This window comes from Rouxiella aceris (genome assembly GCF_012933545.1).
GTDB lineage: Bacteria > Pseudomonadota > Gammaproteobacteria > Enterobacterales > Enterobacteriaceae > Rouxiella > Rouxiella aceris.
On record NZ_JAADJU010000005.1, the window covers coordinates 230686 to 288356 of the forward strand.

The 57671-nt window shown below is 48.0% G+C and carries 53 protein-coding genes and 5 pseudogenes (1 of these 58 running past the window's edge); 41 read left to right on the plus strand and 17 right to left on the minus strand.

Features of this window, described 5'->3' with window-relative positions; translation table 11 throughout:
• Positions 1-171: 171 nt before the first annotated feature.
• On the minus strand, positions 172-480 hold the full coding sequence (locus tag GW590_RS11270) for a cupin domain-containing protein (protein WP_169403148.1): 309 nt from the start codon (positions 478-480) through the stop codon (positions 172-174).
• A 254-nt stretch (positions 481-734) separates the two neighbouring features.
• Between GW590_RS11270 and GW590_RS11275 the strand changes: the two genes are divergently transcribed.
• On the plus strand, positions 735-1760 hold the full coding sequence (locus GW590_RS11275) for an LLM class flavin-dependent oxidoreductase (RefSeq protein ID WP_169403149.1): 1026 nt from the start codon (positions 735-737) through the stop codon (positions 1758-1760).
• A 264-nt stretch (positions 1761-2024) separates the two neighbouring features.
• On the plus strand, positions 2025-4235 hold the full coding sequence (gene katG, locus GW590_RS11280) for a catalase/peroxidase HPI (protein WP_169403150.1): 2211 nt from the start codon (positions 2025-2027) through the stop codon (positions 4233-4235).
• A gap of 208 nt (positions 4236-4443) precedes the next feature.
• On the opposite strand, the gene GW590_RS11285 is transcribed toward katG, so the two are convergent.
• From GW590_RS11285 to GW590_RS11295, 3 genes are read right to left on the minus strand one after another with little or no spacing between them, the layout of a single operon-like run.
• Positions 4444-5331 carry an efflux RND transporter periplasmic adaptor subunit gene (locus tag GW590_RS11285; RefSeq protein WP_169403151.1) on the minus strand — a complete coding sequence of 296 codons (888 nt, stop codon included), beginning with the start codon at positions 5329-5331 and terminating at the stop codon, positions 4444-4446.
• A 2-nt stretch (positions 5332-5333) separates the two neighbouring features.
• On the minus strand, positions 5334-5543 hold the full coding sequence (locus GW590_RS11290; protein ID WP_169403152.1) for a DUF1656 domain-containing protein: 210 nt from the start codon (positions 5541-5543) through the stop codon (positions 5334-5336).
• On the minus strand, positions 5533-7599 hold the full coding sequence (locus GW590_RS11295) for an FUSC family protein (protein ID WP_235955921.1): 2067 nt from the start codon (positions 7597-7599) through the stop codon (positions 5533-5535). Before GW590_RS11295 ends, GW590_RS11290 begins: the two co-directional genes overlap by 11 nt.
• A gap of 116 nt (positions 7600-7715) precedes the next feature.
• Here GW590_RS11295 and GW590_RS11300 point away from each other — a divergent pair, with 116 nt between their 5' ends.
• Positions 7716-8513, plus strand: a complete 798-nt coding sequence (locus GW590_RS11300; protein ID WP_169403154.1) for an AraC family transcriptional regulator — start codon at positions 7716-7718, stop codon at positions 8511-8513.
• A gap of 191 nt (positions 8514-8704) precedes the next feature.
• Here the strand turns inward: GW590_RS11300 and GW590_RS11305 are convergent, their stop codons facing one another.
• From GW590_RS11305 to GW590_RS11315, 3 genes are all read right to left on the minus strand, one after another.
• Entirely contained in the window at positions 8705-9970 is a 1266-nt protein-coding gene (locus tag GW590_RS11305) for an MFS transporter (RefSeq protein ID WP_169403155.1), read from the minus strand.
• A gap of 41 nt (positions 9971-10011) precedes the next feature.
• A complete protein-coding gene (locus GW590_RS11310; protein ID WP_169403156.1) occupies positions 10012-12135 on the minus strand; it encodes an alpha-galactosidase in 2124 nt (707 codons plus the stop codon).
• A 114-nt stretch (positions 12136-12249) separates the two neighbouring features.
• Positions 12250-13245, minus strand: coding sequence for a substrate-binding domain-containing protein (locus GW590_RS11315; protein WP_169403157.1), 996 nt, complete (start codon positions 13243-13245; stop codon positions 12250-12252).
• Positions 13246-13482: 237 nt separating this feature from the next.
• Between GW590_RS11315 and GW590_RS11320 the strand changes: the two genes are divergently transcribed.
• The 4 genes from GW590_RS11320 to GW590_RS11335 are packed head-to-tail and all read left to right on the plus strand — an operon-like array spanning position 13483 to position 15360.
• Positions 13483-14259, plus strand: a complete 777-nt coding sequence (locus GW590_RS11320; RefSeq protein ID WP_169403158.1) for an alpha/beta fold hydrolase — start codon at positions 13483-13485, stop codon at positions 14257-14259.
• Positions 14260-14302: 43 nt separating this feature from the next.
• Positions 14303-14509 (plus strand): hypothetical protein, encoded by a 207-nt coding sequence (locus GW590_RS11325; RefSeq protein WP_169403159.1) that lies wholly within the window; start codon positions 14303-14305, stop codon positions 14507-14509.
• 3 nt (positions 14510-14512) lie between these two features.
• Positions 14513-14917: a DUF4260 domain-containing protein gene (locus GW590_RS11330; RefSeq protein WP_211186729.1), complete on the plus strand. Its 405-nt coding sequence runs from the start codon at positions 14513-14515 to the stop codon at positions 14915-14917.
• 38 nt (positions 14918-14955) lie between these two features.
• Positions 14956-15360 (plus strand): Rpn family recombination-promoting nuclease/putative transposase, encoded by a 405-nt coding sequence (locus tag GW590_RS11335; protein WP_169403160.1) that lies wholly within the window; start codon positions 14956-14958, stop codon positions 15358-15360.
• Positions 15361-15480: 120 nt separating this feature from the next.
• On the opposite strand, the gene GW590_RS11340 is transcribed toward GW590_RS11335, so the two are convergent.
• Positions 15481-16662 carry a hypothetical protein gene (locus tag GW590_RS11340; protein ID WP_169403161.1) on the minus strand — a complete coding sequence of 394 codons (1182 nt, stop codon included), beginning with the start codon at positions 16660-16662 and terminating at the stop codon, positions 15481-15483.
• A gap of 475 nt (positions 16663-17137) precedes the next feature.
• Here GW590_RS11340 and GW590_RS11345 point away from each other — a divergent pair, with 475 nt between their 5' ends.
• From GW590_RS11345 to GW590_RS11365, 5 genes are all read left to right on the plus strand, one after another.
• The gene (locus tag GW590_RS11345) at positions 17138-18169 is read left to right on the plus strand and encodes an Rpn family recombination-promoting nuclease/putative transposase (protein ID WP_169403162.1); all 1032 of its coding nucleotides are present in this window, start codon (positions 17138-17140) and stop codon (positions 18167-18169) included.
• A gap of 156 nt (positions 18170-18325) precedes the next feature.
• Positions 18326-18943: a LysE family translocator gene (locus GW590_RS11350; protein ID WP_169403163.1), complete on the plus strand. Its 618-nt coding sequence runs from the start codon at positions 18326-18328 to the stop codon at positions 18941-18943.
• A gap of 657 nt (positions 18944-19600) precedes the next feature.
• Positions 19601-20791: a cytochrome P450 gene (locus GW590_RS11355; protein ID WP_169403164.1), complete on the plus strand. Its 1191-nt coding sequence runs from the start codon at positions 19601-19603 to the stop codon at positions 20789-20791.
• Positions 20792-20824: 33 nt separating this feature from the next.
• Positions 20825-21277, plus strand: coding sequence for a MipA/OmpV family protein (locus tag GW590_RS11360; protein ID WP_235955922.1), 453 nt, complete (start codon positions 20825-20827; stop codon positions 21275-21277).
• A 433-nt stretch (positions 21278-21710) separates the two neighbouring features.
• Entirely contained in the window at positions 21711-22295 is a 585-nt protein-coding gene (locus tag GW590_RS11365; protein ID WP_169403165.1) for an NAD(P)H-binding protein, read from the plus strand.
• 158 nt (positions 22296-22453) lie between these two features.
• Here the strand turns inward: GW590_RS11365 and GW590_RS11370 are convergent, their stop codons facing one another.
• A complete protein-coding gene (locus GW590_RS11370; RefSeq protein WP_169403166.1) occupies positions 22454-23359 on the minus strand; it encodes a LysR family transcriptional regulator in 906 nt (301 codons plus the stop codon).
• Between the two features lie 204 nt (positions 23360-23563).
• Between GW590_RS11370 and GW590_RS24470 the strand changes: the two genes are divergently transcribed.
• The 5 genes and pseudogenes from GW590_RS24470 (at position 23564) to GW590_RS11390 (ending at position 26368) form a co-directional block, all read left to right on the plus strand.
• A complete protein-coding gene (locus GW590_RS24470; RefSeq protein ID WP_268952814.1) occupies positions 23564-23686 on the plus strand; it encodes a hypothetical protein in 123 nt (40 codons plus the stop codon).
• Positions 23679-23783: pseudogene (locus GW590_RS24345) on the plus strand (sugar O-acetyltransferase); the annotation flags it as partial. The gene GW590_RS24470 and the pseudogene GW590_RS24345, both read left to right, overlap by 8 nt.
• A 36-nt stretch (positions 23784-23819) precedes the next feature.
• Positions 23820-24266, plus strand: coding sequence for a nuclear transport factor 2 family protein (locus GW590_RS11380; RefSeq protein WP_169403167.1), 447 nt, complete (start codon positions 23820-23822; stop codon positions 24264-24266).
• A 51-nt stretch (positions 24267-24317) separates the two neighbouring features.
• The gene (locus tag GW590_RS11385) at positions 24318-25463 is read left to right on the plus strand and encodes an iron-containing alcohol dehydrogenase (protein WP_169403168.1); all 1146 of its coding nucleotides are present in this window, start codon (positions 24318-24320) and stop codon (positions 25461-25463) included.
• 77 nt (positions 25464-25540) lie between these two features.
• Entirely contained in the window at positions 25541-26368 is an 828-nt protein-coding gene (locus GW590_RS11390) for an SDR family oxidoreductase (protein WP_169403169.1), read from the plus strand.
• A 246-nt stretch (positions 26369-26614) separates the two neighbouring features.
• Here the strand turns inward: GW590_RS11390 and GW590_RS11395 are convergent, their stop codons facing one another.
• Entirely contained in the window at positions 26615-27499 is an 885-nt protein-coding gene (locus GW590_RS11395) for an alpha/beta hydrolase (RefSeq protein ID WP_169403170.1), read from the minus strand.
• Between the two features lie 102 nt (positions 27500-27601).
• Between GW590_RS11395 and GW590_RS11400 the strand changes: the two genes are divergently transcribed.
• A complete protein-coding gene (locus tag GW590_RS11400; RefSeq protein WP_169403171.1) occupies positions 27602-28504 on the plus strand; it encodes a LysR family transcriptional regulator in 903 nt (300 codons plus the stop codon).
• Positions 28505-28768: 264 nt separating this feature from the next.
• On the opposite strand, the gene GW590_RS11405 is transcribed toward GW590_RS11400, so the two are convergent.
• From GW590_RS11405 to GW590_RS11415, 3 genes are all read right to left on the minus strand, one after another.
• Complete coding sequence (locus tag GW590_RS11405; protein ID WP_169403172.1) at positions 28769-28990, minus strand: pentapeptide MXKDX repeat protein; 222 nt, start codon at positions 28988-28990, stop codon at positions 28769-28771.
• A gap of 78 nt (positions 28991-29068) precedes the next feature.
• Positions 29069-29872, minus strand: a complete 804-nt coding sequence (locus GW590_RS11410) for a molybdopterin-dependent oxidoreductase (protein WP_169403173.1) — start codon at positions 29870-29872, stop codon at positions 29069-29071.
• A 9-nt stretch (positions 29873-29881) separates the two neighbouring features.
• Positions 29882-30502, minus strand: coding sequence for a cytochrome b/b6 domain-containing protein (locus GW590_RS11415; RefSeq protein WP_235955923.1), 621 nt, complete (start codon positions 30500-30502; stop codon positions 29882-29884).
• A 153-nt stretch (positions 30503-30655) separates the two neighbouring features.
• Here GW590_RS11415 and GW590_RS11420 point away from each other — a divergent pair, with 153 nt between their 5' ends.
• Positions 30656-31378 carry a response regulator transcription factor gene (locus GW590_RS11420; RefSeq protein ID WP_169403174.1) on the plus strand — a complete coding sequence of 241 codons (723 nt, stop codon included), beginning with the start codon at positions 30656-30658 and terminating at the stop codon, positions 31376-31378.
• Between the two features lie 3 nt (positions 31379-31381).
• Positions 31382-32848 (plus strand): sensor histidine kinase, encoded by a 1467-nt coding sequence (locus GW590_RS11425; RefSeq protein ID WP_169403175.1) that lies wholly within the window; start codon positions 31382-31384, stop codon positions 32846-32848.
• A 60-nt stretch (positions 32849-32908) separates the two neighbouring features.
• Here GW590_RS11425 and GW590_RS11430 read toward each other — a convergent pair whose 3' ends face one another.
• Positions 32909-33163: a CcdB family protein gene (locus GW590_RS11430; protein WP_328803069.1), complete on the minus strand. Its 255-nt coding sequence runs from the start codon at positions 33161-33163 to the stop codon at positions 32909-32911.
• 92 nt (positions 33164-33255) lie between these two features.
• Here GW590_RS11430 and cecR point away from each other — a divergent pair, with 92 nt between their 5' ends.
• Genes cecR through GW590_RS11455 form a run of 5 tightly spaced genes read left to right on the plus strand, consistent with a single transcriptional unit; the run spans position 33256 to position 38922 of the window.
• Positions 33256-33927: a transcriptional regulator CecR gene (cecR, locus tag GW590_RS11435; protein WP_169403177.1), complete on the plus strand. Its 672-nt coding sequence runs from the start codon at positions 33256-33258 to the stop codon at positions 33925-33927.
• 13 nt (positions 33928-33940) lie between these two features.
• Entirely contained in the window at positions 33941-34945 is a 1005-nt protein-coding gene (hlyD, locus tag GW590_RS11440) for a secretion protein HlyD (protein WP_169403178.1), read from the plus strand.
• On the plus strand, positions 34932-36677 hold the full coding sequence (locus GW590_RS11445) for an ATP-binding cassette domain-containing protein (RefSeq protein ID WP_408014934.1): 1746 nt from the start codon (positions 34932-34934) through the stop codon (positions 36675-36677). Before hlyD ends, GW590_RS11445 begins: the two co-directional genes overlap by 14 nt.
• Positions 36670-37806, plus strand: coding sequence for an ABC transporter permease (locus GW590_RS11450; protein WP_169403179.1), 1137 nt, complete (start codon positions 36670-36672; stop codon positions 37804-37806). Before GW590_RS11445 ends, GW590_RS11450 begins: the two co-directional genes overlap by 8 nt.
• A 9-nt stretch (positions 37807-37815) precedes the next feature.
• The gene (locus GW590_RS11455; protein ID WP_169403180.1) at positions 37816-38922 is read left to right on the plus strand and encodes an ABC transporter permease; all 1107 of its coding nucleotides are present in this window, start codon (positions 37816-37818) and stop codon (positions 38920-38922) included.
• 8 nt (positions 38923-38930) lie between these two features.
• On the opposite strand, the gene GW590_RS24350 is transcribed toward GW590_RS11455, so the two are convergent.
• Positions 38931-39101: a hypothetical protein gene (locus tag GW590_RS24350; RefSeq protein WP_235955924.1), complete on the minus strand. Its 171-nt coding sequence runs from the start codon at positions 39099-39101 to the stop codon at positions 38931-38933.
• Between the two features lie 123 nt (positions 39102-39224).
• Here GW590_RS24350 and GW590_RS11465 point away from each other — a divergent pair.
• The 6 genes and pseudogenes from GW590_RS11465 to GW590_RS11490 form a co-directional block, all read left to right on the plus strand.
• A pseudogene (locus tag GW590_RS11465) lies at positions 39225-39368 on the plus strand (IS256 family transposase); the annotation flags it as partial.
• A gap of 710 nt (positions 39369-40078) precedes the next feature.
• Positions 40079-40396, plus strand: a complete 318-nt coding sequence (locus GW590_RS11470) for a hypothetical protein (protein WP_169403181.1) — start codon at positions 40079-40081, stop codon at positions 40394-40396.
• 73 nt (positions 40397-40469) lie between these two features.
• Positions 40470-40892 carry a hypothetical protein gene (locus tag GW590_RS11475; RefSeq protein ID WP_169403182.1) on the plus strand — a complete coding sequence of 141 codons (423 nt, stop codon included), beginning with the start codon at positions 40470-40472 and terminating at the stop codon, positions 40890-40892.
• Positions 40893-41026: 134 nt separating this feature from the next.
• Positions 41027-41782, plus strand: a complete 756-nt coding sequence (locus GW590_RS11480; protein WP_169403183.1) for a hypothetical protein — start codon at positions 41027-41029, stop codon at positions 41780-41782.
• A gap of 69 nt (positions 41783-41851) precedes the next feature.
• The gene (locus GW590_RS11485; RefSeq protein WP_169403184.1) at positions 41852-42496 is read left to right on the plus strand and encodes a hypothetical protein; all 645 of its coding nucleotides are present in this window, start codon (positions 41852-41854) and stop codon (positions 42494-42496) included.
• Entirely contained in the window at positions 42496-43233 is a 738-nt protein-coding gene (locus GW590_RS11490; RefSeq protein ID WP_235955925.1) for a DUF6708 domain-containing protein, read from the plus strand. The genes GW590_RS11485 and GW590_RS11490 overlap by 1 nt, the downstream gene beginning before the upstream one ends.
• A gap of 35 nt (positions 43234-43268) precedes the next feature.
• Here GW590_RS11490 and GW590_RS11495 read toward each other — a convergent pair.
• A pseudogene (locus GW590_RS11495) lies at positions 43269-44030 on the minus strand (IS3 family transposase).
• Between the two features lie 716 nt (positions 44031-44746).
• Here GW590_RS11495 and GW590_RS11505 point away from each other — a divergent pair.
• The 10 genes and pseudogenes from GW590_RS11505 to GW590_RS11550 all read left to right on the plus strand — a co-directional run bounded on the left by GW590_RS11505 (position 44747) and on the right by GW590_RS11550 (position 57011).
• The gene (locus GW590_RS11505) at positions 44747-46042 is read left to right on the plus strand and encodes an FRG domain-containing protein (RefSeq protein ID WP_169403186.1); all 1296 of its coding nucleotides are present in this window, start codon (positions 44747-44749) and stop codon (positions 46040-46042) included.
• A 75-nt stretch (positions 46043-46117) separates the two neighbouring features.
• Positions 46118-47704: a hypothetical protein gene (locus GW590_RS11510; protein WP_169403187.1), complete on the plus strand. Its 1587-nt coding sequence runs from the start codon at positions 46118-46120 to the stop codon at positions 47702-47704.
• A 232-nt stretch (positions 47705-47936) separates the two neighbouring features.
• Positions 47937-48149: pseudogene (locus tag GW590_RS11515) on the plus strand (transposase); the annotation flags it as partial.
• Positions 48150-48937: 788 nt separating this feature from the next.
• Positions 48938-49363 carry a hypothetical protein gene (locus tag GW590_RS11520; protein ID WP_169403188.1) on the plus strand — a complete coding sequence of 142 codons (426 nt, stop codon included), beginning with the start codon at positions 48938-48940 and terminating at the stop codon, positions 49361-49363.
• 145 nt (positions 49364-49508) lie between these two features.
• On the plus strand, positions 49509-49898 hold the full coding sequence (locus GW590_RS11525) for a hypothetical protein (RefSeq protein WP_021536972.1): 390 nt from the start codon (positions 49509-49511) through the stop codon (positions 49896-49898).
• Positions 49899-50317: 419 nt separating this feature from the next.
• Positions 50318-52522: a sugar kinase gene (locus GW590_RS11530; RefSeq protein WP_169403189.1), complete on the plus strand. Its 2205-nt coding sequence runs from the start codon at positions 50318-50320 to the stop codon at positions 52520-52522.
• 1 nt (position 52523) lies between these two features.
• Positions 52524-54455 carry a hypothetical protein gene (locus tag GW590_RS11535; protein ID WP_169403190.1) on the plus strand — a complete coding sequence of 644 codons (1932 nt, stop codon included), beginning with the start codon at positions 52524-52526 and terminating at the stop codon, positions 54453-54455.
• Between the two features lie 3 nt (positions 54456-54458).
• Entirely contained in the window at positions 54459-55436 is a 978-nt protein-coding gene (locus GW590_RS11540; RefSeq protein WP_145526034.1) for a coiled-coil domain-containing protein, read from the plus strand.
• A 378-nt stretch (positions 55437-55814) separates the two neighbouring features.
• Positions 55815-56025: pseudogene (locus tag GW590_RS11545) on the plus strand (helix-turn-helix transcriptional regulator).
• A gap of 11 nt (positions 56026-56036) precedes the next feature.
• Positions 56037-57011: a hypothetical protein gene (locus tag GW590_RS11550; protein ID WP_169403191.1), complete on the plus strand. Its 975-nt coding sequence runs from the start codon at positions 56037-56039 to the stop codon at positions 57009-57011.
• A gap of 631 nt (positions 57012-57642) precedes the next feature.
• On the opposite strand, the gene GW590_RS11555 is transcribed toward GW590_RS11550, so the two are convergent.
• On the minus strand, positions 57643-57671 hold the final stretch of the coding sequence (locus GW590_RS11555) for a bacteriophage abortive infection AbiH family protein (protein ID WP_169403192.1). The gene runs 874 nt beyond the window's last position; 29 of the gene's 903 nt are visible here — the last part of the coding sequence; the start codon falls outside the window, past its right edge — the gene reads right to left on this strand; the stop codon is at positions 57643-57645.

Genomic DNA, 57671 nt, shown 5'->3' on the forward strand with positions numbered 1-57671 from the left:
GTCATATCTTATACCTGTGGATCTTTCGTATAAACATATCATTAACTAAGTTTATATTTTAGCTGTCGCATTTTATCAGCATATTAACATTCATTATTTTTTTATCTCTAACGAGTGAGGCGCTGGTATCAGCACTAGTGCAGCCTGGTTTTGTTGCCAGCCGCCAAAAATTCAGGGTGCAAGAATATCAATTAACAACAGGGTGCCGAAGCTTCCGGCGGGAACGTAATGCTGATGACCTTTCGGTACCAGGCAATAATCCCCCGTCAGCAAATGCAAGGATTTATCTTCGACAATCAGCGGCAGCTCGCCTTCCAGCACAATAAGCATTTCATCAAAATCCTCGTGAACTTCCGGGGGAATACCTTCGCCGCCCATTTTTAATATTTTGATATTGGCATTGCCCACCAGGCCAAGTGACTGTGACTTCCATACCTGCGCCAGATTAGCGGCGATGCTGAAAACTGAACCTTGTTCCATAAGCCTGGTTACCTGATAAATATTAATCCTCCATTAAGCACCGTTGGGTTTTCTCTGCGAAATATCTATTTTATATAAGTTAGATAAGTCCGGTATTGGCGATATACCTAACTGTTCATCAAATAAACTGAATCATTATGTTAAATAAATGATATTTATTCTCATCCTGAGTCGCGTAAAGTAATGCGATAAGTGGCCGTATCTCGTTTTGCGGGTTTGGCCCATTGGTTTACGTCATTGAGGATAAACAGGCGATGAAGAAGATTGGATTTTTATCATTTGGCCATTGGACACCATCCCCCCAGTCGGGTACCCGATCGGCGGCTGATGCTTTGCTGCAATCTATCGATCTTGCTGTCGCTGCCGAAGAACTGGGGGCGGATGGCGCTTATTTCAGGGTGCATCATTTTGCCCGCCAGCTAAGTTCACCTTTCCCTCTGCTGGCGGCGATTGGCGCAAAAACCCGCAAGATTGAGATCGGTACCGGTGTAATCGATATGCGCTATGAAAATCCGCTGTATATGGCAGAAAACGCCGCTGCCGCCGATCTGATATCCGCTGGCCGTTTGCAGCTGGGTATTAGCCGTGGATCGCCGGAACAGGTTATCGATGGCTGGCGCTATTTCGGTTATCAGCCCGCCGAAGGAGAGACCGAGGCCGATATGGCGCGGCGTCACACCGAAGTTCTGCTGGATGTACTGCGCGGCGAAGGTTTTGCACAACCGAATCCCCAGCCGATGTTTGCCAATCCGCCGGGGCTGTTGCGCCCGGAACCCTATTCTGCCGGCTTGCGTGAACGTATCTGGTGGGGCGCAGGTTCCAATGCCACTGCGGTTTGGGCGGCGAAGCTGGGGATGAACTTGCAAAGCTCGACGCTGAAAGATGATGAAACCGGCGAGCCGTTCCATATTCAACAGGCGCAACAAATCCGTGCCTACCGTGCGGCCTGGGCCGCAGCCGGTCACCAACGTGCACCGCGGGTCTCGGTCAGTCGCAGTATTTTTGCTCTGATGGATAATCGCGATCGCGCCTATTTTGGTGCCAGCGGCAACGATAGCGATAAAGTCGGTTTCCTCGATGAGAAAACCCGGGCAATTTTTGGACGCAGTTATGCCGCTGATCCGGAAACCCTGGTCAAGCAACTCAAACAGGACGAAGCCATTGCCGAAGCTGACACTTTATTGCTGACGGTGCCAAACCAACTGGGTGTTGAGTACAACGTGCACGTTATTGAGTCGATCCTGCATCATGTCGCACCGGCCATGGGCTGGCGCGACTAGTGCGCTAAAGGACATTGGTCATACCCAAAGCCCGCTTGAGGAAACTTAAGTGGGCTTTGTTATTTGGGCTTGTCAGGCAGGGAAGGATTTTATGATTAACTTACTGATAAATTGGTCAGAAGGGCATATTGTCATGGTTAAAGCCCGCACAATGGACGTTTAAACGCCAAGGAACGAACTATCAAATACATAGGGTGATTCAGATGGGCCTTGGTTGCGTCCGCGTATAGAGTAGCAATAAGAATACATAAAAGGAGTATGACCATGAGTAATTCTATTGATGAAGAAGCAAAAGACGGCAAGCCTATTGTGAAAGCAGAAAGAGAAACATCAGCCGGTAAATGTCCTTTTCATGAGGGAAATGCTAATAAAACCTCTGGCGGTGGCACAAGCAATCGCGACTGGTGGCCTAATCAGCTCAGAGTCGATCTACTGAATCAGCACTCAAACCGTTCTAATCCGTTGGGCGAATCCTTTGATTATCGCCAGGAATTTTCAAAATTAGACTATCCCGCACTAAAAGGCGATCTCAAAACGTTGCTCACCGAGTCGCAACCCTGGTGGCCCGCTGACTGGGGGAGCTACATCGGTCTTTTTATCCGTTTGGCCTGGCACAGCGCCGGGACTTATCGCGCCATCGACGGTCGAGGTGGTTCCGGCCGCGGTCAGCAGCGCTTCGCACCCCTGAACTCCTGGCCTGATAATGTCAGCCTCGACAAGGCACGTCGCTTGCTGTGGCCAGTAAAACAAAAATATGGTCAAAAAATCTCCTGGGCTGATCTCTATATTCTCGCCGGCAACGTTGCGCTGGAAAACTCCGGTTTCCGTACCTTTGGCTTTGGTGCCGGGCGCGAAGATGTCTGGGAACCTGATCTTGATGTCAACTGGGGCGATGAAACCACCTGGCTTGAACACCGTCATCCTGAATCGCTGGCGCAATCGCCATTGGGTGCTACGGAAATGGGGCTGATTTACGTTAACCCGGAAGGCCCGAATCACAGTGGTGATCCTGCTTCGGCAGCCCCGGCTATCCGCGCCACGTTCGGTAATATGGGCATGAACGACGAAGAGATTGTGGCGTTAATCGCGGGTGGCCATACGCTGGGCAAAACCCATGGTGCCGGTCCTGCCAGCCATGTCGGTGCCGATCCTGAAGCCGCACCTATTGAAGCACAAGGCCTGGGATGGGCAAGCAGTTATGGCACGGGTGTTGGGGCTGATGCCATCACCTCCGGCCTGGAAGTCACCTGGTCACAGACGCCAACGCAGTGGAGTAACTATTTCTTCGAAAACCTGTTCAAATATGAGTGGGTCCAGACACACAGTCCTGCCGGGGCAATACAGTTTGAAGCGGTGAATGCGCCAGATATTATCCCGGATGCCTTTGATTCGGCGAAAAAACATAAACCGACCATGTTGGTCACCGATCTGACGCTGCGTTTCGATCCGGAGTTTGAGAAAATATCTCGTCGTTTCCATCGCGATCCGCAGGCATTTAACGAAGCCTTTGCGCGAGCCTGGTATAAACTGACCCACCGAGATATGGGGCCAAAAGCACGTTATATCGGACCGGAAGTGCCAAAAGAAGACCTGATTTGGCAAGACCCGCTACCGCTGCCGGTGTATCAGCCAACCAGCGCTGATATTGCACTGTTAAAAGAGAAGATTGCCGCTTCCGGTCTTACCGTTAGTGAACTGACCTCGGTGGCTTGGGCATCAGCTTCTACCTTCCGTGGCGGTGACAAGCGAGGCGGTGCCAACGGTGCGCGACTCGCGCTGTTGCCGCAAAGAGAATGGGCAGTTAACGCCATTGCAGCTCGCGTTTTACCGACTCTGCAATCGATTCAACAGTCAGTGCATAAAGCGTCGCTGGCGGATGTGATCGTTCTTGCTGGCGTGGTAGGTGTAGAACAGGCGGCGAAAGCGGTTAACGTTGAGATCACCGTGCCTTTCACCGCCGGTCGGGTTGATGCCCGCCAGGATCAGACTGATATTGAATCCTTTGAGTTTCTTCAACCGAAAGCGGATGGTTTTCGTAACTATCGCGGCGTTTCCGGCAGTACCTCGACGGAAAATCTGCTGATTGACAAGGCGCAGCAGCTTACGCTGACCGTGCCGGAATTAACGGTACTGGTCGGTGGATTAAGAGTGTTGGGAACCAACTTCGATGGCAGTCAACACGGCGTATTCACCAGCAAGGTGGGCGAGCTGAACACCGACTTCTTTGTCAATCTGCTCGATATGGGTACGCAATGGCAGGCAACCGATGCTTCAGCAGAGCAATTTGCCGGACGCGATCGTCAGAGCGGAGAGGTTAAATTTACTGCCACCCGTGCCGACCTGGTGTTTGGCTCTAATGCGGTATTACGTGCTTCCGCCGAGGTTTACGCCAGCAGTGACGCCAAAGAAAAGTTTGTTAAAGACTTTGTCGCCGCCTGGACTAAGGTGATGAATTTGGATCGATTCGATATCTAAGGGATATTGAACAGTTTCAATCACTGATATCAGTAAATAAAAATCCCGCTTAGGTTGCTTTAAGCGGGATTTTTTTGATTTTACACATTTCACTCGGCTCGCTAAAGACAAGGTTGGGTGATCCATAAATAATAGACCGCTTACAGATATGTTCTATATTGGCTATGTCCTCTGGCAGAGAGACCTTCCAATTAAAATGAAATGGCGTTCACTGCTTTTTTAAAACTGAAGCCTGGGGGTTAACTTCTACACTCGCAGTCATCCCTGAAACCAACTCGATTTCATTGGGAACATGATCAATTTGAATATGTACTGGAATGCGTTGGGCAAGTCGTACCCAGCTAAATATGGGGTCGACATTGGGCAGGCCGAGGTCTCCGGGAGAATCATTTTTGTCATCAATCCCATGACCAATACTTTCAACATGACCTGATATTTGCTGCTTGAACCCCATTAGCGCGATTTGAGCCGGGTCTCCTGTATGGATATGCTGCAATTTCGTCTCCTCGAAATAGCCAATAATCCAGAAACTGGCGGCATCAAGCACTGCTACCTTTGTTACCCCTGCTGTCGCATAATCTCCGGGTTGAATCCTCAAATTGGTGACGTATCCATCTACCGGGGCATGGATAGTGGCATGATTCAGATTGAGTTTTGCAAGTCCAAGTGCGGCTAAAGCCCCTTGATAGTCGGCAATGGCTATGCCTGCCGCACCACTGGTTTGTTGTAAATCTTCTCTGGAAATAACGTCTTGTAACTGGCCTCGTCGTCGTGCTGCATCCTGGCGTACCAGCATTTCATGACGTTTGGCTTCAACCAAAGCCTGAGCGGATAGCACCGCCAGCTGTAGCCATTGCGGATTTATCGAATAAAGAACATCTCCGCGGTGGACAAACTGGTTGTCATGAACCGCCACGCTGCTTACCGGCCCGGAGACATCCGGCGCAACCTGCACCACATTGGCGCGTACACGCCCATCCCGGGTCCAGGGTGTTTGCACATTTTTCTTCCACATTGTGGCAGCAATGACGATGGCAATCGTTACTGCACTTAGCGTCAGCATATAGCGGCTCAATAAATTGACAATGTGCTTCATTCTTAAAATCCCGTAGCGTTCAGACCCTGTTTCATCAGGGCTAAAATGATAAAAAAGAGGGCGATATTGGCCAGCGACCGACAAGGTAACAGGCGATAAATAGCGCTGAAGGCGAAAAAGCGGATCACAAATAATGTGCACAAAAATGCAGCGAAAACGATTATCAGCAATCCAGGTATCAAGACACCCCCCGCATTGAGGTCAATAATCATAAATATGCTCTTTATCCCGCAGGCGCAAAACAATACGAAGGTCAATGAGAAGTTCAATAAGCTGGTCAGCGCGTATGTTCGTATCTGATAAAATTCCTGCTATCAATTCATCAATTTTCCGCTGCAGACAATCGCGCATTAATAGGCGGTTATGTTTTTTGTCACTAAAATATTGGGCTACTACTGAAAGCAATCCATTCAATTGCATTTCAGTCTGACCAGGAAAATTGACGCGTAAACTGCGTAACTGGCTGACAACATTACCGATGCTCAAATAGTGCAACATCTCATTGATCCTGTCCCCGGAAGATTTTCCCCTTCCTTGCAACCGTGGCAGCAGCAAAGCGGTTCTATCTATCATCAAGTTGGTCCAGTAGATTTCATTGGGTGCCGGTCCCAGCGCCCGCCGTCTGATGTCCCGTCGGCTATGTTGCAGCAAACGTTTTATTGCAGCTTCAGCCTGTACAGTCTGTAGCAGGCTCATACTGACTACGCTAAATCCGGTAGCGACAAAGAGTGCAATGGAGGTGTTCAACGAAGCGGCAAAGTCGCCGCTATATTCAGCCCCCAACGCTGACAAAATGGGCAGGGTAAGCGTAATACCCATGGCCATAAAGGTGGTTGATGGACGCGCCTGTAGCGAACCGGCGAATAAAAAAGCAGGGGCCAAGACGGCGACCAGCACGTTAAATTCTGTGACCTGAGGAAGGAGGATAAAGCTGTAAATCAAGCTGATTAATACGCCATACACTGAGCCAATAATGTATTTAATTATATGGGGAGCGGGGGTGTCGAAACTGCCAAACAATGTGCAGCAGACGCCGAGAATAGAAACTGCTGTAGCACCATCTGGCCAGGCTGAGTAAATCCACAGGATGCATCCAATAACGATAGTGATGAATGCACCCAGCGTACTACGTGCTGCCATGAGATAATCACGATGGAAGACGTATCCTTTTCCGTGCTTAAGTTCGCGATGTATTCCATTTTTAAATAGGGACGTAGCCTGGTTTAAAGTGCCGTAAAGGTGATCGCACTCTTGTAGCACTTTGATGATTTCGAGCAAATGACTGCACAGGTTTGCAAAATGTCTGTCGGTGCAGGTTACCGCGTGCGAATTTAAATGCAATTTCAGCGCTGCGGCACGTGCGATCAAGGCTTCCCCGGTAACTCCGCGTTGACTCATATCCTCACAGGCAAGCCAGGCTTGTATGTCTTCCAACAAAATACGCATTGCTGCAGATGGGGGGCTTGTCTCGCGGTTTAGAAATTGAAGGCGATCCCTTAACTCTGTGGTCAGGGGTAACAGTCGGGCAAGCCGGTCATGAATTAATCGTCGGCTACCATAACGAGATACCGTATTGGCAAAGTCATAGGGGAGATGAGTGCCTAATCCTTGCAAAAATTGCAGTGCAGAAGCCAGTTGGAAGGGCATTCCGTCTTTTTCGCATGGGCCACGCAAAGTCCCTTCAACCAATTGACGTGCATCGCGCAAGGCTGCCGACAACGTGCTGTTGAACTGGCCTGTGATCCGTTTCGGTAGTACATATCGATGGATTAAGGTGGCGCTCAGAATACCGATGATAACTTCCTGTACACGGACGATGGCAATTTCAAAAATTGAACCCGGGTCGAATACCGCAGGAAATCCGATAAGACTCGCGGTGTACCCTGCCAGCACGAAGGCATAGGCGCGCGGTGTGCGGTCGAGCAGCGAAAAGTAGAGGCAAAAAGCTATCCACCCTGCCAGTACCACGCTGCAGATAAGCGGATAATTCACAAAGTTTGGAACAATGAGCACGGTTGCAAGCGCTCCAACTATTGTTCCGACCAGGCGATATACGCCTCGGCTGAGGGAAGCGCCGACGGAAGTCTGCGAAACGATATAGACGGTGACAATAGACCATGATGGTCTTGCAAGACCGATGCGCAGTGCAATGTAGTAGGCCAGCATGGCGGCGATAAAGCTCTTGAGTGAAAACAGCAACGCATTCACATCGTTCAGAATAGGGGGCTTTGTAACCAGCTCCCGTAATGTGCGGGAAATGGCTGTCATCACACGCATACGCCGGTATAGAGAGGAAGATATTTTGTTCATAAGAAGGATTATTACTGAGTTACAAAAAATCCGAAACGCTGTATTCTGTCAAAAAATACCTAAATCTTGCCATTATGAATAAGCCCCAATCAGCCATTTCTGTTTTCAACCCTGACCTGACGGATTGCCCGGCAGTGGCACGCAGGATTGATTTTGTCGATCATAAAGCAGAAGTACCGGTGCATTCTCACCGCAAAGGGCAATTAATCCTCACCTTGTACGGGGCTGTTACCTGTACAGCCGACAATGAGATCTGGATTGTGCCTCCCCATTTTGGTGTCTGGATCCCCGGCGGGGTGTCACACAGTGCAAAAGCAACCTGGAATGCCCAGCTTATCTATTTGTTTGTCGAGCCGGGCGCGGCGGCATTACCTGAGCAATGCTGCACGTTATCGCTATCGCCATTTGTTCGGGAAATTATCGCCAGGTTGGCGTGCGAGAGGGCCGATTATGCGAAAGAAACGCACGCAGCGAGACTTGCTCGGGTGACACTTGATGAACTGGTCGTCATGCCGCGGCAGAAATTCAATTTACCTGTCTCTACCCATCCGAAAATACATACGATGGCGTCAGCCCTTGTCAGTCAACCTGATGACCGAAGCACGCTAGGGGAATGGGCGAAGCGGTTGGCATTGAGTGAAAGGACAATGTCTCGTTTACTGACCAGAGAAACAGGGCTAACTTTTGGTCGCTGGCGGCAACAACTACATCTTATTGTTGCGCTACGTGAGCTTGCCAGTGGAAAGTCGGTACAAAATGTAGCTGCCGAATTGGGATACGATTCGGTCAACGCTTTCATCACAATGTTTAAGAAATCGGTGGGTAGCACACCGGCGCAATATTTTGCCCAGCGAAGAACAACTCCCCCCTGAGACACTGACGCTATGTTTTGGAGGAGCCGAGCCGGGAAGCCCATTTCCGATGTCGGTTCTGGCGACCCGGGAGATTCAGCCTGAAAGCTATCTCGCTTCCAGACTGAAAATACAGCTGAACATAATCCCGCTTAAAGCAATCTAAGCGGGATTTTTTTAAAGTCACTAACCTGATTGAGCTGGCACTGATATTACATCACCAAGGCCTTGCTGCTACTTTCCGCGACATCGGCTCTCCCCGAGAGGGTAAATGCCGAGATTATTGTTGCGGTTAGTGCAATACCGCCAAGGATCAAGTAGGTGTGTTGAAAGCCTATGCGGTCGTACATATTACCGGCGAAAGCCGACAGGAAAATTGCCGCTACCTGTTTCGCAAATTGGAAACCCACAAGATAAATCGTGGCCGACAAACGGGTATCAAAAACGCCGGTGATATACTTAAACGCGCCCACCAGCAGGAAAGGGACCTCCAGCGCATGCAGCATTTTCAGGGCGATAACCTCTGCCGCCGTGGTAGCAAACGAAGAGCCAATCATTCGTGCAGCCATCACCATACCGGCAATCAACAAGGTGTTTTTTGCGCCGATACGATTAATAATCCACGGTGAGCTGAACATTATTATCGCGTTACAGATTTCCCCGGCAGTAGTTGCAAAACCAAAGGCGCGGGTTCCTGTCTCCGGGGTGGCAAAGAAGGATTTAAAGAAGGTGGCAAATTGCTGATCAAAAACGTCATAGACGCATGCCACGCCAACAACATATAAAATAAACATCCACATTTTACGCTGGCGGAACATGCGCACTGCGGTTTTTAAATCGACCGAGGAACGATTGGCACCCAGTGAATCCATAACCTGAGCCGTTTGGCTGGCCTGCGGTTTTGCTATCGCCACCAGTACCAACAGCAGCAAGGCAGCAGCAGATCCCATCCAGAACACCCATTCAGGATTTATGCTGAACAACATCCCCGCCGTGGTGGCACAGAGTGCCCAACCCAGGCAGCCAAAGGTACGCGCCTTGCCATACTCAAATCCGCTATTACGGCTGATACGTTCGATATAAGCTTCCATGGCCCCGGCACCAGCCGAAAAAACAAAGCCTATATAGGCGCCTCCGCTTAGCGCCCCCAGCCAGATATTGATTTTCAGCAATGGGGCAAAAACATAGAGGAAGAAGGGGGCGATCAGAACCAGCAAAATGGTCACTATCCACATCAGATGCTTTTTCAGTCCCAGCTTATCGGAAATGACGCCCAGTACCGGCTGAAAACAAATGGCAAACAGAGACAGGCTGGAAAATACGATGCCCGTCTCGGTTTTATTCAGGCCAATGACGTCCGACAGCCAGATGGGCAGAAACGGAAAGCAGGTGGCCATAATAAAAAAATATAAAAAGAAAAATAGCGCGAAAATCCAGAAATTAGGGTTATTTTTATGGGAACAGGCGGTCGAGTTCATTCTGTATTCCTCGGTTAGGACCGCTGAGCGGCCCAATCTAATTACACGCGTTGCAAGCCAATCAATATGGCGCTTTCGGGATCAAGGATGGGTAAGGCCAGCCCCGCCAGTTGTAACCACTCGCCACTGACCGTTTGTGGGGTGGTGATCCATTGCGGTAATTTGCGCATGGTATGTCCGCCTTTCCCGGTTAGCTGAAGAGTTGAAGGGTCCAATAGTGTGATCCTGTAGCGGGCAGCAGCCTCCAGACCGGCAATGCGCAGCGGTGACATCAGGGTGTGATCCGGCATAGCCAGCTGGCTGACGAGGAATATCGCCTGGCTTTTATCTTCGCTTACCACGCCGTGTGCCAGTGTGGTGACATCCGGCATGTCAATCCGCCATTGCACGCCGTGATGAATCAAGTCACGCCACTGTTTATGTAGCGCGGTATATTTTCGGTATCCTTCTCGTTCCTGCGCATTGGCTGTTACCGGATCCAGTTCGAGTCCCATATGGCCAAACATCGCCGTCAGGCCGCGAAAAGCAATACTGTGCTGGCGGAAAGTAGCGTGACACTGATGATTGCCAATATGAGCGCCCATCACCTCCGGCGGGAAGAAATAGCTCATCCCTCGCTGGATGGTATTGCGCTCCAGGGCATCATTATTATCCGAGGCCCAGAAGCGGTGGCTGCGTTTCAGCACTTCATAATCAATGCGCCCGCCGCCTGAAGCGCAGGATTCAAACTCAACAAGCGGGAAACGTTCGCCCAGCGTATCCAGCAGACAGTAAAATTGTCGGGTTTGCGCATCGGCTGCCGCTTTACCGTGATGACCCGGCTGCACCAATTCGCGGTTCATATCCCATTTCACGTAGTCCACGGGGTGTTCGCCCAGTAGCCAGGTCATGCGCTCCAGCAGGTAGTCAAACGCCTGCGGTATGTTCAGATCCAGCACATATTGATGGCGTCCGGTAAGCGGGGTATAGCCCGGCAGCGCCAGAAGCCAGTCGGGATGAGCCCGGTACAGATCCGAATCCGGGTTAATCATTTCAGGTTCAACCCAGATGCCAAACTCCATACCCAGTGATTTCACATGCTCGATCACCGGCATCAGCCCGTTGGGGTATTTATGCTGGTCGAGATACCAGTCTCCCAGCGCTGCCTGGTCATCGTTGCGGCCTCTGAACCAGCCATCATCAATAATAAATCGTTCAACGCCGAGTTCTGCTGCGTCGTCCGCCATACGCATGATGTATTGCGGATCGTGGTCGAAATAGATCCCTTCCCAGGTATTGAGATGAACCGGGCGCGGTTTATTGTCGGCAAAGTGGATAATCTGCTCGCGCAGGTAGCGGTGGAACTGCTGGCTCATGCCATTTAACCCCTGCGCCGAGTAGCTGGCATATAGACGCGGTGTCCACAAGGTTTCGCCTTCCGCTACCGACATTTCCCCCGGCAAGTACAGCGCTTCTGCCTGCAGGTAACGCCGACCATCAGTTTTTACTTCAGCCCGCAGGCGGTGGTTACCGCTCCAGCCCAGATGGACGCCCCATACTTCCCCTTGCATCTCGCTAAAGGCGGCGCTACCGCTGATCAGCGCCGGAAAATGTTCGTGCGATGTTCGGCCACGTCGGTTTTCCAGTACAAAGCTGTCATGCTCAAGTGTCAGGCGATGTGGCTGGAATTCACGGGTCCAGCGACCATGAAACGCCATTACCTCGCTGGCACGTTCGGCCACCGGCAAGGTGACCGCCAGCCTGTCCACCTGCCAGGGCTGCGAGCGCAGATTGGTTAAGCCATGGCGAACGTTCAGCACCCCGCTGTTATCAAGCTGGATTTCACTGCACAGACGAAGCCCGGCATGCACGTCTTCGCTGGTGATAGTGACATTCTGCCCGTCCTGGGCCACTTTCGTCGTGGCAAACAGCGGAGAGCCGTCCAGTCCCTGGCGATGTCCTTCAATCCCCGGCGAACCAAACAACCCGTGACCCAGTTCGGCCATCAGGGTCACGGGTGAATCAACATCCAGCCGGCCATTGGCAATCGGGCGAGCGAGAGTAGCCGTATCCTGCGGCGAAAAATGGCTTAAATGCGGTCCCCAGTAGAGAATTTCGGCAAAAGGGTGGGTTTTGATAACCACGTCAGTGCGGGCGCTTTGTAGGTGTAAAATCGAATCAGACATCGGACATCTCCATAACAAAGAATGCCCTACTGTTGATCCGAAACGTTTCGGTCATCAATCGAAACGTTTCGGATTTGTGATCGAGTTAAGAATTTAGCGTATCAAAGAGAGGTATCAGGCCGTTTCTGCCGGGGAGAATTCTGGCTGCCAGAGCACTTGCAAAGTGGCAAGATCTTCACCTGCGATTAAGCGTCGCACCATGCCTGCAATCTGTTGACCTACGCCCTGACGGGTAGACTGGATCACCGCAGCCACTTGGGTTTCAATAATACTGTCCTGTGGCAAACCATCGTAAACCACCAGGGAAATACGATTATCGCCGATCAGTCGTCCCTGTTGAGCCAATGCCATGGCTGCGCCATCGCCGTGAATATTACTGTCCGTAAGGATGGCGGTGGGTGGCTCTGGTAGACGTAAAAGCTCGAGTGTTGCCTGATAACCGCCGCGTCGGGTCGGTGGCACGCTGCGCAGCCAGCTATTAGCTAGCCCTGATTCGCGCAGTGCCTGCAGGTAACCATTGCGACGCTGAGTGATAAACGCCTGATTATTGTTTTCCCCAAGCAAGGCAATGCGCCGATGGCCGCGGTCAATCAGATAACGGGTGGCACTATAGGTTCCGGCCTGGTTATCGAAATCAAACCAGGCATAGGGTTGCTGCAGGTGGCTGCGGCCGAGGGCAAGAAAGGGGAAGCCGGAAGAGAGCAACTGCGCTAAACGTGGGTCGTCATCGAGAGTATGTGCCACGATGAGCGCATCGACACGACGGCTTTGGACTATGCGCATATAACTGTGTTTATCTGCTTGCTCATCATCGGCAATCAGCAGTAAATCAATCTCATAGCGTGCCAACTCATGGCTGATTTCGCCGACCATGTCGAGAAAGACATTGCTGGTCAAGGGGGAGGAACGCACGGGAAAAACCAGGCCTACGGCATCAATTTTGCCCATTTTTAGTCGGCGGGCGAGGGTATTAGGGCGATAACCACGACGCTGTGCTTCAGCCTCCACGCGGGCGCGCGTCTCCGGTGATACATCATCATAACCATTTAACGCGCGGCTGACGGTGGTAACCGAGATACCAAGTTCTTTAGCGATAATTTTCAGTGACATAAACTTTCTTGCCCAGGGTGGAGGTTGGCGTCAGTTTCCCGCAAGAGAGGGCAAAGGTCTAGCACGGAGCTGACGATATTTAAATTTTCAGCTGTTATTTTTCTATAACAATGGAAGAAGACAATATTGAAAGAGGGGAGTGTTCACTGGTCTTTTTCAAGCAACAACATTGCTTTCAGGCTTTGACTATTGTGCTAACTGCTTATAATCAATTGGTTAATAAGAGGCCGCCAGGATATGAGTGTCCTTGAAATAAACGATGTTGAGATAGGAAACAAAGGCATTGCGGTCTATCAATGGCCACATCCTTCCCCTCGTTACCTACTGCTTATCTTACATGGTCATAATGAACATATGGGGCTTTATGAGAGTGTTGCCAAAAGCCTCCATGCTCACGGTGCTTTTGTGTTCGGTCCCGATCACTTAGGGCATGGCCTATCTCATGGGGAACGATTGGTCATAGAGGATTTTGACAGAGTGGTCAATGATGTACAGATTACTGTGGCCACTATCCGCATTCGCTACCCCACCTTACCCCTGATCATTATCGGGCATTCGATGGGGGGAATGATTGCCACGCGATATGTGCAACTCAATAAGACAGGCCACTGTGGATTGGTGCTCTCCGCGCCACTTCTGGGAGACAGAACACGTATAACCAATTTAGCCATAAAACAGCCTCGAAAGGTAGCGTTCACAACGAGCGTCAATTCTATCGAATCAAAAATTGGTGACAGCATTGGCCCCTTTAAATGCATCACACTGGCCGCAATGGATCGCACCCGTAGGCTTATTCATAGTGGTCCGGGATTTGAGAATTTACCCGTGCTCTGGCTTTATGGATCTGAGGACACTATCGTTTTAGCAAAAGAGACCCAAACCACCATAGATAGACTCAAAGGCACCTATTTTGTGACTGAGCCTATTCCTGGTGCACAGCATAATGTTTTTAGTGAAAGCCATCTCGCCGTTACGCTAGCAAAAGTGATCTCTTTTATTGACTCCGTACTCTGAAATCAGATTTATAACTGCAGAAGCATTGGAGCGGTAAGCCAGCATGGAGAATATTCGTGAAAATGAACATTATTCGTCTCTTTTTCCCGGAGTGAGCCCCATTCAAACCTTTCAAGTATCAGGTTTGAGACAAAAAACACCGCAAATGAGGCATTTCTATCGCTGTCTGGCTGTAGCCCTTCTTCTCTGTGATGTATTTCTCTGCGTTGATGTTTATGATGAAAAATCAATTAATCAATTGGAGTGCTGATTAGTGTCGATTTCAGAAAATACATATTCCAAACCCCCTGTTGTCATATGGCAGCGAGCCGAAGCCTTACTGATTTTTATCACTGCAATATCTGTCTTCTGCCATTTCAACAGCACAGTACCGTGGTGGGCATCGCTTCTCCTTTTCCTCGCCCCTGACATCAGTTTCATAGGGTATATTGGCGGGCCAAAAATAGGCGCATTCTGTTATAACGTGGCCCACATCTATGGCTTGGGGATCCTGTTATTTGCAATAGGGATGATCTTGCATTATCCCTGGTGCATGCTGGTCGGCGCCTTATGGCTAGCGCATTCAGGATTTGACCGTATGCTTGGCTATGGGTTGAAATCGCCTGAAGGATTTTCATTTACCCATCTGGGTATGATTGGTAAGCAACCAAAAGAATAATTTAAGTACCGACCTCTCTTTGAAAAAGTGAGGGCGCTTTGCTGGAACTGGTACAAAAGCCTATCCGCCAGCGCGATATGGCGGACCTGGAGCAGCAACTGGTCACGCTGCTGCGTCTGGATTACACTACATCGGAGCAGTTGGAAGCGTTATTTACCTACCTGCTGCAGGTTGGGGACACCGCCAATCCAGAGCGTTTTATTTGCCAGTTGGCGCAGCGTTTACCGCAACATGAGGAGATACTGATGACCATTGCACAAAAGCTGGAAGAAAAAGCACGCCAAGAAGGAATATTGCTGGGCGAGCAAAAGGGGCGCCAGGCAGAGCGACTGGAAACCAAACTTGAAATCGCCCGTACAATGCTGAGCAAGGGGATGGATCACGGCACTGTGATGACTCTGACCAGTCTGACTGAAGACGAGATTAAACATATCCGCCATTAACTGTTAGGGTATTGGCGCACCTTTTCTAAGACAGCAGAATGCTAACGCTAAAGGTCCGTTTAAGTTATCTTAAGTAGTTTTTCTAAAAAACGATCGTGAAACCATTGATCGTTATAGATCTCATGGATTTAGGACGTTCTTTCCATCTAAGATCCCATCCCATCGAGTAATATCGGACCTGTTAATTAAAGCGCAGCTTTTTATTATTTGTTTAAGATGTTTTTTTTCAAAGTCGGTTTCATTATGGCTAAATAAATTATCAAGGTTATATTTTCTGTACTTGTTTTGTGCGTCCGTTACAAAGGTAGGACAAATTAACACATTGTCGCCAAGAGAGAATATCACAGTTCCTGTTATAAATAAATATTCATCGCTAGCGGAATTAATATGTGTCCAAACTGAAGTTGGAAACATATCATGTGTGTAGTGTTGTTTTTTTAATGAATAAATATGTGATTCACTTTCAATTACGCCAATGTTTTTTAAAGCACTTCTTACCACAAGACTTGAAAAGTTAGGAAGTGATGACATTATGATAATAAAAACTGTTAATGCACTCATGATAAAATATATGACACTGTCCTTAATGTTGGTCTTAAAACCGCCAGCCCCAAAAAATACTATGGCTGGAGAGAATGATATAAAAACTAAAATAATAGAGATGACGCAAAAAACAATAAGACCAGCATTGCTGTTTAAAGTGCTAATATTGAGGATTAACAATAAAGGTATTGTTATAGTCATTCCGGAAGAAAAAGAGAAAAAAGAAATGATAATTTTTTCTTTGATGAATTTTTTGTTCCTTATCTCTTTTCCTTTTTTGTAATAAATGTGAATTTTCTTTCTTTTTTTTGAAAAAAAATGAACAACAATGAAAGTAATAGGTAAAAGCAAAAGTGGCGTTATTATGGAAATATAATCTTTTATATAATAGGGGATCTCACTTATAAGGGAGAATATTATTATGCTCGCAATGTATAATATGGATGTGCTACAGGAAATAAAAGGAATTCTGCTTAGATTTATTACGCGTGAGAATTCGTTATTCCATGTCAAAAAACACATCTGACATAACATCATGCTTGGAAGGCAAAGTATAATAAGTAAACCTACTGACAAAGTAAAAAATGATATTATTAATGCGATAAAAGTTCCTTTGCTATCAATAACTGAAGGTAAAAGGTCTATCCTGCCAATATCATTCAGGTATGACCATAAAATAAAACATCCAAAAATCAAGGATAATGGGAGGAGGGATAGAGTTGCTTTGGATAGTTTTATATAATCAATTTGTAGGTTCACAGTAGTGTCTTCCTTTTATAATCAATCTATACCTTTCAATGTGCGCATATAATACCTAAAACTAGGCGTTATTAAAAATAAAAATTATTCTTATAAAAAGCTCAACTAGAGTGAATTGCTCTTAAATGTTTTTATTATTAATTTTGTGAGGTGTTTTCTCAAATAAAAAACTTGCCATTCTAGATAAGTCAGTTGGTTACCAATTATTTTTATCATGGTTATGGAAAATATTACTATGTATGTTGTAATGACGGTCGAGGGTTAACTTAACCGCACCGTGTCAGGCTTGCACCAGAACAACCCCTCTGTTACCAGCCTATTCCTGAATGACCGAATAAAAACGGTGTGCTTCCCCAGGCATATCCAGGATGGATTTTCCCTCACTCAATGCTCAACGAAACGGCTGGTTTAATTTTAACCACCATTTACTTATGCTAAAGTCGATTTATGTCAAACGGAAGACAGGATATCGGCAATGAATGCCAGCACACCCACACCGCACGATGCGCTTTTCAAACAATTTCTTACCCGCACAGAAACCGCCCGGGATTTTCTGCAAATTCACCTGCCGCCAGCCTTACTGGCCCGCTGCGATCTGAATACCCTGCAACTGGAATCAGGCAGTTTTATTGACCGGGAGCTGCGCGGAATACAGTCTGACATCCTCTACTCGCTACAGACTGATAGCGGGGAAGGCTATATATACTGCTTGATTGAGCACCAGAGTTCTCCCGACAGATATATGACCTTCCGCCTGATGCGTTACGCGTTAGCGGCGATGCAGCGGCATCTGGATAACCATAACCAGGCCTTGCCGCTGGTTATTCCCATTTTGTTTTACCACGGTAAAATCAGTCCCTATCCTTATTCCATGAGCTGGCTTGACGCTTTCAGTGACGTGAAATCGGCGCGGCAGCTTTACTGCGGGGATTTTCCGCTGGTGGATGTCACAATGATAAGTGACGATGAAATCGTTCAGCACCGGCGAGTGGCAGCGCTGGAACTGGTACAAAAACATATTCGCCAGCGCGATATGGCGGACCTGGAGCAGCAACTGGTCACGCTGCTGCGTCTGGATTACACTACATCGGAGCAGTTGGAAGCGTTATTTACCTACCTGCTGCAGGTTGGGGACACCGCCAATCCAGAGCGTTTTATTTGCCAGTTGGCGCAGCGTTTACCGCAACATGAGGAGATACTGATGACCATTGCACAAAAGCTGGAAGAAAAAGCCCGCCAAGAAGGAATATTGCTGGGCGAGCAAAAAGGGCGCCAAGAAGGAATATTGCTGGGCGAGCAAAAGGGGCGCCAGGAAGGAATATTGCTGGGCGAGCAAAAAGGGCGCCAGGAAGGAATCTTGCTGGGTGAGCAAAAAGGGCGCCAGGCAGAGCGACTGGAAACCAAACTTGAAATCGCCCGTACAATGCTGAGCAAGGGGATGGATCACGGCACTGTGATGACTCTGACCGGTCTGACTGAAGACGAGATTAAACAAATCCGCCATTAACCGTTAGGGTATTGGCGCACCCGTGATCTCACCTTTTCGCCGTTTGTTATAGCATCATAATTGGCTGTGTCTGGTCAGATCCCGTTGCAATGAGAAGCTAATGATTTATTGGTGAGTTTAAATTTTTTTAACATCAGCGGGTTATAAGGGAATCACATGATTGATACACACGCAGTGTTTACCGTACTGCTGATTTATCTTGCTGGCGTAGTGATACCCGGGCCAAACTTTGTCGCCGTAGTGCATAAAGCTGTGGCTTCTACACGCTCGGCTGCCCTTGCACTGGTTGCTGGCATTGTGGTGGTCAACTTATTCTGGGCAAGTTGCGCTATCGGCGGAATCGGTTTGGTATTTTCCGTATTCCCTTGGCTTGCGCTGGTTGTGAAAATATTAGGGGCAGGATATCTGCTGTGGTTTGGCTTACGCCTGCTCCTTAATGCGGGAAGCAATCCCGTTGCGAACGAAAATGCCCTATTGCCAGGCAATTTCCGCCAATCCTTTATTCAGGGCGTGATTACTAATATCGGCAATCCGAAATCCATGGCTTTTTACGCCGCCATATTCTCTACTGCCGCTCCGGCGCAAGTCTCTGCGGGCACCTTTATTGCCATGCTCGGCGTTGTCGGCATCATTGCATCCCTCTGGTATGGAGCGGTTGCCATTACACTTTCTCAACCGCGTATTTCTGCCGCCTATCAGCGGGCCAAAAAAGTCATTGACCGGCTTTGCGGCGGGTTGATTATGCTGTTAGGGGTTAGGCAGATTATTAATTGATTAGTTTATTGATTTTTTGAGTATTTCTTAATTATTGTCATTGAGTTATGCAAATATGTAGGTTATTAAAAAACCGCCCAGTTTTGCATGAGTGGCTTGTTGGTTTAATAAATAATGAACCTTGCGCTTTATACGATGAAAGCTGTCGTCGCTTAGCTCATCAAGAATAGTGCCGACGTCCAGATACGTGACTGATCCTTTTGACGAGCATTGATAAACAGGGCGTGTTCCTTTTTATCACCCCAGTGGTAGATCCTTAAGCGCTACTGTTCAGTTTGGATCTGACCTGATCCCCGATTAACTCACTCTAATGAGTGTTTTCAAGCAGCTACTGTGTGTCCAGCATTATTAAGCCACATCACATCGTTTTAAGCACTTATATGCTCTAGATGTACCTTCAAGTTGCAGGTAGTTCAATACCAGCCATATCACTCCACGCATAGTCATCTCCCTTTCATAAATACATGCTATCTATGAAACAGGTAACTGATAATGAGACCAGGTTTCATTTGTCTCGTTGAGGCCGTGGCCACAGAACATAACGTTCTGGCCGAAGCACAAAAAAGGTGCGCATGAGGAGTGGCCGGATCTCCGAGCTGCCGAATCTTATCCTTATTAAGCGTGCCCTGTAACGGTGGAATATCCGGAGGTGGTGGTATGCAACTTCACGAACTGATGAGCTCGCAGTATTCTGACAATCCTTTTCTTCTATACCGGCAGCTTTATGAGCAAGGCCCGCTTATTCAGGCCGGAGAGAAGGTCATAATAAGCGGCTGCTATGGCATCGTTGAGGCTCTGTTGAATGATCGCCGAGCCGGCAAAGATTATATGGCAAGTGTCCGACTGCGTTTTGGCGTCGACGTTGCAGAACAGGCGGTTTTCAGGGGTATTAGCCGAATGTTTCTCGTAATGAATCCGCCGGAACATTCCCGGATTAGAGGGCTGATAATGAAGTCCTTCAGTACAGCAGAAATTCAGCCACTGAGAGAAATGGCGATAACCGTAGGGAATACCCTGGTTGACGCCTTTATTGACCGCGGAACCTGCGATCTGGCTCAGGAATTTGCTTTCCCCCTGCCAATTCGTATTATTTGTAGAATGCTGGATGTCCCTGAGTCGGATGCCCACAAGCTTGGCCGTGCAGCTTCAGCGGTAGTAAAAGTCTTCGATCCGCAGATTACGCAGGACGATCTGGCGAAGGCCGGGGAAGCCTTCACCACGCTTTACGACTACTTCAACTCCCTTATTGTTTCCCGTCGGGGAAACACCGGCGATGATTTAGTTTCGCTTTTCCTGCGCACCGAAAACAACGGCGACAGGCTGCAGCACGATGAAATCATTTCGAACGTCATTCTCCTGTTTATTGCCGGGCATGAAACCACTTCAAACATGATATGCAACGCTGTCCTGGGTTTGCATGATAACCCACAGCAATTGGCGTTGCTGCAACAGGATACTGCGCTGATACCTGATGCAGTGACAGAGTGCCTTCGGTACGACAGCTCCGTACAGATGGTGTACCGCACTGCGTTAGACGATATTGATGTTCAGGGCCATTTCATTCCACGGGGAACCAATCTTTTCCTGATACTCGGTGCTGCCAATCATGATCCGGATAAATTTACCATGCCGGAGGTGCTCAGTATCAGGCGAAAGGAAGGTCGTAGCCTGTCTTTTGGGGCAGGCATCCATCACTGCATGGGTTATCGACTGGCCCTGGCAGAGATGGAGGTCGCGCTGCAAATCCTTCTTGTTCGCTTGCCGGAAATGCGGCCGGTAATATCGGGCGTGAAGCATAACCACCGGGCAAATCTGCGGGGTGTTAGTTCATTGCCTGTTATATGGTGAACCGGGGGACGCTGTAGATCCCGGCAGCTTTATTTGCCAGCTGGCACAGCGTTTACTGCAATACGAGACGAGCTTCAACATAGCCCTCAGGCTGCTATTACATTATCGATTTCAGCCTGGAGCGCTGGCGGGCATCGCTCCATATTTCAAGGAATGACCAGCGACCTTGGCTATGATTATCGTTTCGAATGGAATGATATTGAAATCACTCCAGGCGCAGGCTTTATGTGGAACAGTAAGAAACAAAATGATTACTACTACGGGATCAGTTCCCAAGAGTCTTCACGAAGTGGACTGAAAGCTTATGATCCTAATGATAGTTTTTCGCCCTATCTTCAACTAGCGCTAGATTATCCTTTTGCTAAAAGCTGGAAGGCTTCTGTAACAGCCCGGTATACAGTACTTTCAAGTGAAGTAAAAAACAGCCCAATGGTCGATAAATCAGGGATCGCCTCGTTGGGGGTAGATATACTTTACACATTTTAACTATTTCATTATTAGTGTTTATAAGGCTGAGTACTCAAAGTTCAGCCTTATAAAGTAAAAAAGTCGTATAACAAATAGTAGTTCAAACCAGTAGAGGGTCAGCAAAAATCCAGTCAAGTCAGATGTTCACTAAGAATTGGTTATTCATTCAGGATCATATTTAGCTGCGATATATAGCCCCTTAAATACCTTTGTCGGTGGTTAATGCTGAAACAGACTTATTACCTGAAAATTTTCATCAAAATATTCTATTCATAATAACAGGTGATTGTTAATTACGTCTGATGTAATACCGGTTACCCACTTCTAACCCGTAGCAAGTTTGCTTTCAGTATTCCTGTTTTATGAATACTGAAAGCATAATTAATCCACATACAACAATAAATTACCCTTTTACAATGCTCTCATACTAATTACTGTTGAGAGCATAATAATGGCTAATGTGTTGATTTTAGGGGCAGCGGGTTCCCTGGCGCGTGTTGTGACACGCTATTTGCTGGATAATAGCGATGCCCGACTGACGCTTTATTTACGCCAGGCCAACCGACTAATCAATCAGGATCCTTCCCGGATAACGATAATTGAAGGCGATGTGCTCGACACCCGATGTCTTGAAGCTGCGATGGAAGGTCAGGAAATCGTTTATGCCAATTTAGCCGGGGACCTGAAAAAACAGGCACAATCTATTGTGCAGGCGATGAAGGCGACCGGCATTAAACGTCTTATTTTTATTAGTTCAATGGGTATCTATGACGAGGTTCCTGACCAGCGTTATGGCGCCGTTCTTGCCCCCTATCGAGAATCGGCAACCATTGTTGAAAACTCAGGTCTGGAATACACCGTGATTCGCCCAGGATGGTTTACCAATGGCTGTGCCGTAGATTATTCACTCACGAAGAAAGGGGAGGTTTTCCAGGGAAGCAGCGTTTCCCGGCTAAGTATTGCTGACCTGATTAATCGCATGGTGAACACTCCGGGCCTTTATTTACATGACAGTCTGGGCATTGCCCGAGTTTGATGATCCCAACAAGCAGGTAACTCCTGTGCGGAAGTTATTTATCTCAAGGATAGATAGGTAACGTCCACCGAGGATAACCTCAGACCTGGTGATTTGACACTAAGTAGCCTGAAGCTGGACGGCAGTGAAGCTTCGCTATTCACCATAGTATCTTATTGTTATTCATGAAACAGGTCTTTGAGGATCTGCGTAAGCTGCCGGAAGACCAGGCGGGTCCTTGCCGGCACTAATGATTGATGTGGGCGAAATAGATACAACTGCCAGGGTTGGAAGTTAAATTCCGGCAAAATATTAACCAGCTCTCCACGTTGCAAATATGGGCGTACCGTAATATCCGCAAGCTGGCTATAGGTTCTTCCAGCCAGCGCGGCAGAGAGTTCACTGCCAATATCGGCGGCAATGAATGAAGGCTGGACGGGGAAAAAACTGCTGCCGTCAGCAAATTGCCATGGCCAGATACGACCAGAGTTGCTGTTTTTCAGCGCACTGAGCGGATAATTATGCCGTAAATCCTGCAAAGATCCCGGGATCCCCATACGGGCAATTAAATCCGGTGCAGCAACAATACATACGCCAACGGGGTGTATGGTCTTCACAATAAAGCGGTTATCCGGAACGGTACCAATACGTATGCCAATATCAATTTGTTCATCCGTGATATTGAGATGAGCATCAGTCACCAACCATTCAATCGCAAGCTGAGAGTGATCCGCCAGACCTTGTAGTAAGCGGTACAGGATATCGTTGTTTTCAAAGAGCGGCGGAAGGGTAATGCGTACCGTCCCGGACAGGCTCTGGTCATCATGGTTCCTGCCCTCCATAAATAGAGATTCGCTGTTTGCCAACAAGGCTTCGGCTTTGGGCCAAAAACGCTGCCCAAAAGGTGTCAGCTTCATTTGCCGGGTGTTACGGACAAATAACATTTCTCCCAGTTTCTTTTCAAGCTCTGCCACGGCTCGCGTCACCAGTTGTGGGGCAATCCCTAACCGGGTAGCGGTTTCCCTGAATCTCAGTGTTTCTGCGGCGGTACAGAATATTTTGAGTGCGTCGAGTTTATCCAGCATAGGACCCTGTTGCGTGAAAATGGCGAGATGAAGTGGCTAATTATACAGGAAATAGGAATTCTGAAAGCAAGAATAATTCATATACCAGAGATAGTAATAATCAGATAATCATTATCATCGAGGTAGTAAAGTGTCGCGTAAATAGGTGTTAATGTGATAAAAAATGAATTATATCATAGGCTTGCTATTGGCTGGCCTGTCAGTATGCGTTCACCTGAATATGCCCAGGCGATCCGCGATATGGGAGATAGTTGGCAAGTAACCTATTCCATTAATCATACGGCACATGAATTTCTCGGCGATACATTACGCCCCTGCTATTGGTGAAAACGCAGTCATTGCCGTAGGTGCCGTGGTGACAAAAAACGTTGCGCCTAATGTTGTTGGCGGCAATCCGGCCCGTGTACTGAAGCACCTAAATTAATCCACTGCGTAAGAAGAATTGACTAAGGAGTTTACGATGACTACCCATGAAATTAGCCAACGTTTGGCGCTTAGAGAATTGATCGATACTTTTTCCAACCTGGCCGATGAGAAAGATGTTGCGGCACAACTCTCCTTGTTTACCGTCGACGCGCACATTAATGTCGTCATGGACGGTAAAGAAGTTTTTGATTTGAATGGCCAACAACAAATCCTTGATGCTTTTAGTGGCTATCTGGCGCAATTCTCTGTGGTTTACCACATTAATGGCCAGCAAACGGTCAACATTTATGGTGATACGGCCAGTGGCATTGCCTATTGCCAGGTCGTGTTAATCAAAGAGGAAAATGGTCAGCGTATTAAGCAAACCAGCGGCGTTCGTTATCATGACCGCTATATTTTCCAAAATGGACAATGGCTGATTGCCGAACGTCTGTCCAACTTTATGTGGACGGATATTCACCCAATGCAGTCATTCTGTTAGTCATTTAGTTATCACTGAAAAAAATATTAAATTTATATAAGGTATAGATAAATGAAAGATTTCACTTGGTTAAATCCTACAACGCTTGATTTTGGCAAAAACAAAGAAAAAAAGATAGGTGAACACCTGGCGAAACAAGGTTCGCAACATATTTTATTATGTTATGGCAGCGACCGTATTAAACGAGATGGGTTATTCTCCAGCGTCATCTCATCTCTGGAAAAAAATGGCATTACGTTTGTAGAATGTGGCGGTATTGTCAGTAATCCGACGCTGGGCAAGGTTCGTGAAGGCATTGCTCTCGCGCGCCAGAATAACGTTGATGCAGTATTAAGCGTTGGCGGGGGGTCTGTATTGGACAGCGCAAAAGCTATTGCAGCCGGTGTTCGTTATCAGGGTGACGTTTGGGATCTGTTTATGGGGAGTGGCAGTATCGACAGCGCCTTGCCGGTATTTGATATTCTGACGCTGGCCGCGACCGGAAGTGAAATGAACAGTGGCGCGGTAGTAACCAATGAAGAAACTAACCAGAAATACGCGATTAATTCTGTTCATCTTTTTCCAGTCGTTTCTGTGGTTAACCCCGATTTGATGAAAACCATTACCCGCGATTATCTGGTCTATTCTGCTGCAGATATAATTGCACACTCTATTGAAGGTTACTTCACAGCATCACACCAGCCGCATTTTCAGTCGCGAATGGTAGAGGCTATTATTAAAACTGTGATGGAGAGTACGGAAAAATTACTGGTTGATCCTTCCGATTATAACGCCCGTGCTGAATTTGCCTGGGCATCAACGCAGGCGCTGAATGGTTTAATTTATTCTGGTACAGAAGGTTATAGTTATCCTAATCATATGATTGAACACGCGTTATCTGCTCTATTTAATGTACCGCATGGCGCCGGGTTATCTGTTGTGATGCCGGCCTGGATGAAGTGGTACCAGTCACGCAATAGCGAACAGTTTGCCCGTTTTGCTCGTGAGATTTTTGGACTGGATACAGCAGAACAAGGTATTGCAGCACTGGAGAACTGGTTCAACAAAATCGGAACACCAACGCGCCTGCCACAGTTGGGAATTAATAATATCAGTGCTGAACTTATTGATAATATTCTGGGAAATGCTGACTGGTTTGGTATCAAAGATATTTATACCCGTGACGTAGTTGCCGATATTATAAACAAGGCTAAATAGTTTTTTTGCAAGGTTTCTATCTTGTACGAGGTGCCTTGATTTATTTTACCATAACTTAACTGATGCAGGAGATAGTGATGAAAGATGTCATTGTTGTGATAGGAAGTGGCTCTATTGCGCAGGCTATTGTACGACGGGTAAGTGTCGGCAAGCATATTTTATTAGCCGATATTAAACTTGATACTGCTCAGGCGGTTGAACATACTTTATCCCGAGCGGGATTTGAGGTGAGCACCACGGTTGTTGATGTCAGCTCGCGAGAATCTGTTCAAAACTTAGTCAGAGAAGCCTGTTGCATCGGTGATGTAAAAGGCGTTATTCATACCGCAGGACTGTCGCCCTCTCAGGCGAAAGCTCAGGACATTCTTAAAGTCGATTTGTACGGTACTGCCGTACTCTTTGAAGAGTTTGGCCAGGTCATCGCTGCGGGTGGATCTGCCGTTGTTATTGGTTCTCAGTCCAGCCATCGACTGAGTGTGGATGCCTTCACACAGGCACAGGCGGATGCTTTGGCGACGCTGTCACCAGAAGCCTTGCTGGAACTCCCCATGGTACGAGAAGTTAATGATAGCTTGTACGCTTATCAACTTTCCAAACGGGGAAATGCATTACGAGTGATGGCCGAAGCGGTAAAATGGGGTAAACGCGGTGCCAGAATAAACTGTATCAGTGCCGGGATTATTTATACGCCGTTGGCCTACGATGAACTCAATAGCGCGGAGCGCGGGGCTTTTTATCAAAATATGCTCGCCAAATCTCCAGCGGGTCGCGGCGGCACTCCCGATGAAATAGGCGCATTAGCCGAGTTTCTTTTTGGACCGAACGGCACCTATGTTAGCGGCAGCGATATTTTAATTGATGGTGGTGCCACCGCTGCTTATAAATATGGTGAGTTAAAGCCATAACGTCTTGTGAGTTTGATGACAAAGTCGTCTTGATGATCGAGATACCCGGGCATAGCACACCCAGGGGCGCTCCGGCGGGCAAGCCCGCTACGACCCCAACGGTGCACTCTCCCTAATAACGGACTTTGTCAGCAGTCTGATGCAACATAACGCAGAACTGCGTTATGTTGCATACACAAGGACGAGTCTGAAAACTTGGCTGCTTTTACTACCTGGCTGTTCCGACCAGCCGAACACAGATGTCATTTAACGATGTTGGCAAATAAATTCTGCTGCCGCATCCAGCGCATGGCGCGATGCATCCAGACGAACATCACGCTGGAAGACGTGATGCATCCCTTCATAGATATCCAATTGCACCACACCACCCAATTCATCCGCTTTATCCGCAAAGCGATTTGCGTCATCAAGCAGTAACTCCTCGCTGCCTACCTGAATCGCCAGCGGCGGCAGTGTGTTGAGTCTGGCGAACAGCGGCGATGCACGCTCATCCTTAGCCGTAGCGCCTTGCAGGTACGCCCGGGCTGCATCTTGCAAAATTGACGGCTGGAAAATAGGATCACGCATCGAGGGATCATTGAAAGATGCGCCACTAAAGGTCAGATCGGTCCAGGGCGAAAACACCACTGCAGAACGGATCTTCTCCGCCAACTGCGAATTCTGCATAGCTACCAGTGAGAGCGCGCCGCCAGCTGAATCACCAACCAATGCGATTTGGCTAACACCGCTGTTAATCAATGCCGTCAGCACTTCGTTCACCTTATCCGGTGCAGCAGGGAAGGGATGTTCCGGAGCCAGCGGATAATCCAGCACCAGAGTTGAATAACCGGTACGCACTGCTAGTTGGCTGGCAAATCCACGATAAGCCTGCGCACTACCGAGCATATAGGCACCGCCATGAATAAAGACAATGACGCACTTGCTTTGGGAGGCTCGCGGATGCAGCCAATATCCGAACGCATTGTTTTGTTCACAGCGCACACCTCCTTCCAACGGCGTTTGCTCGCTCATAGCGTCATAATACTCGCGTATTGTCCCGGAAAAATTGTTTCGCAGGTTGTGTTGTTCAGCCAGCGATTGCACAACTTGCAAGCGGTCATGCTCGGTTAATGGATGATGTGTTTTGTTCATAATGTTCTCAGGTGTTCGGGGGATGGGAAAACATTAAACCATTCCAATTTTCGCAACTAGCTGGCTTAATGGAATACTATCTATTCTATTTTGGACTACTTCATGGATCGACTTGATGCCATCCGACTGTTTATGCGCGTGGTTGAATGCGGAAGTTTTTCTGCTGCCGCCAAAGAAGCTGGCGTTGGGCAATCTGCTGTCAGCAAACAGATCGCCGCGCTAGAAAGCCAGTTTAACCATCAGTTGCTGAAACGCTCATCACGCGGAATTGCATTGACCGACGCAGGTAAGGAGTTTTATGACGGCGCATTGCGTTTACTCGATGAGTTCGAGCAGTTGGAATCCAGCGTTAAATATGGCTCGGATGAAGCGGCGGGTACGCTGCGAATATCTGTCGCACCGGTTTTTGCCCGTTTCTATATCGTTCCGCGCCTGCCTGCGCTGTTTGAGCGCTACCCGGCGCTTAACATCGAATTGCGCGTCTCAGAACGACATATTGATTTGATTGAGGAGAATATCGACCTCGCAATCCGCCACGGTGAACTGCAAGATTCTGCCTTAACGCAACGCAAACTGGTGGAAAGCCCTCTGCTTACTGTGGCCAGTCCGGATTATCTCGCCAGGCACGGGATTCCCACATCACCTGCCGAACTGGGCGATCACCAGTGCATTGTGTTTAATGGCGGCCGTGGCGTCCATCCGTGGCGCTTCTGTGATGAGCAGGGTAAACCGATAACCTATATGCCGCAGGGGCGTTTTCGCAGCAATGATGGCGAACAGCAACGTGCCGCGGCGCTTTCTGGAATGGGCATCGTGCAGCTTCCTGCATGGCTGGCGGGTCCCGATTTAGCGTCTGGGGCATTAGTGCCAATGTTGCAGCAGTTTACGACAGGTTCGACGCCGGTGAGTGCGGTCTTTGCGACCAGGCAAATGGCGAACAGCAAGGTGCGGGTGTTTGTGGCGTATTTAATGGAGAGCTTGCAGATAGATTTGCCCAAGTGGTGATAACCACTTGATGTGCCTCCAATCTGACGATTAAGGAATATAGTGCACTTAATTCACCAGAGACACTGTCTGCAGATCCGCGCCGAATAGACAGGCACTATTGGCATGAAGACGGGTCCTGACAAAAACTTCCTATGCACCTGTGAGATCAAGCTGAGTTGGTGCTGGAAATATTGATGATAAGAATGATAAAAACGCCTCTGGCCAGCAACGACCGGAGGCGTTTTGTCGATCAATAAAGCCAACAGGTGAACAGTGCTAACCTTACTGGCTCATTGCATCTTTCTTCATCGTGTCTTTCTTCATGTGATCTTTAGACATTTTATCTTTGGACATGCAGTCCTTACTCATGCTGTCCTTTTTCATGCAGTCTGTGGATGTGTGGCCCATGGTGTCTTTTTTCATCGCTGTGTCAGCGGCATAGGTGGTGCTCACGGCTCCCATCATCAGCACGGCAGACATCATCAACATAGTTAGCTTTTTCATAGTATTTCCTTTTCCGGGTTATATTGAGGTAAAACGGCATAGAGCCTTGCGTACGTCACGTTTATTCGTCGGTTGAAATCAGCTTCCACCGAACCAGTTGTAGCCTTGATCTTCCCAGTACCCTCCTGGGTATTTATTCGTAATTTCAATAACTTCTATATGCTTTGGGTTCTTATAACCGAGTTTGGTCGGCATTCTCAGCTTCATTGGGAAACCGTATTTTTGCGGCAAGATCTGGCCGTCGTAGGTCAGTGCCAGCAGGGTCTGCGGATGCAGCGCCGTCGCCATATCAATACTGGTGTAGTACCCGTCAGCGCATTTGAAACTGACATATTCGGCGCTGAGGTCTGCACCAATCAGGCGTAAAAAATCACCGAAAGGGACACCGCCCCATTTACCGATAGCGCTCCAGCCCTCAACACAGATATGTCGCGTCACCTGACTGACCTGCGCCATTTTGTAAAGGGTCGGCAGCGACCACTCGCGTTTATCCAATGCCAGACCGGCGATTTTCAGGCGATAAGCCGTTCCATCCACGTCAGGCGCATCGTCTTCGGCGTAAAAGGCGTTAAACGGAAACGGGCGGGTGATCATTGACTCGGCATACACCGGTGCGAGCCGCGTCGAGCCAAATAGCCAGCCCTGGACACGATCGTTCAACCCCGAAATCTTGCCAAGCGCACTTTCTACGCTGGCGTTATCACTGATGTCACAGCCGGTTAGCATCGCCACGCCGCCAAGCGTCAGACCGCGCTGTAAGAAAAGACGGCGTGATGGCGCATCAAGCTGGCGGATAATCTGTTTCTGCGCCTCATGCACAATGACTTCGCTCTCAGCAGCACCTAACAGCGAACGGAGGCTTTTTTTTATGCTGTTTTTCATCTGTTTTCCTTAGCGGCCACGTAGCATGGCAATCAGGGTTTTTGGTACCAACGCCACCATAACCAAATGCAGCACCACAAATCCCACCAGAGAAGCCATCGCCAAAAAGTGCACATAGCGTGCGGTGTCATACCCGCCGAGCAAAACCCTCAACAACGGGAACTGCACTGATTTCCATATCACAAGGCCGGAAATGACCAACACAATGCCGTCGAGCATCACAAACACATAAGCCGCGCGCTGTACCATGTTGTAGTGGCGCAAATCGTTATGTTGCAGCTTGCCGTGTAATGCCGCCCGCAGGTCAGTAAAAATGCCGCGCAATGTCAGCGGCCAGAATTTCTTTCTCATCCGGCCGGTGAGAATATTCATTAACAGATAAAACAGACCATTGAGACCAAACAGCCACATGCCGGCGAAATGCCATTGGATGGCTCCGCCCAACCAACCGCCGAGGGTAACGGCTCGCGGAAATTGAAAATCAAACAGCGGTGAAGCGTTATAAATTTGCCAACCGCTGGTCACCATCACCAGCACCGCCAGCACATTCAGCCAATGTGTCAGCCGCAACCATAAAGGATGAACCGGTTTCTGTTGAACGCCTGAAGGTAAATGAGGTTCCAGCATCATGATTTTTCCTGCCACCCGTCTTGTGATGTGGCGAGTATTGAACAGATATGTTCCCGGAGACCTCACGCAAAGTTAAATAAAATGTGATAACTCCGAGTGGGTTGCTTGTGTAAACTCAGACGGTATGGGGAAGCCACACGTGAAGATCAACATATGGATAAATCTAAAAAGATCCTGATCGTCGAAGATGACGGCGATATTGCTGAATTACTGAGCCTGCATCTGCGTGACGAAGGCTATGAAATTACCCATGCCAGTGACGGCAATCTGGGGGGGACGTTGCTGGCAAAGGGGGGCTGGGACGCATTAATTCTCGACTTGATGCTGCCGGGCGTTGATGGGTTGGAGCTCTGTCGCCGTGCCCGTAATATGACACGCTATACGCCGATCATTATTATCAGCGCGCGCTCCAGCGAAGTGCACCGGGTACTGGGTTTGGAGCTTGGCGCCGACGATTATCTGGCGAAACCTTTCTCAATGCTGGAACTGGTGGCGCGGGTAAAGGCACTTTTTCGCCGTCAGGAAGCCATGAGCCGTAATTTGAAAATGGACGCCGGGACCTTGAGTTTTTCCGGACTGACCATTGACCCCATTGCCCGTGACGTGATGCTTGATCAGCAACCCATTGAGCTGACACCGCGGGAGTTTGACCTGTTGTACTTTTTTGCCAAAAATCCCGGCAAGGTGTTTTCGCGTCTCAGCCTGTTAAATCAGGTGTGGGGCTACGAGCACGAAGGGTATGAACATACGGTAAACACCCATATCAACCGGCTGCGCATCAAGATAGAAGCCAATCCGGCCGAGCCGGAGCGAATTCTGACCGTGTGGGGCAAGGGATATAAATTCGCGTCCTCAACTGAGGATATGCAAGGGTAAATCATGAAAAATCTCACGCTAACGCAACGATTGACCGTGGTATTTATGCTGCTGCTGCTCGCCTGCTGCTTACTTTCCGGTTATATGCAGGTGCGTGCCAGTAATCAATACAGCCAGTCGGTGATCCAGCGGTTGTCGGCCAATCTGGCAACGCAGATTGCCGCCAATAACCCCTTGCTTAGCCAGGAAGGATTGAATGCGAAAGCGGTCCATACGTTATTTGATCAACTGATGGCAGTGAATCCGAGCGTAGAGGTATATCTGCTGGATAAAGATGGCAATATCGTTGGCAATGCCGCGCCGGCAGGAAAACTGCAACAGAATAAAATCGACTTAACACCGGTGAAAGCGCTGCTGAATGGCGCGAAAATGCCGGTCTATGGCGATAACCCACGCCAGCCGCAAAACCGGCAAGTCTTTAGCGCTGCGCCATTGCAGGTGAACGGGGTAACCAAAGGTTATGTGTATATCGTATTGCTTGGTGATGATTACACCGCGCTGAGTAGCGATGCCCAATACCACTCGGCGATTTATATGGCGCTGCGCTCCATGGGACTGGTCGCGTTGTTTGGTTTACTGGCTGGTGCGCTGGCATTCCGTTGGGTGACGCGACCAGTGCGTAAACTGACGGCGCAAATAGCGGTGCTGGACAGTGGCGGGATAGCGGCTATTCAGACACTGGCAAAAAGCGATGCCCCCGTCGGTGCTCCGCGTGATGAAGTGACGCAGTTGCAGCAGGCTTTTGTGGCGCTGGCCAAACGTATTGACCAGCAATGGCAAAGCCTGATGGTACAAGATCAACAGCGGCGTGAATTTATCGCCAATATTTCCCATGACCTGCGTACGCCACTCACCTCACTTCATGGCTACCTGGAAACACTGTCGGTGAAATCTGACCATCTGAGCAATGAAGACCGGCAACGCTATCTGAATATTGCGCTGATGCAGAGTAAAAAAGTCGGACGACTCGCCCAGGAGTTGTTCGAACTGGCCAGGCTGGAATATGGCGTAGTAAAGCCGCAGAAAGAGCCATTTTCCTTATGTGAACTGGTGCAGGATGTATTCCAGAAATTTGAACTGGCAACCGAGACACGTGGGCAAAAGCTGCAGGCCGATATAACCCCTGGCATTCCGCTGGTTAATGCGGACCTGGGTATGATTGAAAGAGTACTGACCAATCTTTTGGATAACGCCATCCGTCATACGCCTGACGGCGGCACTATCGAGATAAAATTATGGAAAAACCAGGGGCAGGTGATGGTACAGCTTAAAGACAGCGGTCCAGGTATTGCCCCGGAGCTTAAAGACAGTCTTTTTGTTCGCCCGTCGATCCTCAGCGCCAATAAACACCGGGCTGGTGGGCTAGGTCTTATGATTGTCCGTCGTATTTTGCAACTGCATGGCAGCGACATTACGCTTATTGAAGAACCTGAACGCGGAGCCTGTTTCCAGTTCTCGGTGCCGGTGTAAAGGGCTAAATTTACGGATATCGTTATGTGTAAATTTCGAAATGGACACTCTGGATCCCTTTCAAATACCCCAAAACATAAGATTAATAGCATTCTTAATCTTATCCGCGTACTCGCCAGGATCAGCAATCACTTCGCCAATGGCTTCAACGGGAACGCTCGAGAGTTCAGTGGTCATCAGCCAATAATTTTCGCCGTCGATGCAGATAAGAGGGAACAGTGTCTTATTCACTTTCTCAGATAGATGATGCGATTCGATAAGCGGAATGGCCATACGACGTTTGGGCGTTCCGCAGATCGCATAAAACCGCGCCACCTCTCAGGATACAAATACATCGCTGGACAGCCTATTTTTTTCGGCCTATTTTTAGTAAATCAATCGATTGATTAACTATTTTATGAGGCAGTATGCCGACCTCTCAACCCCCGATAACTTCCCGTGGCGAACAGGCTAAAAATAGCCTTATTAAAGCTGCCATCGCTCAGTTTGGTGAATATGGCTTGCAGGCGACCACCCGTGATATCGCGGCTCTTGCCGGGCAAAATATTGCGGCTATCACCTATTATTTCGGTTCAAAAGAAGAGCTGTATATTGCTTCTGCTGAATGGATTGCGGATTTTATCAACGACAATTTTCTTGAGCACATGCAGTGCGCCGAAGAGGTTATGAGTCAGTCGCCATCAGACAAAGCGCATATCCGCCAGCTCATTCATACGGCATGTGCGCAAATGATAAGGCTGCTCACCTCCGATGAAACTCTGAACCTCAGCAAATTTATCTCTCGCGAACAGCTTTCGCCAACAGCCGCTTATCAGCTTATCCACGATCGTGTGATTGCACCGATACACAGCCACCTGACTTCCCTTGTGGGCCGTTACACCGGACGTGACCCCCTGGATACCGAAACCATTTTACATACTCACGCTTTGCTCGGACAGATTCTGGCCTTCCGACTGGGGCGGGAAACTATTTTACTACGCACCGGTTGGACAACCTTTGATAAGGCCAATCGGCAGCAAATCAGTAGCGTTGTGTTAACCCACGTCGATTTCATCCTGCTGGGATTGTCTGTTAATTAAGGAAGATCGTGCCATGAAAAATAAAAAGCCCATGGTTGTGCTCGTTGTTATTGCGTTGCTGGCCAGCTGTGTTGGCGGCTGGATGTGGTACCAAAGCGAGCAGGAGAAACCATTAACGCTCTACGGGAATGTGGATATTCGCACAGTGAACATGAGCTTTCGCGTCGGTGGTCGCCTCGCTACGTTACTGGTCGATGAAGGCGATGCAATCAAGGCCGGGGAAACGCTCGGCGAGCTGGACAAAGGCCCTTATCAAAATGCCTTGCAACAGGCGGAAGCAAACGTTGCAGCGGCACAAGCGAAATTTGATTTGATTATTGCCGGCTACCGTGACGAAGAAATTTCCCAGGTGGCCGCTCAGGTGAATCAGGCGCAGGCTGCCTATGACTATGCCCAGAATTTTTACCAGCGCCAACAGGAGCTGTGGACCAGACGCATGATTGCTGCAAATGAGCTGGAAAATTCCCGTTCATCAAGCGATCAGGCAAAAGCTACGCTGAAAGCCGCGCGCGATAAGCTCAGTCAGTACCGCAAAGGTAACCGCCCACAAGAGATTGCCCAGGCACAGGCCAGTCTGCAACAGGCTAAAGCACAGCTCTCCCAGGCGCAGCTGGATTTACAGGACACCACGCTTACCGCGCCATCCGCCGGCACATTGCTTACTCGCGCGGTTGAACCAGGGAGCATGCTCAACGCGGGTAGCACAGTATTAACGCTCTCCCTTACACGCCCGGTGTGGGTACGTGCTTATGTGAATGAAGTGAGTCTTGACAATGTACAGCCGGGTACGCAAGTGCAGATTTATACCGACGGGCGTCCCGAAAGGCCTTATCACGGCAAAATTGGCTTTGTTTCTCCTACCGCGGAGTTCACCCCTAAAACGGTTGAGACGCCCGATCTGCGCACCGATTTGGTCTATCGCTTGCGCATTATCGTGACCGATGCCGACGATTCGCTGCGTCAGGGTATGCCGGTCACCGTAAGTTTTAACAACGGTGCCCAGCATGAACAGCGATGACAGCGGCATCATCCGCTTACAGGGGCTGATGAAAAACTTCTCTGAACGGGGTAAACCCGCGGTAGCGAGCCTTGAATGTGAAATCCACCCGGGGGGAGTCACCGGGTTGGTGGGGCCTGACGGCGCAGGGAAAACCACGCTAATGCGTATGCTGGCAGGCTTGATGAAACCTAGCGGGGGAAGTGCACAGGTCATAGGCCTCGACCCAATCAAAGATGGCAGTGCCCTACACGCCGTTGTCGGATACATGCCGCAAAAATTCGGGCTGTATGAAGACCTGACGGTAATGGAAAATCTCACTCTGTACGCAGACCTGCGTGGAGTGACGGGCGAGGAACGTAAAAAAACATTTGCGCGACTGCTAGAATTTACTTCCCTCGGTCCCTTTACCTCGCGCCTTGCCGGCAAACTTTCCGGCGGTATGAAGCAGAAGCTAGGCCTCGCCTGCACACTGGTCGGCCAACCTAAGGTTCTTCTGCTCGATGAGCCCGGCGTCGGCGTCGACCCCATTTCGCGACGCGAGCTGTGGCAGATGGTGCACGAACTGGCAGGTGAAGGGATGCTGATCCTGTGGAGTACTTCGTACCTCGACGAAGCCGAGCAGTGCCGCGAGGTGCTACTGCTGAACGAAGGCGAACTGTTGTATCACGGAGCGCCAAAAGAGCTGACGCAGAAAATGGCCGGGCGTTCGCTGCTGGTGAATCACGGGGGAGAAAACAACCGCAAGCTGCTTCAACGGGCGCTGAAATTGCCGCAAGTGAGCGACGGTGTGATCCAGGGGCGTTCCGTACGTCTGATACTGGCAAAAGACGCCACTATAGAAGAGCTGGCACAAGCATTGGATCTGTCTCTGGAGCAAATAACACATACCGTCCCGCGTTTTGAAGATGCGTTTATCGAACTGCTGGGCGGCACCGGCACGAAGGAATCACCGCTAGGAAAAATACTGCATACGGTGGAAGGCAGTTCCGAAGAAACGGTGATTGAAGCCAAACAGCTCACAAAGAAATTTGGTGATTTCGCAGCGACTGACCAGGTCAATTTTAGCGTACAGCGCGGCGAGATCTTCGGGCTGCTTGGGCCGAACGGCGCGGGTAAATCCACGACGTTTAAAATGATGTGTGGGCTGCTAGTGCCAACCTCTGGCAAGGCGCTGGTGTTGGGTATGGATCTGAAAACCAGCTCCGGTAAGGCCCGTCAGCATCTGGGATATATGGCGCAGAAGTTTTCGTTGTACGGCAACCTGACGGTTGCACAAAATCTGCGTTTCTTCTCAGGGGTGTACGGGCTTCACGGCAAGGCGCAGGACGACAAAATTTCCCGTATGAGCGAAGCGTTTAACCTCCAGCCGATATTTAACAGCTCGACAGATTCCCTGCCACTCGGCTTCAAGCAGCGCCTGGCGTTGGCCTGCTCACTGATGCACGAGCCGGATATTCTGTTCCTTGATGAACCCACGTCTGGCGTTGACCCGATTACACGGCGAGAATTTTGGTTGCACATCAACAATATGGTTGAAAAAGGCGTAACCGTGATGGTCACCACACACTTTATGGACGAGGCGGAATATTGCGACCGTATCGGGCTGGTGTACCGTGGCAAGCTTATCGCCAGCGGCACGCCGGACGATCTCAAACAGCAGGCGGCAGACGACGAGCAGGTCGATCCAACCATGGAACAGGCATTTATCACGCTGATAAACAAGTGGGATAGGGAGCACACGCATGAGTGAGCATTCAATAGTCTCATGGAGGCGAGTACGCACCCTCTGCGTGAAGGAAACGCGCCAGATTGCGCGTGACCCGAGCAGTTGGTTAATTGCTGTGGTGATCCCTCTACTGCTGCTTTTTATTTTCGGCTTTGGCATCAACCTGGATTCAAGCCGCCTGCACGTCGGGGTTCTGCTGGAACAGCAAAGTGAAGAAGCGCTGGCTTTCGCTCATACCATCAGCGCTTCGCCCTTCATTCAGCCTACCATCAGCGATAACCGCCACGAACTGATTCAGCTTATGCAGGGGGGAAAAATCCGCGGCATAGTGGTTATCCCTACAGACTTTGCGCAGAACATGGCGCGCGCCGGGGGTACAGCGCCGGTTCAAGTGATTACCGACGGCAGCGAACCGAACACTGCAAACTTTGTGCAGGGCTATGTCGAAGGGATCTGGCAGATATGGCAACAGCAGCGCTCGGAGAGCCGGGGTGAAAGCGTCGAGCCACTGATTGACGTGCAACAGCGTTATTGGTTTAACCCTGCTGCTATCAGTCAGCATTTCATTATTCCGGGGGCGATAAGCATCATTATGACGGTTATCGGTGCCATTCTGACATCGCTAGTCGTGGCGCGTGAGTGGGAACGAGGCACTATGGAAGCCCTGCTTTCAACGCAGATAACGCGTACCGAGTTGTTGCTGAGCAAGTTGCTTCCCTACTATGTGCTCGGCATGCTGGCAATGCTACTGTGTATGGTGGTTTCGGTATTTATTCTCCGCGTACCCTACCGCGGTTCGCTGCTACTGTTATTTTTGATTACCAGTCTGTTTTTGCTCAGTACGCTTGGTATGGGTCTGCTGATTTCGACTATCACTCGCAACCAGTTTAACGCCGCTCAAGTGGCGCTGAACGCTGCATTTTTACCTTCCATCATGCTCTCGGGCTTTATCTTTCAGATCGACAGTATGCCAGCGATTATCCGCGCGGTGACTTATATCATACCGGCGCGCTACTTCGTGAATACCCTGCAAACCCTGTTTCTCGCGGGAAATATCTCCACAGTGCTGGTAGTTAACGTACTGTGTCTAAGTGTCTCGGCGACGATGTTTATCGGCCTGACGGCGTTGAAGACCAGACGTCGTCTGGATTAAGGGAGAGTTATGTATCATCGACTATGGACATTAATTCGCAAAGAACTGCAATCCCTGCTGCGCGAGCCGCAAACCCGTACCATTTTGATTTTGCCGGTGGTGTTGCAGGTGCTGCTGTTCCCGTTTGCTGCCACGCTTGAGGTCACTAACGCCACCATCGCGATTTACAACCAAGACAATGGCAGCTATTCCGTGGAACTGACACAACGTTTTGCACACGCCAAAGCTTTTAGCCATCTGCTGCTGTTAAAAAGCCCACAGGAAATCCAGCCAACCCTCGATAAACAAAAAGCGCTGCTGCTGATCCGCTTCCCGGCAGATTTCTCGCGCAATTTGGCAAGCAAGCAGCCAGCTAAACTGCAAATTATCCTTGACGGTCGTAACTCGAACAGTGCGCAGATTGCCGCCAATTACCTGCAGCAAATTGTGAAAAACTACCAACTAGAACTTATGACTGGTCAACCGAAATCGGATAACAGTGAGCTGGTAGTACGCAATTGGTATAATCCAAACCTGAACTACAAATGGTTCGTGGTGCCGTCGCTTATCGCCATGATAACGACCATTGGCGTAATGATTGTGACTTCGCTGTCCGTTGCTCGTGAACGTGAACAGGGCACGCTCGACCAGCTCCTGGTGTCGCCGCTTGCCACCTGGCAGATATTTATTGGCAAAGCCATACCCGCGCAGATTGTCGCCATTGCACAGGCCACTATTGTGCTCGCTGTGGGAATATGGGGCTATCAAATTCCCTTCTCTGGTTCGGTCTTACTGTTCTACTTCACCATGTTGATTTACGGACTTTCGCTGGTGGGATTCGGGCTGCTGATTTCTGCTCTAAGTTCGACGCAGCAGCAGGCATTTATTGGCGTATTTGTCTTTATGATGCCGGCGATCCTGCTTTCCGGCTATGTCTCACCTGTAGAGAACATGCCCGTGTGGTTGCAAAATCTGACGTGGATAAATCCTATCCGGCACTTCACGGACATCACAAAACAGATTTACCTGAAAGATGCGAGTCTGGACATTGTATGGGGAAGCCTGTGGCCGCTACTGGTGATTGCTGCTATAACCGGCTCAGCGGCGTACTGGATGTTTCGCCGCAAAGTTGCCTGATCTGTCAATCAAATGATGGCGATCGAGGCAGTTGGTGGTTTTGAATCGATTGCGACCTTTCTTACCCGTTGTCTTCGCCAGAGGTTGTCACGCACATTGATGACTTTACGCAGATAAGCGATATCCTTCAGCGGTAGCAGACCAAAGATGCAGGCGTACTCCCGGTTAAACTGGGACACACCCCTGTATCCCACGTGCTGGGCAACAAAGGTCACGCTTGGTTGTTTGTCTAATAACATCGTGCTGGCATCCCTCAGGTATCTTTTTCAGAGGGGATGACAACTATTCTGACACTGAGGGTCCCGACAGACGACTCGGTACGAAAAGTTATTTATCTGGTGATCAAGGATGCGTCGAAAAAATGGAGTATGCCGATCCAGAACTGGCGGCTGGCGATGAGCCGTTTTATTATCGAGTTCGGTGACCGCCTGAGCGATCACCTTTAATACGGTGGCAGTTACACAGAATTATTTACAGGGTCGTAAAATGCGTGAAGTGCGCCTTAACTCGAAGGTCTCTGTTTTCAAAGGGTAAATAGATTTAGCTAAACAGCTCGAAAGCGCCATCTCTCTGGTCGTAATGGCATTGGCATGTGATTACCCGAAGGCGTCCCTCTCGAATCACCAGGACATTGGCATGTGGCTTAAAGCAACGGTATAACGCCGGTATACTAGATCGCCGCGGTATCACTTTTCAAGAGCTATTCATTTTCAATCGGGATAGAAGGAATAGCAGCAGCTATCTACTTTACAAAGAGCGGTATACCAGACGTAGTTGTTCTATATCCGAAAAGAAACATTATAGTAAATCAGGCTAGCCATTCTTTATGCAATAATTGAATGTGCAATTATTTTTTTTGCTATGGTAATATTAAATATTTAATGAATCTGTAATACGTATCCTTTTGTAATTGTGTAAATAATTAGCATGCTGTTTTTTGTCATTTAATCATTAAAAACAATACATTAAAAATAACAATGTTAATCAATGAATGAAAAATAAAATTCATGGAAATACAAAATCACCCTCATAAATAATAAATTACACATATGTATTTTTGTTTTTCAATATTTTTAACTTTAATAAAGAAGTTCATCAAGTAGCTTTTGGGTACTCTGTTTTTTTCTCATGTTTTTATTACTCTTAAGGATGGATTATGAGACATAAAAAAATTACGATTGTTTTAGGTATTATCCTTTTCTCTGTAGCCCGACTATCTGCTGCTGCTCCCCAGCATGTTTCCCTGGTATCTACTTACTCCGATCATCCCTATGTGTTAATAGGCGATTCCAATGGTAGTAATGGTGGGAATGGTGGTTCAGGAGCGAACTCAAATGGCGGGAATGGCGGCAATAGCAATAGCAGCGGCAGCGATAATGGTAACGACAGCGGTGATGACAACGGTACAGGGAATGGTTCTGGTGATAGCAACGGTAGCGGTGGCGATAGCAACGGTGGCGGAGACGGCGCTTAATTAGCAAGCGGATTTTTTCTATAAATGGCCACTTTATACTTGTGTGGCCATTAACTAAAAGGATGTCAGGTATATGTTAAAAATACGAAATTTATTATTCCTTTTACCATTTTCTTCTGGCCTTTTTTTTTCCATACCAATATTAAGCTTTGCAAATACGCAGGTAGCCGTTCAGCTGTCTTCCTGTGAAAGCCTAAATGGCCAGGATGGACAAGTAAACTCCCCTAACGGGAAGAACGGCAAAAACGGTATTCCAGGCACAGAATGCTCGAATGGCGGAAATGGCGGAAATGGTGGCAACGGAGCCTCCACTGGAGGAAATGGAGGAAACGGCGTCGGAGCAACTCAGGGCTCGCATCATCAGCACCATAAACCACATAAAAAAACTGATACGAGTGCTAACGGAGGCAATGGTGGTAACGGAGGCTCTTCTGACAATGCAGCAGGGGGGAATGGTGGGAGCGCAGGTAACAATGACCAGACTCAACCTTTATAAACGTTGCACGACACTGCTGAAGTATGCCTCATTCACGTTCGCATTCGTTGCGTATAGCATTTCTGCTGTCCCCATTCAGTCAGCCTCACCTGATGTATTTACACTCTTTGTAGCTGATGGCGGAAATGGAGGAAATGGAGGAAATGGGGGGCCAGGTAATGCAGGAGGTGACGGGGGAGACGGTGGTGACGCAGGCACCGGTAACAACGCAAACGGCGGCAACGGTGGCAGTGGAGATAACTCCTCCTGAGGGAATGGCGGTAATGGTGGGAATGGTAGCACTGAACGCACAGGCGATGGATATGCCGGTGAAAATGACCGTGGCAGTCCCCGGGACAATGGAGAGTCTTCAGCAGCGTATCATTACCACATCTCAATCAGCAGCTAATGCACCATTGTATGAGATATCGGTCTCTGAATTATCGCTGGTCGGGCGGCAAAACGGTGGAGTGGTGATGCGGGCCACGGAGGCGGAGCTGGCGAAGTTTAACGAGCTGGGGCAACGAGTGGTCAGCGGCGATGGCGTAGGGCTGATAATGGGGGTCGGGCTGCAGGCGATTCAGATGTATGGCTGGCATGCGCTGCAGGAGCGGTTGCATCGGGAAACCGGAAACGAAGTGGATGTGACCGCCGATGTGACCATGAGTACCCTGTTGATGATGGAGGGGTTTACCGAAATGCTGGGCTTTGCGACCAAACTGGCGATTAAGGAAAACTGGCTGGTACTGAGCAAGTCGGCGCAGGTGCCTTTCGGGGGGCGGTTGGGCGGGGTACTGGGCGGAATTGCCGGGATTGTTGAGGGGATCAGGGACGGAATTCATTCCTATGAATCCTATAACGATGCTGGAAAATTGTATAAATACTCCGCAGGAGCTTCTATTGTTGGCTGAATTATTGCTACTGTCTCCGGAGGCTTAGGTTTGTTTGCCCGGACATCCACGACAGCCTCCGGTCTTTTGGTGTTAGGGCCGGCGGGCTGGGCTGCATTACTTTTACTGACGGGAGCTGTCTGGGCCACCAAAGCCAACACACTGCGCAGCACGCCGTTTGAAATCTGGCTGCGGCGTACCTGCTTTGGTATTCCCAACGGGGCGATTAACGCCCTGCCGGTGTGGCATGCGGAGAGCCAGACTGACCTGACTGCCGCCCTGGCTAATTACCTGGCTATCCGCAGCGGGATGGTGGCTAACGTGGCTTTCGGTGGCACGACTCCGATTCAGTCCGTGCCATATAGTCGGATTGAGCTCCGGGTGGCCCTGCCGGGCTGGGATGCTGCCAGGGGAGGCTGGTCAGTTACGGTAACCAGTGACAGTGATAACCGGGTGCTGTTTTCTCAGTCGCAGAATGCGCCTGGTATGGCTGACCATCAGCAGAGTGTCCGGGCTTCAGAGAGCTATCCGGGTATGCATCAGGTCAGCCCTGACGGTACTGCACTGGTGATACAGGGCCACATCTGGGTGGCGCAGAGCCGGACACCGGGTGTAACGATGGTGGCAGACTACTGGATGGACCGCACGGACCCCGGTACCCGGATGGGGCTGACGGTCAGCGCGGAGCCTTCCTGGGTGAACAGTGACACCACCGAACAATGGAGAGTGAAGTGATGGATAACGAAAAATCCTGCCTGATTAAGCCAGTCAGGGGATGGAGTGAAGACCTGCCGGATCCGGGAGAAGAGCAGATGGTGTATCCACGACTCATCCGGGTGAATAAGATCAATGATGTGTGGATGGAGCTTCCCCGCTATGTGAATCATGGATGGGGAGTTTTATGGTTTTCCGGTTTTGTTGGGCTAGGGTGTTTTATTTTTATTTTTCCCCTTTTTTTTCTCAGAGGTGAACAATTCGAACCGATAGGCATTTTGCTTATATTTACACTGATATCAATAATTGTATGGTGTTTCAGAACAGTGCTTTTTGCTGCAAGAGGAGCACCGGTGCGCTTTAACCGCAAGCAGCAGAAAGTGTACGTCTACGAGCAGCAACGTAGTGTGTGGCCGTGGTGGCGATGGCCGGTGAAAATCAAGGTATTTGACTGGGCAGATATTCAGGGGGAGCGGGTACAGATGGCCGGTCATGCTGACTGGGGGCATCGCATTTACTGTGCGGTCTGTGAGCCGGGAACGTATCTGGTCCGGGACCGGTTTATCCTGACCTGGACAGAAGGCAATATCTATGATGTGTACGGCTTATGGAGCGCCTGCTGCCAGTACATGCAGGGAAAAGCGGTATCTGATAAACCTCTGCGGACTCACGTTCCACCGAGCTGGACGCCGTTTAAAACGGTGCGCTGGCCTGAGAATATGGATAAGGCTTCCAAAGCCGTGCCGGAGTGGGCCTGATCCCTTTTTCAAAAGGATCGGTAATCCCCCCATTTTTAACCACTCTGATAAATAGGATCAGTTAAGCGCTGAATATGTTGTATTGGCGTAAAACCATTCAGGGCCATATTGGGACGTTCATGATTATAAAACCATAGCCACTGGGTGGCATATTCCTGCAGCTCATTGAGTGACGAAAATAAGTGCTGTCCCAGCCAGTCGTAGCGCACTGTTCGATAATAACGTTCAATATAGGCATTCTGCTGAGGCTTCCCCGGTTCAATAAAGTTAAGCCGGATATTTTGCTATTGTGCCCAGGTTATCAGCGTGGTTCCTGCGTATTCCGGTCCGTTGTCACAACGAATTGATGCAGGTTTTCCTTTCCATTCAATAAGTTGTTCCAGTGTTCTGACCACACGACTGGCAGGCAGTGAAAAATCGACTTCTATTGTTAATGCTTCACGATTGAAATCATCAATAATATTCAGCAAACGAACGGAACGCCCGTCAGCTAACTGATCGTGCATAAAATCCATCGACCAGTTCTCGTTGCTACCGGACGGGACACTCAGCGGTTCTGGTTTCTCACGTTTTAGCCGTTCTTCGGCATACATTTTTTTCAGGCGGCGATTTTCTTCTTCCAGTTCCTTGAGACGGCTCATCAGTGCGGCATCCATTCCGCCAAACTTTGAGCGCCATTTGTAAAAACTGGCACTGCTGATGCCATGCTCGCGGCATAACTCAGGAACCGGCGTTCCGGCTTAAGCCTGTTTAAGAATAGCGATGATCTGACTGTCGGTAAAACGTGCTCGTTTCATAGCAATCCCCTCTGTATTCAGATTAGGAGAAAATTCTACTTATGCATGCACTGGTTTTTCGGGGGGATTACCCCTCCACATCTCTTCCCAATGGCAGTTGCCTAACGCAAAAAAGCAAAAATCCCGCTTAAGTTTCCTTAAGCGGGATTTTCTAATTTGGCTCCTCTGACTGGGATCGCCTTTACCAGTAACTGGCTAATAATTAAGCTAATCCTGAATTACCCTTTTGTCAAGACCACCAGAATGACCACCAATAGCTGCGGGTTCTATAAATCTGGTACGAGCGTTCCGCAGCATGGGTGAACATTACTGTTTTACTCTTAAAATGAAGCATAGTTAGAGGTAACGTCGAAGGCGTTTATCCTATGTGGAACTGTGTGCAAAGAGGTTTAACTGTCGGCTGAGTGTCAGGGGCGGACTCTCAAGAGTAACCATGGACCTTTACTTCTCCGCTGATGACGATACTGGGGCAGCCAGTCAGGAACGTGTTAGATGCATAAATTACGAACGTTACACCACGTCGTGTCCGACGTGTAAAGTCTCATGGTCCACTTAGCGAGATATTTACATCAGGTTAATTTGTTGTTTTATTGAATTTTTCGAGGTATAAATTTCTAATACCCGAATCAAGATGTTAATCAAATTTTAGAGTTAATAATATTTTTACATAGATTGCTTGCCGCATGTAAGATAACTTTAATGGAGCGTCTTTCATCATGTACAACCTTTTAGTCACCGCAAGAGAAGGTGCTTGGGATGAAAAATCCTACGAGTTTGATAGAAGCAGATTCCTAGAATATACGACTGAATCTATTGCTGCCATTTTTCAGTCTCTTACCCCGGATTTAATTGAAACTTTGAAAGGATATCCTTGTTTATTTGCGTACGAAGGCGATATAAATGATCTGCGGATTGGAAAATTAAATTCAATCAAAGAAAGAGGGAGGAAAATATTTATAGAGTTTGAGCTGAATGAAAATCTCCCACCTATTCCTTTTGAAAGAATTAAGCCCTTAGCTATGCTACTTGATTTCCGCAATTGGGAAATGAACCGAACTCATTGGGCCGTCAAAGATGAAGATCTCTTTTTACGGCTTAAAGACGCAGGAATAATAAATGATGAGCATGTTCTCGAGCCGGAAAAATCAGTGAGATTGTCTGCAAAAAAGTATAACAACCCTAAGATTACAACTGTTCAGGGTTTTATTGCAAAAGTTATTTCGGCTGAAAGAAAGGTTGGTTCAGAAGTTTTTTATAGAGGTCATTCAAATAAAAGTAAATACAAACTGGAGCCATCCCTATTTAGAAAAGATGATGAAGGGAATCCTTTACACCTTGAAAGTGAACATCTCTTATATAAAGAATTGATAGTATCAAACTCAGCTGACTTCCAATCCGATGTGAATACTCTAGATACTCTTGTTCGTATGCAGCATTATTCGTTGCCTACAAGGTTGTTAGATATAACATCAAATCCACTTATTGCGTTGTATTTTTCTTGCAAATCAGCACATACGGAAGATGGAGAAGTCATCATTTTCTCAATGAAGCGTAGTGATGTTAAGTATTTTGACTCCGATGTTGCAAGTTGCATTGCGAATTTAGCTAGATTACCAAAAAAAGATAAGGATGATATTGATTTTGACCATCCGAATTTTAACAAACAAATAGCAATAAAAAAACTAGGACATTTCATACGAGAAGAAAAATCGTATTTTGAGATGAATATACTTGCTGAGGACTTAAGGAGGATAATCTGTGTAAAAGGAAAGAAAAGTAATGCTAGGATTTCATCACAGTCTGGGGCATTTATATTGTATGGTCTAGATGCAGTAATGAGCGAAGAAGGAACGGCTGAAATTGCCATAACGAGAATCACTGTTGAAAATAAGAAACAAATTCTTAAAGAACTCGATCTGTTAAATATAAATGAAAGTACTGTATTTCCGTACATTGAAAACTCGGCAAAATATATTGCTGAAAAATATAAGTTTGACAAAGAATCAGCATAACAGTTCTTTGATTAACTATGGTTGTTGGAGGAGTTTAATTTCACTAATATTAATTAATAATTTATGAAGGTAAACATGACAATAAAAGAATGCGCAGAAATCCACAGAGCACTGTGGTACACCGAAAATCTTGGAGTCGCACAGGGGTATGGCCCTTCTCCACGGGATCGTGAATTACTGGTTGTACTTGCTAATAAACTAGGTATACCGGACGAGAAATTTATCACTTCCGACGAGAGTAAAAAAATCACAGCTCAGAAGTATCTGACAGCTATGCTTGAGACAATGGAACCGCTTTCTCAAATGTTCCAAGATATTTGGATTTATTGCGAACGTACATTAATTAGAACATCAAAAAATGCCCTCGATATTGAATGGAATTTCAATATTAATGGGGAGTCGATAGCAATAAATTTCGAAGCGTTCAGGAAATATCAAAAGCTGCTCAACAAGACCCTTGACAAAGACAAATTCAACGAGGTTTGTAATGAATTTGCTACTGTTTGCTGTAAACATAATGATGGAAAGGGTTATATTAGATATGCCCCGATGCCACTAAAACCCGATGATGCAGACCCAACAAGTGTTGCTTCGAGAATTCATGATATGTGTAAGCACGTCAAAGAAGAAGGGTTAATTGACGATGGGTATTATGGAGCGACAGACGCAATTCCTTACCTGTCAGCCATACGGAGCAAAAACCTCTGGCGACAAGAAGACTTTGCAGAATTAAAGCCATTAGTAGAAGAATTTTATAATAGTACAAAGCTAGAAGATATTCTAGCTTTACCATTCTGGACATTTCGCTGGCAAATTTACGAACTATGGTGTTTGATAATCACCCTGCAACTCTTTGAGTCTCGTGGCTTTACACTAGTACAGTCCTCTGACGGTGCTTCCTTGCTTGAACTGGGGCAAAAAGTAGTAGTTGCTGAAAAAAATTCGAATCCACTAGGGCAGATTATTTACCAACCTTCATATCGCAGGACGACAGGGCAATGTGTTCATCCTGACATTGTAGTTGTTCAGGGACACCCGGAAGCTCTCACTCCTAATATTGTTCGAGCAATAGTTGAATGCAAACAGCATAAGATGCCTGAGAATGAGAGGTTTTTGCTCCTTAAAAAGAGATATTTCGATGGTGTTGCTGAAGCTTATAATGATTCTATCGGCCCCGACGGTAAGCTGGTACTATTAAACTATGATAAAGTCGATTTTACTACAAACTATGCACTTCTTGATGATTTCAAACCACAAAATATTTCGCCTTTAAAAGGGGCACTCAGCTCAATACTTGATGAGTATTCTGCGAATGAAGAACCTCGTCAAATTGTACTTGTAGTTGATGGCTCACAGAGCATGCTGAAAACCCTCGTCAAATCTGAAGAGTATATCAAAGAACTCCATAAAGTATTGGGCGCCTTCGATGAAGTCATATGGCTCAGAGGGGGTAATGTTCATGTCGAGAATATAAATCGTTTTGATTACACATCATTTTATAATATCGAGAGTGTGGATCTTTTTCTGGCCGGAATAGATAGAGCAAACCATTTTGGTTCAAATATTAGCATACATCTTATCACTGACCTAAAACCTCAATCTGAAATATTGAATGAAGTGCTAAAAGAGGCCCCCAAACTGCATATACATTATATTTCTTGAGTTAGCGTGATTTGATTGGAGTGAAAAACAGGTGTACCTGCTTTTCGCTCCAATCAGATATTTTTCCAGTATCATATGAATCAGCGAGTTATGAGCAATTAAACAGCTCAACTGCACCATTGTCCGCTCCTCGCTCATAACTGCCCAAGGTCTTGTAAGTATCCCACCAAAACGTCCCATTCATTTTTAGAGATCTTCCGACATACTGATTATGTCACCTGAGGAGATCGCTATGCGTAAGATCCGATTCACCGAGCACCAGATCATTGCCGTTCTGAAATCCGTCGAAGCCGGACGTACCGTTAAGGATGTCTGCCGTGAAGCCGGCATCTCTGAAGCCAGCTATTACAACTGGAAAGCGAAGTATGGTGGCATGGAAGCCTCTGATATCAAAAAGATGAAGGATCTGGAGGATGAAAACCGGCGCCTCAAACAGATGTTTGCAGGGCGGTTTCTAGTCTTGTTTCCTGTTCATCAGACATTCAGCTGTTACCTTCCGGAAGTGACGCGTAAACGGCAAAAATCTTCTGCAGGTGGAACTGTGTTAACAAAAACGTATTTCTGATGCATTTCTACTTCCCGGGGCAGATAACCACTTGTAAGATATTAACAATACACCAACATAACTGAGATCCAAATAGTGTATCGCTACGACTTAGCTAGTCATTTGACCGCGGTCAACTTCCGCTCCTCGCTCAAAGCGGCCATATCAAATGGATGCATGACAGGATTGGTTAGTAGCAGGAAGAGGACGTTTGGGCATCTGGCCCACATGAACAGCGCGTCTTTGTCCGGAGCATTTGCTGATGTTGGTGACGCCTTTGAAATGCAGCGTGAACCACAGCATGGCCTGCCATTGAATACCTGCTGATTTCTAAACAACTTTATGAGGTTCGATCTGGCGGAAGAGGGCAGAAGGACGTTAAGAAAAGTGACGACTCCACTTCCCAATAAAACGGCAACCAATAATGCTGCATATGTAATCGAAGGAATCTCCCTCGTTTCTTCGTGATAGTGCCAGCATCCACGCTAGCAATGTGTTGGCCATCATCATGGCTATCTTGCCAGGAAAAGCGATAAGTAATTCTCGTTTCTGGTGACATGAAATGTGTAAAAATCACTTTTGCCGAATGAGAGTTACCGCGAGTCTGCGCTGTGGTCCGTGACGCTCTGATTCATCCGCTCTGTAAGACAGTGACTATCCCTCCGATTCATCATAAACAAGGAAAGACCATGTTCGGATTCTTTAAAAAGAAAAAACCTGACGCTGCGCCCAGGCAGGGTTCCCGACTGACGGCGCAACAGTTTATCGCGCTGACGCTGAGTGATGAAAAGCTGTCAATGCCTGTGTATCTGCCGGGGATACGCAGTGAGGCCGAATGCGACGAACTGGGTTTATGGCCACTCATCTACATCTGGAATGTGGATCGTGCCGCTGGCACGTTCAGCCTTTCTGTTAACGGTAAAGCCATCGCCCACCTCCTTGAGCCTTTCGTGCCCCGTGAAGACCCAGCGTATGTCGAAATTCGTGATGAAGCGATGAAGGTTATCGCTGAGGCTTCAACGCAGTCCGTGCTGGCAACCATAGAGAAAACGGGCCTCATGCCCGATGTTTTGTTCGCGTACCACGCTGAGGATGCACAGCAGGAGCAGGGCTAACCGTCAGGGAGTGCGTGAGATTACGCCAGGGATTTTATTAGTCAGTCCTGTCATCCTAATGCTAAATATTCGTCAAGAAATGCTTCAGGTTGCCGAAATATACGATAAGCGTTATTCAAGAACATAACTAAAAGGATGGATCCATATGAAGAAACTGCTGCTTCTTGTTCCGCTCGTGTTTGCTGCTCCGGTACTGGCTTCTGAAGTGACGGTGGGTCAGGTTTGCAAGGCTGTTTCTGCGGCAATGTTCGGTCGTGACCTCAAAATCATGCGGCTGGATAAAGTCGAGTCAGGTATTGCTTACGTACATTATATCCGACAGAACGATGGAACCCGCTGGGCCATCAAGTGCAAACTTATCGGCAATCAAGTGATGTGGGCATCTGACAATCCTGACAGCACCGGTCGCTGGCGGGATGATCCTGCAGACAGCACGGTCAGATATGCTGTTGAGGGTAAAAAAATCATTATTACTGAGGCCTACAGCGACGGTTCCAGCAGCTCCAATTCTTATCCGTTGAAGCAACTACAGTGACTACACACAAGCTTCTAATTATAGCCTGTGAGCGACTGGTCCCTTCAGGGCGCATTTGACTATGCGGATGAGACCTTTGACGTGTGCCAGGAGTGGACTTTACTAACGCCGCTGATGTATTAATCCATGAAGAGCAGGTCATATTTTTAATATAAATTGACTGGTGCGCTAATTATTACAGGAACATCACCGATACATATTACCGCTTCCATTGCTTTTTTAAGCGCGTGTGCATTTGTACGACTGGTGGCTGTGCCGGTGACCTTTTCCGAAACTGTCGTGGATGCTGCTGGGACAAAAGGTTCTTTGAAAGGGACGTTACTCACTCCAACTTCAAAACCAACCGCCGTTGTTCTTATCGTACCAGGCTACGGGCCGACCGATAAGGATGGATAATTAAGACCTGCTGAGGATAAGAAATGCCAATGGAATCACCTGAAATTCAGCTCAAGGCTCTGAATAATGCTTTGCGTCGTTTACGTGGGGCCTGTTCCGCACTTGACGGTGAGGAGCTTGATGAAAAATTACTTGAGGTCATGCGACGACTGCTGCTTGCTGAGGTGCTCGCCGATACCTGGATCGTGGCGATAGGCGGCTCGCAAGGGGCGGGTAAAACGACGCTGATGGCGAGCCTGTATAACCTGCATCATGACAATAGCGGCTGGTTACGCAGTAATGAAGGACGCGGCGAGAAAATGCCGGTACTGATCCTCGAGAGTCGTGGGACTAAAGTAGCGCAGGGTTATGTCCGCCGCCTGGTCGAAACTGGAAATGGTTTGACGCTGGATGATATCGGCGTCGACGTCAACGAGTTTCAGCGCGCGGTCTGCGATCCTGATGCCGGGGATTTACTGCCGATACTGAAGGTACCGCAGCGTTATTTTACCCGCAATAACCAGGCCTGGTTACTGCTTCCTGGTTATGAAAAACAAGAGCGTGAAAATCGTGAGTGGCAGGAACTGATGCGTCAGGCGATGATAGCGGCAGGCGGTTGTATTATCGTGACCGATGAGACGCGACTGGCAAACCAGCAGCAGCTCGAAATCATCAAAGATATGCTGGAAAAAGAGCTTAAGAATTGTAAACCTTATATTGTTATCTCCAAGACAGAAGCGTTTCGCCACAATCCGCAACGTCAAGCTGAATTAAGAAAAAGCGCGGCCGAAACCTTCAATGTCGCTGCCGAATATGCCGATAACAACATTATTTTAACCGGCACCGACGATCCGGAATACGTAACAGAATGGATGCCGCACCTTCGTCGGGCCATTGACGACCTTAACTTTTCCGGACAAACCAACCGTTATCTCCAGTTAACCCACCTTACTGGGATTGTTAGTAAGGATCTGCCGCGCGTCATGAATATGATCCGCACCCAGTCACGTCTGTATTACCACAGTGATCAAGGCGGCCAGGACGATGGCAGCCAGGTGCTGGCCGAAGCTCTGGAAGTGTTTGACACTGCCGTGCAGGAACTGCGGGAGGAGCATACCAAAAAGGTAAAAATGTGCATCGCTAAAACTTTTGAGGCGGCGAAGGCTAATATGGACCGTAGGCTGGTCAAGGAGCATGAGGGATTTGCCAACTGGATATCGAATGCATTTGATACCACCAGTGAGACAAAAGGCAAATTGCAGCAACTGGTTCAGGATTCATGGCAGGACGCATCAGCTGATTTCTTCGACGACTATGTGAACAGTCTGCAACAATTGACGGCGGCGAAACTCAAGCCCATTCCAAACGGCAACGATCGCCCAAACTTGCCTGCATCACCGAAGCTGGAGAAGCTGGTAGCACTTGGCTATATGAATAGCGCCGGGCAGCCCGTGCAACACGAACAGCTGGATGCGGAAAAAATAAGTAATATCAAAATGTTGCTAAATCATGGTGCCACGTCGAATGCGGAAAACATTCCAGTGGTGAATAAACAGCTGAGGAAGAGCGTGGAATTGATCCCGGTGCTCTCGCTAGAGTACACCCGCCTTGTGTACGCCATGCCTGAGATTTGCAAAGAGCTGCGGCCCTACGTCACGCTTGAGCAGGACGATGGCGAGACATCCGCGGATAACGTCGCGGCAGAAGGGGTTCAAACTCTCAACGCAGGGGTTGATCTTGGCAAGACCGCAATAAAATCACTGGCCGCGGTGCTGGCGATTGACGTTGTCAGCGATGGCGATTCCGATATCCTCGGCGCGCTCTTTGGCCAGGATAAGCCTTCTGCTGACCCGACGGGTTCACCGCTTCCCCCCGCACCGGTGATGATGCATCCTGCTGCCGTTGCGGTAACAGCCGTTGTGGCGGCGGCCTACGTGACCGCGGCTGCAGTAACGCGAATGCGTACTTTTGAGAAAAAAGCGAGCAGCCAGGCACACGTCATGCTTGCCAGTGTTCATGACCACCATATTGAGCATTTACGCAATCAATTCGATGACACGATGAGCGCGGCGCGTAAGCGGATTAGCGAAACGTTACGTGCGCGTTATCACATGGACGAAATGCTGATGCGCAAGGATCGGCTCGCGAAAGCCATCGCCGATGTGAATGCCCTTATCGACGACCTGCGCAATGAGCTGGGTTCATCGGCTACGGGCCTGCAAGTATTAATCACCAGCCGTGGTGAGTGAGATGACGTCCGGGAAAGTTATTGATTATTGGCAGCGGTTAGAGTCACGGCAGTCGGAGTGGGCTTTTCGCGCCTACGATCGGCTGATTAAGACATTAAGTCATGACGTTCAGGAAAGGATACAACTTAAGGAAAGCGATGCCGAACCGTACGTGGTCATATTTGGTAAGACGCAGGTCGGCAAAACCACCTTACTGCTCGACCTGATGGATATCGATCTGCAGCAGATGGCAACGCTATCGCACGTGCTACGCGGCCGGCGGGAAGCCGGAAAATCATCCACCGCCACCGCCATGGAATATCGTCGTTCAACGGACCAGCGCTGGGGATTGTTTGTGCAATCGAAAACGCACTGGTTTGCCTCTGACGACGATATGACAGAGACCTTAGCGCAGCTCAGAAAGCAGATGGAACGGGGTGAACTGGTTGTTGATTCTCCCTGTATTGTGCATATTCCGAGGCGTTTTTTCAGGATAAAAACTTCGGGAGCGCCCGGCGTGCGTATTCTGGATCTGCCTGGTGATAATCCCGCCAATATGGAAGAGCAAAAGCATGTAAATCACATGACGAAGACCTATCTTCCCTTCGCTGATTTGGTCCTGCTGATTGGTCGTGGCGACGATTTGAGCTTCCTGCAGCCACAGGTTATCACGCTGCCGGGTATTGAGGACTGGCAGGCGATGCCGCATCGGTTTCGTATCGTGACGACCTATTCTTACTCAGCGCAGTCGGTGAAGACGCTGATTCGCAACGATCCGGCTATCGATATCGCGCAGTTACGTCAGCGCCTTATTGAACAGATTGAACGCTTTAGCAACCTGAGCGACGCGGCGAAAGATCGGAACCTCTACTTTCCGCTCGAGTTTGGCAGCAGTTGGCTGAGTATGGCCGAAAACGATACCGCCCTTTACGCCCGGGTTGCCCCCATGGTCAGCCACTTGCGTAGCGAACTGTTGGAACAAATTGCAACATCGACAAGCCCACTCGGACGGCTGCGAAGTACCCTGGATACCCACCTCAGCGTTAAATATATCCAGGAGGAAAAAACGGCGGCAATCGAAAGAGAACTGCTGGGGCTAAAAAAACAGCAACAAGAGACAAAAGATAAACTGACGGTTTGGAAAAACGCTATTACTCAGACGCAGCAGAAATTAAAAAAAACGGAGAGGTTATTAAAAGATAACGCTTTACCTGTCAGCCGACGGCTTATCGATAAAGCTGCGGAAGAGGCCGCAAACTTTAAATTGAAGGGAAGTTACAGCAGTGAAAAATGTACCACTTTACATAGCATGATCGCCGACTATTGCTCTAAAATTAAGAATATCCAGCTGGATGTGAAAAATAAGGCGGTCTACTGGCAAAAAGTGGCCCGCAACAAAGTTGAACCTACGAGACAGGCGGTTCAGGATATTCTTGATGAAAACTTCAGTGCTATTCGCTATAGGCTCAATGACTACTGGATCGACACCTATCTTAGTTCTGCGAATTATTTATCGGATAAAAACAGTGTCATCCATGCCGCTGATAATGCCAAAGTGGAAGTCATTCGGTTGTGGACCTCACAATGGATGGCTGCCGCAGAGAACGTCCATAATCAATACAAAAGCGAACTCACCAAAGATGGGGTAATTCTCGAGGAGTTGCGGGTAGAGCAGAATAAATCCCTTCAGAAACAGATATCACTTAAGCAACAGGCCGTATCGTGCGAAGACGAGTTAAAGAGAATTGCTGTTGAATCACAAGAGGATCTTGTCCGCTGCGAGCAGTTTGTTCACTTTCTTGATGAAGAGTATCTCAAAACATTAAGTACGCGTCTGGATTCAGTCTTTCAGGAACGTGATGATTGTGATGCGTTATTACAAGTTTTCTCCTGCGTTGCGTTGAAAAATCAGCGGGAAGATTTAATGAATTTAACTGAAAAGTATTCTGGATAAGGCATGAACGTGACCAGTGAAATAAAAAATAAAGAAAAATCGCTCGCCGAGTTAATGGTAAAAATACTCAAGGAGCCGCTCAATCCCCTTGAGAGTTCGTTAAAAAAACTCAACACAGAGGTTCTGGACACCAAAGATAAGGTTGAAGAAATCAATGATGCCATTAATGCGGTAGGTGCAAACACCGAAGAAATCATTAATCCACTGAAAAAATCGTTACGTGAGCTGCAAGACGACGATGTCCCTGGGGCGATAAGTAAGCTGAGAGATTTTATTTCGACGCAGGTTGAAGAAAAAAAACAGAATATTAGTGCCGCGCTTAGCCAACAATCGGCACACTATGATAGCCAGCTGAAAGCCGCGACCGGTGAGGTCTTTGAAAAACTGTCGGATGTTCTTGGCCAGCAAAATGAGAGTGTCCAGGCAGCAATACAGCAGTATCAGCAAACGGGTATCGACAGTGCTGAGGCCTTATTGCAGCAACTGCTGAATGCTAACCGCTTCCTGGAGGAAACCTGCGCCGCGAATGCCAGCGAGCAACAGTCGACGCGAGAGCGTGACCAGCGGTTGGCTGAACGGCTGGAAAGTATCATGCAGGCCCAGCAGCAAATAAAGCAGTCGATAAGCGAACTTGACCAGCAGCTCAAGGGCGTGAGCCAAGGAGTGCAAACGACGCGAACCATGCTCGCGGAACGGCAGGAAAGCGATCGGAGGCAAGTGTTAAGCAGCCTTGAAACGTTGTCTTCCGACGTCCCGGCAGCACTGGTGCAGCATTTGACCCCACTAACCCAGGCAATTGAGTCTCTGCAAACCAGCCAGCAGGCGTTGACCGAGGCAGTGAGCCAGCAAAAGAGCTATCTGGAGGCGCAAATTGCCGCAAGTCAGGGTAGATTCCGCTACGTTGTCATCATTTTTGCCCTGTTTGCTACCTCAACGCTAGCTTATATCGGCTATGACATCTGGAAAAATTTAACTCCCTGACAAGGCGAAATTGCGTGGCGTCTAACGCGACAGAGCCATTATTTTTTGAGTTGTGTATAAGGTTAGACAGCCTTGTGACTTGCTCCCCGTTGAATGCTGTTAGCTATGTCCGCAGATCGCTCTGAACAGACCTTACGGTGTTGTAGGCTGTACGCTTTGTGTCTGAAGCCGACGTTGCTAGCCTCTGCCTGTATGAATAAATAGGGAACAGATCAGTTAGGCCTTGCATTACCCGGTGTGGCGGGTATTTACAACCGAAGTAAATTTATGGTGAAGAAACTGGAAGCGTTAGATCTCTGGACGACTTACCTCAATAACATCTCATGCGTTGAGTCAAAAGTGACAATCCTCAAACAAAAGGCTGGCTAATATGAAAAAATGGCAGTTGTTGATAAAAAGGGTCTTGAGAACATTTCTAACAATGACCGTATGATTCGTGAGAAAGATTGTCGGGCTGACTACTCTTGCGAGCAGCTCACGCTGTAAGCTTGGGAAGGAAGGTAAGTTCCCCAAACGTATTAAAATTGGTGCTACTGCTTATCGTCTATCTGAAGTGCAAGCTTGGATTAGAGGTGAGTGGTTAATTTAATAAGGTGTGAAATGAAAATTAATGAAATGTATGATGTTTTACGTGATGATATTGACTTGGTGAATTCATCTTTGGGTATTATAAAGAAATATAGGTTGTTTTATACTACATCTGTCGATCCCGATTATTCATACTCCAATGGTTATGATGGCTATGCAGAAAAGAACTATTACTTCAAAGGAAATTGGGGATTTGATTACGATTTCTTTAAGGTTTTTGAAGTGGAGATTGTGAACAAGATTTTTGTTTTGGATGAAATAAAACAAAAGATAAATTCTGTTTGCCCTGCAACCAAAGCGGCTTTTTCTAATATAAACTCATTGAATTCTGATGACTTTATTAATTCATATTTCGCGAGCAACCCTCACAAAGAAAATCTATCTGAATTTGATGATTGCATATTTCACATGGATGGTAATAACCCGCCATATATATCGGCGATGGAAATTGATGCTATAGATAATAATTTAAGCAAGATTATTTATAGCGGTTCATATTACTCTACGGGTATGGATCATGGAAACTCAGATGAAGTTGTTTGCGAGTTAAATATTGTAGGGGCTAAAAACCACCAGCCTTTTTACTTTGAGCTACTCATAGAAGCATACGCATTACTCAATGAGAATAATTTCAAAATGTCCTGTTTTATGTCATATGCGGCATTAGAGAGTTATATAAATCAAAAAATATACGGTCAAGATACCGATGAGCGGTTTTCAGATAAGTTTAAAAAAGCATATGATACAGTGCCTGGATTAACAACCCATGAAACTTTCTCTAAGTTAAATTCACTGTTAAGCGATTATACACTTGTTAGAAACACCATTGCGCATGGTAGAGATGATGATGAGATAATTGATAATATAGACGTTGACTCAGCAAAAGAAATGTATATTTACGTTTCGGCTGTGATTTTAGCGATTGAAAATGGATTTCAGAAGCTAAATGATATTAAACTTCACATTAAGCCTAAAAAGAAGAGATAAGAGGTGTTTTAGAAAACACTACTTAGCTTCTTTTATTACAGGGAGAGAACATTCTTTACTTTTTACTCCCTGTCGACTCCATCTCTATTTTAGCTAGTTTTCCCAGCTAGCTTCTTTTACCCATGAGCTGAACTGCCCAGGACCAGCAGCTTTGTTAATTTCCTCAATCAATTCATGTTCGAAACGAATGTTTTCTTAGTGCTTCCTGAACGTTCGAAAGCAGGTTTGGAACTTTTATCTTGCATTGGTGCGTACCATGTTGATTTTGTGCAACCATGAATTTAGCGGAACCCAGAAGTGCGGCAACATAACTTGGCTATTAACCAAACCGTTAACTGGAGTAACGGAATCGCCACGGATAATCAAGATACTTCCGAGCCGTTGTTGGACTGACCCCAAACCTGTAGACAAATTCTGTTCTAACGATGAGGCCTGTTCAAAGGCCGCCGGACTGACGCCGCCCAGGGACATTTTGTCCATGTGAAATGAATGATTGTTAAGAGGCTCTAAGTATCTGACCGCCAGTTTTACGCTCTAAGCTGTCGTTAATTTGCCTCTGAAAGGAGATCGTAATTCTTTGGCTCGAGTTTCAGATGGGGATACGATCGAACCTATCAGGTGCTGGACACAATTACAGCTTATCCCAGACCGCTTTTCTGA

Coding starts and splice junctions, on each gene's coding strand:
- GW590_RS11365 (WP_169403165.1), top strand. CDS start 21,711: ATGGCTAATGTGTTGATTTTAGGGGCAGCGGGTTCCCTGGCGCGTGTT.
- GW590_RS11540 (WP_145526034.1), top strand. CDS start 54,459: ATGAACGTGACCAGTGAAATAAAAAATAAAGAAAAATCGCTCGCCGAG.
- GW590_RS11475 (WP_169403182.1), top strand. CDS start 40,470: ATGTTAAAAATACGAAATTTATTATTCCTTTTACCATTTTCTTCTGGC.
- GW590_RS24470 (WP_268952814.1), top strand. CDS start 23,564: ATGCGTTCACCTGAATATGCCCAGGCGATCCGCGATATGGGAGATAGT.
- GW590_RS11295 (WP_235955921.1), bottom strand. CDS start 7,599: ATGACAGCCATTTCCCGCACATTACGGGAGCTGGTTACAAAGCCCCCT.
- GW590_RS11525 (WP_021536972.1), top strand. CDS start 49,509: ATGAAGAAACTGCTGCTTCTTGTTCCGCTCGTGTTTGCTGCTCCGGTA.
- GW590_RS11520 (WP_169403188.1), top strand. CDS start 48,938: ATGTTCGGATTCTTTAAAAAGAAAAAACCTGACGCTGCGCCCAGGCAG.
- GW590_RS11410 (WP_169403173.1), bottom strand. CDS start 29,872: ATGAAAAACAGCATAAAAAAAAGCCTCCGTTCGCTGTTAGGTGCTGCT.
- cecR (WP_169403177.1), top strand. CDS start 33,256: ATGCCGACCTCTCAACCCCCGATAACTTCCCGTGGCGAACAGGCTAAA.
- GW590_RS11535 (WP_169403190.1), top strand. CDS start 52,524: ATGACGTCCGGGAAAGTTATTGATTATTGGCAGCGGTTAGAGTCACGG.
- hlyD (WP_169403178.1), top strand. CDS start 33,941: ATGAAAAATAAAAAGCCCATGGTTGTGCTCGTTGTTATTGCGTTGCTG.
- GW590_RS11305 (WP_169403155.1), bottom strand. CDS start 9,970: ATGAACTCGACCGCCTGTTCCCATAAAAATAACCCTAATTTCTGGATT.
- GW590_RS11390 (WP_169403169.1), top strand. CDS start 25,541: ATGAAAGATGTCATTGTTGTGATAGGAAGTGGCTCTATTGCGCAGGCT.
- GW590_RS11510 (WP_169403187.1), top strand. CDS start 46,118: ATGACAATAAAAGAATGCGCAGAAATCCACAGAGCACTGTGGTACACC.
- GW590_RS11385 (WP_169403168.1), top strand. CDS start 24,318: ATGAAAGATTTCACTTGGTTAAATCCTACAACGCTTGATTTTGGCAAA.
- GW590_RS11490 (WP_235955925.1), top strand. CDS start 42,496: ATGGATAACGAAAAATCCTGCCTGATTAAGCCAGTCAGGGGATGGAGT.
- GW590_RS11290 (WP_169403152.1), bottom strand. CDS start 5,543: ATGATTATTGACCTCAATGCGGGGGGTGTCTTGATACCTGGATTGCTG.
- GW590_RS11530 (WP_169403189.1), top strand. CDS start 50,318: ATGCCAATGGAATCACCTGAAATTCAGCTCAAGGCTCTGAATAATGCT.
- GW590_RS11285 (WP_169403151.1), bottom strand. CDS start 5,331: ATGAAGCACATTGTCAATTTATTGAGCCGCTATATGCTGACGCTAAGT.
- GW590_RS11415 (WP_235955923.1), bottom strand. CDS start 30,502: ATGATGCTGGAACCTCATTTACCTTCAGGCGTTCAACAGAAACCGGTT.
- GW590_RS11350 (WP_169403163.1), top strand. CDS start 18,326: ATGATTGATACACACGCAGTGTTTACCGTACTGCTGATTTATCTTGCT.
- GW590_RS11355 (WP_169403164.1), top strand. CDS start 19,601: ATGCAACTTCACGAACTGATGAGCTCGCAGTATTCTGACAATCCTTTT.
- GW590_RS11445 (WP_408014934.1), top strand. CDS start 34,932: ATGAACAGCGATGACAGCGGCATCATCCGCTTACAGGGGCTGATGAAA.
- GW590_RS11325 (WP_169403159.1), top strand. CDS start 14,303: ATGGAGAATATTCGTGAAAATGAACATTATTCGTCTCTTTTTCCCGGA.
- GW590_RS11470 (WP_169403181.1), top strand. CDS start 40,079: ATGAGACATAAAAAAATTACGATTGTTTTAGGTATTATCCTTTTCTCT.
- GW590_RS11505 (WP_169403186.1), top strand. CDS start 44,747: ATGTACAACCTTTTAGTCACCGCAAGAGAAGGTGCTTGGGATGAAAAA.
- GW590_RS11300 (WP_169403154.1), top strand. CDS start 7,716: ATGAATAAGCCCCAATCAGCCATTTCTGTTTTCAACCCTGACCTGACG.
- GW590_RS11405 (WP_169403172.1), bottom strand. CDS start 28,990: ATGAAAAAGCTAACTATGTTGATGATGTCTGCCGTGCTGATGATGGGA.
- GW590_RS11380 (WP_169403167.1), top strand. CDS start 23,820: ATGACTACCCATGAAATTAGCCAACGTTTGGCGCTTAGAGAATTGATC.
- GW590_RS11400 (WP_169403171.1), top strand. CDS start 27,602: ATGGATCGACTTGATGCCATCCGACTGTTTATGCGCGTGGTTGAATGC.
- GW590_RS11450 (WP_169403179.1), top strand. CDS start 36,670: ATGAGTGAGCATTCAATAGTCTCATGGAGGCGAGTACGCACCCTCTGC.
- GW590_RS11370 (WP_169403166.1), bottom strand. CDS start 23,359: ATGCTGGATAAACTCGACGCACTCAAAATATTCTGTACCGCCGCAGAA.
- GW590_RS11420 (WP_169403174.1), top strand. CDS start 30,656: ATGGATAAATCTAAAAAGATCCTGATCGTCGAAGATGACGGCGATATT.
- GW590_RS11455 (WP_169403180.1), top strand. CDS start 37,816: ATGTATCATCGACTATGGACATTAATTCGCAAAGAACTGCAATCCCTG.
- GW590_RS11310 (WP_169403156.1), bottom strand. CDS start 12,135: ATGTCTGATTCGATTTTACACCTACAAAGCGCCCGCACTGACGTGGTT.
- GW590_RS11395 (WP_169403170.1), bottom strand. CDS start 27,499: ATGAACAAAACACATCATCCATTAACCGAGCATGACCGCTTGCAAGTT.
- GW590_RS11425 (WP_169403175.1), top strand. CDS start 31,382: ATGAAAAATCTCACGCTAACGCAACGATTGACCGTGGTATTTATGCTG.
- katG (WP_169403150.1), top strand. CDS start 2,025: ATGAGTAATTCTATTGATGAAGAAGCAAAAGACGGCAAGCCTATTGTG.
- GW590_RS11270 (WP_169403148.1), bottom strand. CDS start 480: ATGGAACAAGGTTCAGTTTTCAGCATCGCCGCTAATCTGGCGCAGGTA.
- GW590_RS11345 (WP_169403162.1), top strand. CDS start 17,138: ATGAATGCCAGCACACCCACACCGCACGATGCGCTTTTCAAACAATTT.
- GW590_RS11480 (WP_169403183.1), top strand. CDS start 41,027: ATGGAGGAAATGGGGGGCCAGGTAATGCAGGAGGTGACGGGGGAGACG.
- GW590_RS11315 (WP_169403157.1), bottom strand. CDS start 13,245: ATGTCACTGAAAATTATCGCTAAAGAACTTGGTATCTCGGTTACCACC.
- GW590_RS11550 (WP_169403191.1), top strand. CDS start 56,037: ATGAAAATTAATGAAATGTATGATGTTTTACGTGATGATATTGACTTG.
- GW590_RS11320 (WP_169403158.1), top strand. CDS start 13,483: ATGAGTGTCCTTGAAATAAACGATGTTGAGATAGGAAACAAAGGCATT.
- GW590_RS11275 (WP_169403149.1), top strand. CDS start 735: ATGAAGAAGATTGGATTTTTATCATTTGGCCATTGGACACCATCCCCC.